The organism is Mycobacterium sp. NPDC050041 (assembly GCF_049541695.1).
Lineage (GTDB): Bacteria > Actinomycetota > Actinomycetes > Mycobacteriales > Mycobacteriaceae > Mycobacterium.
Genome location: NZ_JBMVDG010000001.1, coordinates 958186 through 1014244 on the forward strand (window position 1 = coordinate 958186; position 56059 = coordinate 1014244).

At 68.1% G+C, this 56059-nt stretch carries 58 protein-coding genes (2 of these 58 running past the window's edge); 21 read left to right on the forward strand and 37 right to left on the reverse strand.

Annotation, left to right across the window (positions count from 1 at the left end):
* A protein-coding gene (locus ACPCHZ_RS04645; protein WP_423483652.1) for an MFS transporter crosses the window boundary here: on the reverse strand, nucleotides 1-757 show its 5' portion. The gene continues 524 nt to the left of window position 1, outside the view; only the first 757 of its 1281 coding nucleotides appear in the window; the start codon lies at nucleotides 755-757; the stop codon falls past the left edge of the window.
* 117 nt (nucleotides 758-874) lie between these two features.
* Here ACPCHZ_RS04645 and ACPCHZ_RS04650 point away from each other — a divergent pair, with 117 nt between their 5' ends.
* Nucleotides 875-1480, forward strand: a complete 606-nt coding sequence (locus ACPCHZ_RS04650; RefSeq protein WP_364978007.1) for a YqgE/AlgH family protein — start codon at nucleotides 875-877, stop codon at nucleotides 1478-1480.
* 5 nt (nucleotides 1481-1485) lie between these two features.
* On the opposite strand, the gene ACPCHZ_RS04655 is transcribed toward ACPCHZ_RS04650, so the two are convergent.
* The 3 genes from ACPCHZ_RS04655 to ACPCHZ_RS04665 all read right to left on the reverse strand — a co-directional run bounded on the left by ACPCHZ_RS04655 (nucleotide 1486) and on the right by ACPCHZ_RS04665 (nucleotide 4302).
* Entirely contained in the window at nucleotides 1486-2847 is a 1362-nt protein-coding gene (locus ACPCHZ_RS04655) for an NAD(P)/FAD-dependent oxidoreductase (RefSeq protein WP_423483653.1), read from the reverse strand.
* Nucleotides 2848-2897: 50 nt separating this feature from the next.
* A complete protein-coding gene (locus tag ACPCHZ_RS04660; RefSeq protein ID WP_423483654.1) occupies nucleotides 2898-3251 on the reverse strand; it encodes a hypothetical protein in 354 nt (117 codons plus the stop codon).
* A gap of 85 nt (nucleotides 3252-3336) precedes the next feature.
* A complete protein-coding gene (locus tag ACPCHZ_RS04665; protein ID WP_423483655.1) occupies nucleotides 3337-4302 on the reverse strand; it encodes an LpqN/LpqT family lipoprotein in 966 nt (321 codons plus the stop codon).
* 219 nt (nucleotides 4303-4521) lie between these two features.
* Between ACPCHZ_RS04665 and leuS the strand changes: the two genes are divergently transcribed.
* Entirely contained in the window at nucleotides 4522-7404 is a 2883-nt protein-coding gene (gene leuS, locus ACPCHZ_RS04670; RefSeq protein ID WP_423483656.1) for a leucine--tRNA ligase, read from the forward strand.
* Here the strand turns inward: leuS and ACPCHZ_RS04675 are convergent.
* Nucleotides 7401-8066: an SDR family oxidoreductase gene (locus ACPCHZ_RS04675; protein WP_423483657.1), complete on the reverse strand. Its 666-nt coding sequence runs from the start codon at nucleotides 8064-8066 to the stop codon at nucleotides 7401-7403. The genes leuS and ACPCHZ_RS04675 overlap by 4 nt on opposite strands.
* A gap of 54 nt (nucleotides 8067-8120) precedes the next feature.
* Here ACPCHZ_RS04675 and ggh point away from each other — a divergent pair, with 54 nt between their 5' ends.
* Entirely contained in the window at nucleotides 8121-9461 is a 1341-nt protein-coding gene (gene ggh, locus ACPCHZ_RS04680; protein WP_264013454.1) for a glucosylglycerate hydrolase, read from the forward strand.
* A 9-nt stretch (nucleotides 9462-9470) separates the two neighbouring features.
* Here ggh and ACPCHZ_RS04685 read toward each other — a convergent pair whose 3' ends face one another.
* The 12 genes from ACPCHZ_RS04685 to ACPCHZ_RS04740 form a co-directional block, all read right to left on the reverse strand.
* Nucleotides 9471-9938 (reverse strand): MarR family winged helix-turn-helix transcriptional regulator, encoded by a 468-nt coding sequence (locus ACPCHZ_RS04685; protein ID WP_364978028.1) that lies wholly within the window; start codon nucleotides 9936-9938, stop codon nucleotides 9471-9473.
* A 58-nt stretch (nucleotides 9939-9996) separates the two neighbouring features.
* Nucleotides 9997-10734, reverse strand: coding sequence for an amino acid ABC transporter ATP-binding protein (locus ACPCHZ_RS04690; protein WP_423483658.1), 738 nt, complete (start codon nucleotides 10732-10734; stop codon nucleotides 9997-9999).
* Nucleotides 10734-12518, reverse strand: a complete 1785-nt coding sequence (locus tag ACPCHZ_RS04695; RefSeq protein ID WP_423483659.1) for an ABC transporter substrate-binding protein/permease — start codon at nucleotides 12516-12518, stop codon at nucleotides 10734-10736. The genes ACPCHZ_RS04690 and ACPCHZ_RS04695 overlap by 1 nt, the downstream gene beginning before the upstream one ends.
* A 45-nt stretch (nucleotides 12519-12563) precedes the next feature.
* Complete coding sequence (locus ACPCHZ_RS04700; RefSeq protein ID WP_423483660.1) at nucleotides 12564-13229, reverse strand: GntR family transcriptional regulator; 666 nt, start codon at nucleotides 13227-13229, stop codon at nucleotides 12564-12566.
* Nucleotides 13230-13282: 53 nt separating this feature from the next.
* Nucleotides 13283-14086, reverse strand: coding sequence for an LLM class F420-dependent oxidoreductase (locus ACPCHZ_RS04705; protein ID WP_423483661.1), 804 nt, complete (start codon nucleotides 14084-14086; stop codon nucleotides 13283-13285).
* Between the two features lie 42 nt (nucleotides 14087-14128).
* Nucleotides 14129-15205, reverse strand: a complete 1077-nt coding sequence (locus ACPCHZ_RS04710) for a hypothetical protein (protein ID WP_423483662.1) — start codon at nucleotides 15203-15205, stop codon at nucleotides 14129-14131.
* A 24-nt stretch (nucleotides 15206-15229) separates the two neighbouring features.
* A complete protein-coding gene (locus ACPCHZ_RS04715) occupies nucleotides 15230-17299 on the reverse strand; it encodes a PhoX family protein (RefSeq protein ID WP_423483663.1) in 2070 nt (689 codons plus the stop codon).
* Between the two features lie 116 nt (nucleotides 17300-17415).
* Nucleotides 17416-17718, reverse strand: coding sequence for a hypothetical protein (locus ACPCHZ_RS04720; RefSeq protein ID WP_423483664.1), 303 nt, complete (start codon nucleotides 17716-17718; stop codon nucleotides 17416-17418).
* Between the two features lie 87 nt (nucleotides 17719-17805).
* Complete coding sequence (locus tag ACPCHZ_RS04725) at nucleotides 17806-18693, reverse strand: alpha/beta fold hydrolase (RefSeq protein WP_423483665.1); 888 nt, start codon at nucleotides 18691-18693, stop codon at nucleotides 17806-17808.
* A gap of 78 nt (nucleotides 18694-18771) precedes the next feature.
* Complete coding sequence (locus ACPCHZ_RS04730; protein ID WP_423483666.1) at nucleotides 18772-19848, reverse strand: inositol-3-phosphate synthase; 1077 nt, start codon at nucleotides 19846-19848, stop codon at nucleotides 18772-18774.
* A 54-nt stretch (nucleotides 19849-19902) separates the two neighbouring features.
* Nucleotides 19903-20448, reverse strand: a complete 546-nt coding sequence (locus ACPCHZ_RS04735) for a PadR family transcriptional regulator (RefSeq protein ID WP_264013465.1) — start codon at nucleotides 20446-20448, stop codon at nucleotides 19903-19905.
* A gap of 136 nt (nucleotides 20449-20584) precedes the next feature.
* Nucleotides 20585-21463: a DUF1707 SHOCT-like domain-containing protein gene (locus ACPCHZ_RS04740; protein ID WP_423483667.1), complete on the reverse strand. Its 879-nt coding sequence runs from the start codon at nucleotides 21461-21463 to the stop codon at nucleotides 20585-20587.
* Nucleotides 21464-21565: 102 nt separating this feature from the next.
* Here ACPCHZ_RS04740 and ACPCHZ_RS04745 point away from each other — a divergent pair, with 102 nt between their 5' ends.
* The 3 genes from ACPCHZ_RS04745 to ACPCHZ_RS04755 all read left to right on the forward strand — a co-directional run bounded on the left by ACPCHZ_RS04745 (nucleotide 21566) and on the right by ACPCHZ_RS04755 (nucleotide 26170).
* Nucleotides 21566-21991, forward strand: a complete 426-nt coding sequence (locus tag ACPCHZ_RS04745; protein WP_364978062.1) for a DUF5318 domain-containing protein — start codon at nucleotides 21566-21568, stop codon at nucleotides 21989-21991.
* A gap of 202 nt (nucleotides 21992-22193) precedes the next feature.
* Nucleotides 22194-24533 carry a transglycosylase domain-containing protein gene (locus tag ACPCHZ_RS04750; RefSeq protein ID WP_423483668.1) on the forward strand — a complete coding sequence of 780 codons (2340 nt, stop codon included), beginning with the start codon at nucleotides 22194-22196 and terminating at the stop codon, nucleotides 24531-24533.
* Nucleotides 24530-26170 (forward strand): glycosyltransferase family 87 protein, encoded by a 1641-nt coding sequence (locus tag ACPCHZ_RS04755; RefSeq protein ID WP_423483669.1) that lies wholly within the window; start codon nucleotides 24530-24532, stop codon nucleotides 26168-26170. The genes ACPCHZ_RS04750 and ACPCHZ_RS04755 overlap by 4 nt, the downstream gene beginning before the upstream one ends.
* An 83-nt stretch (nucleotides 26171-26253) precedes the next feature.
* Here the strand turns inward: ACPCHZ_RS04755 and ACPCHZ_RS04760 are convergent, their stop codons facing one another.
* Nucleotides 26254-26910, reverse strand: coding sequence for a hypothetical protein (locus ACPCHZ_RS04760; RefSeq protein ID WP_423483670.1), 657 nt, complete (start codon nucleotides 26908-26910; stop codon nucleotides 26254-26256).
* A 176-nt stretch (nucleotides 26911-27086) separates the two neighbouring features.
* On the opposite strand from ACPCHZ_RS04760, the gene rpsF reads away from it, so the two are divergent.
* The 7 genes from rpsF to ACPCHZ_RS04795 all read left to right on the forward strand — a co-directional run bounded on the left by rpsF (nucleotide 27087) and on the right by ACPCHZ_RS04795 (nucleotide 33248).
* Nucleotides 27087-27377, forward strand: coding sequence for a 30S ribosomal protein S6 (gene rpsF / locus ACPCHZ_RS04765; protein ID WP_364978074.1), 291 nt, complete (start codon nucleotides 27087-27089; stop codon nucleotides 27375-27377).
* A gap of 122 nt (nucleotides 27378-27499) precedes the next feature.
* Nucleotides 27500-28015 carry a single-stranded DNA-binding protein gene (locus ACPCHZ_RS04770; protein WP_364978077.1) on the forward strand — a complete coding sequence of 172 codons (516 nt, stop codon included), beginning with the start codon at nucleotides 27500-27502 and terminating at the stop codon, nucleotides 28013-28015.
* 51 nt (nucleotides 28016-28066) lie between these two features.
* A complete protein-coding gene (gene rpsR, locus ACPCHZ_RS04775; protein WP_364978080.1) occupies nucleotides 28067-28330 on the forward strand; it encodes a 30S ribosomal protein S18 in 264 nt (87 codons plus the stop codon).
* 30 nt (nucleotides 28331-28360) lie between these two features.
* Entirely contained in the window at nucleotides 28361-28816 is a 456-nt protein-coding gene (gene rplI / locus ACPCHZ_RS04780; RefSeq protein WP_364978083.1) for a 50S ribosomal protein L9, read from the forward strand.
* Nucleotides 28817-29298: 482 nt separating this feature from the next.
* Complete coding sequence (dnaB, locus tag ACPCHZ_RS04785; protein ID WP_423483671.1) at nucleotides 29299-31887, forward strand: replicative DNA helicase; 2589 nt, start codon at nucleotides 29299-29301, stop codon at nucleotides 31885-31887.
* 257 nt (nucleotides 31888-32144) lie between these two features.
* On the forward strand, nucleotides 32145-33020 hold the full coding sequence (locus ACPCHZ_RS04790) for an NAD(P)-dependent oxidoreductase (RefSeq protein WP_423483672.1): 876 nt from the start codon (nucleotides 32145-32147) through the stop codon (nucleotides 33018-33020).
* 72 nt (nucleotides 33021-33092) lie between these two features.
* Complete coding sequence (locus ACPCHZ_RS04795; RefSeq protein ID WP_423483673.1) at nucleotides 33093-33248, forward strand: hypothetical protein; 156 nt, start codon at nucleotides 33093-33095, stop codon at nucleotides 33246-33248.
* 319 nt (nucleotides 33249-33567) lie between these two features.
* Here the strand turns inward: ACPCHZ_RS04795 and ACPCHZ_RS04800 are convergent, their stop codons facing one another.
* Complete coding sequence (locus ACPCHZ_RS04800) at nucleotides 33568-33936, reverse strand: hypothetical protein (protein WP_423483674.1); 369 nt, start codon at nucleotides 33934-33936, stop codon at nucleotides 33568-33570.
* Between the two features lie 24 nt (nucleotides 33937-33960).
* Between ACPCHZ_RS04800 and ACPCHZ_RS04805 the strand changes: the two genes are divergently transcribed.
* Nucleotides 33961-34566 (forward strand): GyrI-like domain-containing protein, encoded by a 606-nt coding sequence (locus tag ACPCHZ_RS04805; protein WP_423483675.1) that lies wholly within the window; start codon nucleotides 33961-33963, stop codon nucleotides 34564-34566.
* Nucleotides 34567-34672: 106 nt separating this feature from the next.
* The gene (locus ACPCHZ_RS04810) at nucleotides 34673-35008 is read left to right on the forward strand and encodes a hypothetical protein (RefSeq protein ID WP_423483676.1); all 336 of its coding nucleotides are present in this window, start codon (nucleotides 34673-34675) and stop codon (nucleotides 35006-35008) included.
* Nucleotides 35009-35531: 523 nt separating this feature from the next.
* On the opposite strand, the gene ACPCHZ_RS04815 is transcribed toward ACPCHZ_RS04810, so the two are convergent.
* The 3 genes from ACPCHZ_RS04815 to ACPCHZ_RS04825 all read right to left on the reverse strand — a co-directional run bounded on the left by ACPCHZ_RS04815 (nucleotide 35532) and on the right by ACPCHZ_RS04825 (nucleotide 37574).
* The gene (locus ACPCHZ_RS04815; RefSeq protein ID WP_423483677.1) at nucleotides 35532-36056 is read right to left on the reverse strand and encodes a CIA30 family protein; all 525 of its coding nucleotides are present in this window, start codon (nucleotides 36054-36056) and stop codon (nucleotides 35532-35534) included.
* Nucleotides 36057-36154: 98 nt separating this feature from the next.
* Nucleotides 36155-36613 (reverse strand): DUF4174 domain-containing protein, encoded by a 459-nt coding sequence (locus ACPCHZ_RS04820; protein ID WP_423483678.1) that lies wholly within the window; start codon nucleotides 36611-36613, stop codon nucleotides 36155-36157.
* 22 nt (nucleotides 36614-36635) lie between these two features.
* Nucleotides 36636-37574, reverse strand: coding sequence for an alpha/beta fold hydrolase (locus ACPCHZ_RS04825; protein WP_423483807.1), 939 nt, complete (start codon nucleotides 37572-37574; stop codon nucleotides 36636-36638).
* 210 nt (nucleotides 37575-37784) lie between these two features.
* Between ACPCHZ_RS04825 and ACPCHZ_RS04830 the strand changes: the two genes are divergently transcribed.
* Both ACPCHZ_RS04830 and ACPCHZ_RS04835 read left to right on the forward strand, forming a co-directional pair.
* A complete protein-coding gene (locus ACPCHZ_RS04830; protein WP_423483679.1) occupies nucleotides 37785-37934 on the forward strand; it encodes a hypothetical protein in 150 nt (49 codons plus the stop codon).
* Nucleotides 37935-38060: 126 nt separating this feature from the next.
* Nucleotides 38061-39155, forward strand: a complete 1095-nt coding sequence (locus ACPCHZ_RS04835; RefSeq protein WP_423483808.1) for a coiled-coil domain-containing protein — start codon at nucleotides 38061-38063, stop codon at nucleotides 39153-39155.
* Nucleotides 39156-39158: 3 nt separating this feature from the next.
* Here the strand turns inward: ACPCHZ_RS04835 and ACPCHZ_RS04840 are convergent, their stop codons facing one another.
* The 9 genes from ACPCHZ_RS04840 to ACPCHZ_RS04880 form a co-directional block, all read right to left on the reverse strand.
* Complete coding sequence (locus ACPCHZ_RS04840; protein WP_423483809.1) at nucleotides 39159-39920, reverse strand: DUF1906 domain-containing protein; 762 nt, start codon at nucleotides 39918-39920, stop codon at nucleotides 39159-39161.
* Nucleotides 39921-40065: 145 nt separating this feature from the next.
* The gene (locus ACPCHZ_RS04845; protein ID WP_423483810.1) at nucleotides 40066-41577 is read right to left on the reverse strand and encodes a serine hydrolase domain-containing protein; all 1512 of its coding nucleotides are present in this window, start codon (nucleotides 41575-41577) and stop codon (nucleotides 40066-40068) included.
* Between the two features lie 65 nt (nucleotides 41578-41642).
* On the reverse strand, nucleotides 41643-43772 hold the full coding sequence (locus ACPCHZ_RS04850) for a DNA gyrase subunit A (protein ID WP_423483680.1): 2130 nt from the start codon (nucleotides 43770-43772) through the stop codon (nucleotides 41643-41645).
* A gap of 9 nt (nucleotides 43773-43781) precedes the next feature.
* Nucleotides 43782-45815: a toprim domain-containing protein gene (locus tag ACPCHZ_RS04855; protein WP_423483681.1), complete on the reverse strand. Its 2034-nt coding sequence runs from the start codon at nucleotides 45813-45815 to the stop codon at nucleotides 43782-43784.
* 160 nt (nucleotides 45816-45975) lie between these two features.
* Complete coding sequence (locus ACPCHZ_RS04860; protein ID WP_423483682.1) at nucleotides 45976-46251, reverse strand: hypothetical protein; 276 nt, start codon at nucleotides 46249-46251, stop codon at nucleotides 45976-45978.
* Between the two features lie 132 nt (nucleotides 46252-46383).
* A complete protein-coding gene (locus ACPCHZ_RS04865) occupies nucleotides 46384-47316 on the reverse strand; it encodes a hypothetical protein (RefSeq protein WP_423483683.1) in 933 nt (310 codons plus the stop codon).
* Nucleotides 47317-47414: 98 nt separating this feature from the next.
* Complete coding sequence (locus ACPCHZ_RS04870) at nucleotides 47415-47981, reverse strand: dihydrofolate reductase family protein (RefSeq protein WP_423483684.1); 567 nt, start codon at nucleotides 47979-47981, stop codon at nucleotides 47415-47417.
* A gap of 38 nt (nucleotides 47982-48019) precedes the next feature.
* Nucleotides 48020-48340 carry a DMT family transporter gene (locus ACPCHZ_RS04875; protein WP_423483685.1) on the reverse strand — a complete coding sequence of 107 codons (321 nt, stop codon included), beginning with the start codon at nucleotides 48338-48340 and terminating at the stop codon, nucleotides 48020-48022.
* The gene (locus tag ACPCHZ_RS04880; RefSeq protein WP_423483811.1) at nucleotides 48337-48960 is read right to left on the reverse strand and encodes an FMN-dependent NADH-azoreductase; all 624 of its coding nucleotides are present in this window, start codon (nucleotides 48958-48960) and stop codon (nucleotides 48337-48339) included. The genes ACPCHZ_RS04875 and ACPCHZ_RS04880 overlap by 4 nt, the downstream gene beginning before the upstream one ends.
* Before the next feature lie 81 nt (nucleotides 48961-49041).
* Between ACPCHZ_RS04880 and ACPCHZ_RS04885 the strand changes: the two genes are divergently transcribed.
* Entirely contained in the window at nucleotides 49042-49641 is a 600-nt protein-coding gene (locus tag ACPCHZ_RS04885) for a TetR/AcrR family transcriptional regulator (protein ID WP_423483686.1), read from the forward strand.
* Here the strand turns inward: ACPCHZ_RS04885 and ACPCHZ_RS04890 are convergent.
* The 4 genes from ACPCHZ_RS04890 to ACPCHZ_RS04905 all read right to left on the reverse strand — a co-directional run bounded on the left by ACPCHZ_RS04890 (nucleotide 49628) and on the right by ACPCHZ_RS04905 (nucleotide 52847).
* Nucleotides 49628-50350 carry a hypothetical protein gene (locus ACPCHZ_RS04890; RefSeq protein ID WP_423483687.1) on the reverse strand — a complete coding sequence of 241 codons (723 nt, stop codon included), beginning with the start codon at nucleotides 50348-50350 and terminating at the stop codon, nucleotides 49628-49630. The genes ACPCHZ_RS04885 and ACPCHZ_RS04890 overlap by 14 nt on opposite strands.
* Before the next feature lie 127 nt (nucleotides 50351-50477).
* A complete protein-coding gene (locus ACPCHZ_RS04895; protein ID WP_423483688.1) occupies nucleotides 50478-51332 on the reverse strand; it encodes an SAM-dependent methyltransferase in 855 nt (284 codons plus the stop codon).
* Complete coding sequence (locus ACPCHZ_RS04900; protein ID WP_423483689.1) at nucleotides 51329-51997, reverse strand: TetR/AcrR family transcriptional regulator; 669 nt, start codon at nucleotides 51995-51997, stop codon at nucleotides 51329-51331. The genes ACPCHZ_RS04895 and ACPCHZ_RS04900 overlap by 4 nt, the downstream gene beginning before the upstream one ends.
* A gap of 1 nt (nucleotide 51998) precedes the next feature.
* Nucleotides 51999-52847: an SDR family NAD(P)-dependent oxidoreductase gene (locus ACPCHZ_RS04905; protein WP_423483690.1), complete on the reverse strand. Its 849-nt coding sequence runs from the start codon at nucleotides 52845-52847 to the stop codon at nucleotides 51999-52001.
* Nucleotides 52848-53064: 217 nt separating this feature from the next.
* On the opposite strand from ACPCHZ_RS04905, the gene ACPCHZ_RS04910 reads away from it, so the two are divergent.
* Nucleotides 53065-53418, forward strand: a complete 354-nt coding sequence (locus ACPCHZ_RS04910) for a nuclear transport factor 2 family protein (RefSeq protein WP_423483691.1) — start codon at nucleotides 53065-53067, stop codon at nucleotides 53416-53418.
* A 21-nt stretch (nucleotides 53419-53439) separates the two neighbouring features.
* On the opposite strand, the gene ACPCHZ_RS04915 is transcribed toward ACPCHZ_RS04910, so the two are convergent.
* Nucleotides 53440-53718 carry a DUF4873 domain-containing protein gene (locus tag ACPCHZ_RS04915; RefSeq protein WP_423483692.1) on the reverse strand — a complete coding sequence of 93 codons (279 nt, stop codon included), beginning with the start codon at nucleotides 53716-53718 and terminating at the stop codon, nucleotides 53440-53442.
* On the reverse strand, nucleotides 53715-54620 hold the full coding sequence (locus ACPCHZ_RS04920) for an AurF N-oxygenase family protein (protein ID WP_423483693.1): 906 nt from the start codon (nucleotides 54618-54620) through the stop codon (nucleotides 53715-53717). Before ACPCHZ_RS04920 ends, ACPCHZ_RS04915 begins: the two co-directional genes overlap by 4 nt.
* A 236-nt stretch (nucleotides 54621-54856) precedes the next feature.
* Here ACPCHZ_RS04920 and ACPCHZ_RS04925 point away from each other — a divergent pair, with 236 nt between their 5' ends.
* Nucleotides 54857-56047: a PucR family transcriptional regulator gene (locus tag ACPCHZ_RS04925; protein ID WP_423483694.1), complete on the forward strand. Its 1191-nt coding sequence runs from the start codon at nucleotides 54857-54859 to the stop codon at nucleotides 56045-56047.
* On the forward strand, nucleotides 56031-56059 hold the beginning of the coding sequence (eat, locus tag ACPCHZ_RS04930) for an ethanolamine permease (RefSeq protein ID WP_423483695.1). 1372 nt of this gene lie beyond the right edge of the window; 29 of the gene's 1401 nt are visible here — the first part of the coding sequence; the start codon lies at nucleotides 56031-56033; its stop codon lies beyond the right edge, outside the window. Before ACPCHZ_RS04925 ends, eat begins: the two co-directional genes overlap by 17 nt.

Here is a 56059-nt window from a genome sequence, read left to right on the forward strand (position 1 = left end):
GGGCGGCCAGGCCGGCCAGTGTGGCGGCCACCGTCCGGACGCCGATGACCGCGCGGGCGCCGTGCACCCACCCGGTCGCGACCGCATAGAAGGCCGAGCCGTGAATCGAGCGGGTGCTTTCGTGAGGGCCCAGCACGCGCGGCGGGAAGCGCACCGAGAGCAGGAGCGCCACCGCCACAGGTGCTGCCACGACCAGTATCACCACGGCGGCGCCGGTGTCGTCGGCGCCGAAGCCCCACCGCAACGCCAGCATCGAGGAGGCACCCACGGAGGCCGCGACCACTGAGACGGCCGTCGCCACCGAGTTCATCGCGACCACCCGGTCGCGCGGCACCACGTCGGGCAGCGCCGCGGACAACCCCGACGAGACGAATCGGGTGAACCCGTTGACGATCAGCGCGCCGAACAGGATCGGCAGGTCGCCGACGCCCATGGCGAGCAGTGCCCCGACGCCGAGGACGAGAAGCAGCCGGCCGACGTTGGCGCCGATCAGGACGCTGCGCCGGTCCCAGCGGTCCAGCAGCGCACCGGCGAACGGTCCGAGCAGCGAGTAGGGCAGGTACAGCACCGCGAACGAACCGGCGATCGCCCACGGTGTGGCGGCGCGTTCGGGATTGAACAACAGCGCGCCGGCGAGCCCGGCGGCGAACAGGCCGTCACCGAACTGGCTGACAGCCCGAAGCTCCAGCAACCGCCGGAACTCCGGAAGGGCCCGCACCGACCGCCAGGCCATCCGGGGCGGACGCGAGTCGACCACGACGAGATCACGTCCTCTACAGACAGTGGGGGAGCGGCAACCCGGTCCAGCGTACAAATATCGCCCGGGGCGCGGTTGTTGGCCACGTCGGCCAGCGGCTGATGCCATGATGGAGGGGTGGCGCAGTCAGAGGATCCGGAGGATTTCATCGCCCCCGCTGCCCACCGGGTGCGCGCGGGAACGCTGCTGCTGGCGAACACCGATCTGCTCGAGCCGACGTTCCGCCGCAGCGTCATCTATGTCGTCGAGCACAACGACGGCGGCACCCTCGGTGTCGTGCTGAACCGGCCCAGTGAGACCGCGGTCTACAACATCCTGCCGCAGTGGGCGAAGCTCGCGACGAAGCCGAAGACGATGTTCATCGGCGGTCCGGTCAAGCGGGACGCCGCGCTGTGTCTGGCGACCCTGCGGGTCGGGGTGGAGGTCGACGGCACGCCGGGGCTGCGGCACGTGCAGGGCCGGATGGTGATGGTCGACCTCGACGCGGATCCGGACACGGTCGCGCCGTTGATCGAGGGTGTGCGGATCTTCGCCGGGTACTCCGGCTGGACCATCGGCCAGCTCGAGGGCGAGATCGAGCGCGACGACTGGATCGTGTTGTCGGCGTTGCCGACCGACGTGCTGGTCGAGCCGCGGGTGGACCTGTGGTCGCGGGTGCTGCGGCGTCAACCGCTGCCGTTGTCGCTGCTGGCCACCCATCCGATCGACATCAGCCGCAACTGACGTCGTCAGGAGGCGACGCCGTCGGCCTTGGGCACCGCATGTCTTGGCGCGTTCGCTTCCGTCGGCCACGTGTAGGGATCTTCCGGCGGTATCGGGCTGCCCAGCAGGAACGTGCGGTCCGTGCGGCTGGCCCTGGCGATCGTCATCAGCCACGTCGCCACCGTGCTGAAGCGGTTCTGCACACCGGTGAGGAACGCGATGTGGATGACGCCCCAGCCCACCCAGCCCAGGAAACCCGCCAGCTGGACCGGCCCCGCCTCCAGCAGCGCATGCCCGCGGCTGATGTAGGCGGCCGAACCCAGGTCGCGGTAGCGGTAGGGCTTGCGCTTCTTGCCCTGCAGGTCGCGCCGCACACAGGCCGCGGCGTGCATCCCGCCCTGCATGGCGTTCTCGGCGACACCGGGTAGGCGGTCGCGGCCGACGAGGTCGCCGATCACGAAGACCTCGGGATGGCCGGGCACGGACAGGTCGGGCTCCACGGCCATCCGCCCGGCACGGTCGGACTCGACGCCCAGCACGTCGGCGAAGCGCCTGGCGAACGGCACCGCCTCGACGCCCGCCGTCCACAGCACGGTGCGCGCGGCATAGTGCTCGTCGGGGCCGCCGTCCTTCGGAGAGACGGTGACCTTGTCGCTGAGCACATCGGTGACGTGGACGCCCATGCGCAGTTCGACGCCGAGCTCCTCGAGCGTCCTGGTGGCCTTGACGGCCAGTCGCTGCTTGAAGCCCGCGAGCACACGCTCACCGCCGTCGAAGAGCAGCACGCGCGCCTCGGTCGGTTCGATGCTGTGGAACTGGTTGGCCAGGGCCCGGGTGGTGATCTCGCGGATCTGACCGGCCAGCTCGACGCCGGTGGGGCCGCCTCCGGCCACCACGAAGGTGAGCCAGCTGTCCCGCTCGGGCCCCGGTGGCAGCGTCTCGGCGATCTCGAAGGCGCAGAACAGCCGCCTGCGGATGCTCAACGCGTCGTCGAGGGTCTTCATCCCCGGCGCGAACTGTGCGAACTCCGGCTTAGCGAAATAGGACTGCTGCATTCCGGCGGCGAGGATCAGCACGTCGTAGTCGACGGTGAAGGTCGTCTCGTCGGGGCGCCGGGCCGTCACCCGTCGTGCATCCGGGTCGAGGTCCACCGCCTCGCCGAGGAGCGCCCGCACGTTGCGGTACTGCTCCAGCTCCTCCCGAAGCGAGCGACTGATCTGCCCGATGCTCAGCGTGCCGGTGGCGCACTGATAGAGCAGGGGCTGGAAGACGTGGCAGGCCGCACGGTCGAGCAGCGTGACGTCGACGTCCAGGCGGCCGAGCCGGCGCGCGCAGAACAATCCGCCGAAGCCACCACCGATGACGAGTACTTTTGTGCGTTCGCTCACAGCACGGGGCGTACCCAGCGGGCACGAGCCCTACGCGCGGCCGCGACTCTTCACTGGCAGGACAGCGTGCACGCCGCGCAGGAGCCGGCGCATCCCGCACCGGTCTGCGCTGCCGCGGCGTTGTGCGCGGCCGCGAGCTTGGCGCTCTGCCAGCACCCTGCGGCGACGGTGCCGATGGCGCCGACGACGCAGACGATCACCACCAGCACCGCGGTGTGCGGCTGGGCGGACAGAGCGACCATCCCGCCAGCGGCCAGCATGACCGCCGCGGCGAGCTGGGTGGGTGCGACCGTCCGCAGCACCTGCCGGACAGGGTCGGCGGGCCGGGGATGGGTGAGCAGCCAGAGCCCGATGCCCGCGATCGCGACGGCGGCGCACAGACACAGCACCGCGGTGATCAACATGGGGCTCACAATACGAAATGCAGGTGCCGCGCACTCAGATGGGGCGCCCCCCGGGCGCCAGGCTTCGCCCGGGGGACGTCGTCTTCTAGCCCGCCAGTGCGGGCACCGCCGGAATCCGGGGCGCTGCGGGCACTGCGGGGCTCGGTGGGGCCGCAGAGGCGGCGGGTGAGGCGGCGGCTGCGGCGGCCGGCGACGGGGCGGTGCCCGGCGCGGCGACCTTGAATCCGGTCACGATGGCGTCGGTGGCTTCGGCCGCCGTCGGCGCGCCCTGGTTGCCCGCGCCGGCTGTCACCGTCAGCGACACCAGGTAGTGGTCCTGCCCGGACGCCGCGAGCACGTGCCGCCGGGAGGTGTTGAGCATCTGTTCGGTCGAGCGGTAGCTGCCCTCGATGAAGGCCGACGGGAAGCCGTTGAACTCGGCCAGCGACGCGTCGATGGACCGCCAGCCCGGCAGCTGCTGGCTGTCGATGAGGCCGTGGCTGACGGCCTCCTTTGGGTCGAAGTCCCCGATGAGCTTGTAGACGACGACCTGCGCGTTCGGTGTGTAGAGGTCGCCGCTGTTGCGGTCGGCGATCACGGCGAAGGCGTCCGGCACGTTGGGGTCGGGCACCTGCGACCAGCCGGCGGGCATCGGCAGCACGATGTTCAGCGCGGTGAACCCGTTCGCGACCTGCGGCTCGAGCGTGACGTTCTTGGCGGCGAAGAACTCGCGCAGGGTGCCGGACGTGGCAGGCGCGATGGCGGGCACGGTCGGGATGGCGGCGGCCTGGGCGATCGGCGCCACCGGCGTGGCGCCGGGCAGGGCCACCGTTCCGGGCACGGCGGCCGAGCCGGGCAGCAAGCCCGCCTGCCCGACGGCGGGCGGGACCGCCGCGGGGGCGGCGGCCGGCGCGACGGTGACCGTCTGGGTGACCGTCGGGGGGATCGGCACCGACGGTTGCGGGTAGGTGGGCTGCGCCGACGCGGTCGCGCCCGCGATTCCCACGACGCCGGCCACACCGGCGGCGATGCCTCCTGCCAGAACCCGCCAGCGGCGGGCGTTTCCGATCATCGACGCCTACCTTTCGAGAGCAGTCGGGCACGTCGTGCCTCGGTCAGGCGCCGACTGTATCCACGGCGCCGACGCAGCCGGTAGGCCTGGAACCAACCCGGGATCAAACGCGGACAACTCCGCAACGCAACCGATATCAACCTGTGCCCGGCGGGTGGCGCAGATCACCTGCGACATAGCCGCTGAGGTGCGCGATCGGGGCTTTTATACCCTGGTGAGGTGACCGACTCCCCTGACACCGCCGACACCCCGCAGCACCGCTACACCGCGGAGCTCGCCGGGGACATCGAGCGCACGTGGCAGCAGACCTGGGCGGAGCTCGGCACCTTCAATGTGGCCAACCCCGTCGGTGAGCTGGCGCCCGCCGACGGCACACCCGTACCCGCCGACAAGATGTTCGTGCAGGACATGTTCCCCTACCCGTCGGGTGAGGGCTTGCACGTCGGGCATCCGCTGGGCTACATCGCCACCGACGTCTACGCCAGGTACTACCGGATGACCGGCCGAAACGTGTTGCACGCGTTGGGCTTCGATGCGTTCGGTCTGCCCGCCGAGCAGTACGCCGTGCAGACCGGAACGCACCCGCGCACCCGCACCGAGGCCAACATCGTCAACTTCCGCCGCCAGCTCGGCAGGTTGGGCCTCGGTCACGACTCGCGACGCAGCTTCTCCACCACCGACGTCGACTTCTACCGGTGGACGCAGTGGATCTTCCTGCAGATCTACAACGCCTGGTTCGATCCGGCCGTCGCCAAGGCCAGGCCGATCGGCGAACTGGTGGCCGAGTTCGAATCGGGCACACGCCGGCTCGACGACGGCCGGGACTGGGCGGAACTGGACGCGGCCGAACGTGCCGATGTCATCGACTCCCACCGGCTGGTGTACCGCGCCGACTCGATGGTCAACTGGTGTCCGGGTTTGGGCACGGTGCTGGCCAACGAGGAGGTCACCGCCGACGGCCGCAGCGACCGCGGTAACTTCCCGGTGTTCCGGAAGCGGCTGCGGCAGTGGATGATGCGGATCACCGCCTATTCCGATCGGCTGCTCGACGACCTGGACGTGCTCGACTGGCCGGACAAGGTCAAGGCGATGCAGCGCAACTGGATCGGGCGCTCGACGGGTGCGGAGGTGCAGTTCTCCACCGACGCGGGCGATGTCGAGGTGTTCACCACCCGCCCCGACACGCTGTTCGGCGCGACGTACCTGGTGCTCGCACCCGAGCACCCACTGGTCGAGCAGTTGACCGCCGCCGAATGGCCCGACGGCGTCGATGAGCGCTGGACCTATGACGCGGCCACACCGGCCGACGCGGTGGCGGCATACCGCGCGAGCATCACGGCGAAGTCCGACCTGGAGCGTCAGGAGAACAAGACCAAGACGGGGGTGTTCCTCGGCAGTCACGCCGTCAATCCGGCCAACGGACAACCGGTTCCGGTCTTCATCGCCGACTACGTGCTGATCGGCTACGGCACCGGGGCGATCATGGCCGTCCCCGGCGGCGACCAGCGGGACTGGGAATTCGCGAAGGAGTTCGGCCTGCCGATCGTGGAAGTGGTCCGGCGGGCAGGAGCGGAGCGACCGGGGGATGTGGTTGCAGGCGGCGACATCTCCGAAGGGGCGTACAGCGGCGACGGCATCCTGGTGAACTCCGACTATCTGGACGGCCTCGGAGTCTCGGAGGCCAAATACGCGATCACGCAGCGCCTGGAGTCCGACGGCCGCGGCCGGGCCCGGGTGGAGTACAAGCTGCGCGACTGGCTGTTCGCCCGGCAGCGTTACTGGGGTGAGCCGTTCCCGATCGTCTACGACGCCGACGGGCGGGCCCACCCTCTGCCGGAATCAGCGCTGCCCGTTGAGCTTCCGGACATCCCCGACTACGCGCCGGTGCAGTTCGACCCGGACGACGCCGACAGCGAGCCGAATCCGCCGCTGAACAAGGCCGCCGAATGGGTGCACGTGGAACTCGATCTGGGTGACGGCATCAAGCCCTACACCCGCGACACCAACGTGATGCCGCAGTGGGCGGGCAGCTCCTGGTACGAACTGCGCTACACCGACCCGTACAACAAGAAAGCGTTGGCGGACAAGGAGAACGAGGCCTACTGGATGGGACCGCGGCCGGCCGAGCACGGTCCGGACGACCCCGGTGGCGTCGACCTCTACGTCGGCGGCGTCGAGCATGCGGTGCTGCACCTGTTGTACGCCCGGTTCTGGCACAAGGTGCTCCACGACCTCGGCCACGTCAGTTCTCGGGAGCCGTACCGCCGGCTGATCAACCAGGGCTACATCCAGGCGTTCGCCTACACCGACGCCCGCGGCTCGTATGTGCCCGCCGCCGACGTCGTCGAACGGGACGGGACGTTCTGGTATCCGGGCCCCGATGGCGAGGTCGAGGTCTTCCAGGAGTTCGGCAAGATCGGTAAGAGCCTGAAGAACTCGGTGTCGCCGGACGAGATCTGCGACAACTACGGCGCCGACACGTTGCGGGTCTACGAGATGTCGATGGGTCCGCTGGAGGCGTCGCGGCCGTGGGCCACCAAGGACGTCGTCGGCGCGCACCGCTTCCTGCAGCGGGTGTGGCGGCTGGTGATCGACGAGCAGACCGGCCGCGAGCGGGTCGCCGGGCACGAGGCGCTCGACACCGAGACGCTGCGGCTGCTGCACCGCACCATCGCCGGCGTGTCGGAAGACTATGCGGCGCTGCGGAACAACACCGCGGCGGCCAAGTTGATCGAGTACACCAACCACCTGACCAAGGAGGGTGTCACCGCGCGCGCGGCGATCGAGCCGCTGGTGCTGATGGTCGCCCCGCTGGCTCCGCACATGGCCGAGGAGCTGTGGCGCAGGCTCGGCCACGACACGCCGCTGGCGCACGGGCCGTTCCCGGTGGCCGACCCGCAGTACCTGGTGACCGACACCGTCGAGTACCCGGTGCAGGTGAACGGCAAGGTGCGCAGCCGCATCACCGTCGCGGCCGACGCCGCCAAGGACGCGCTGGAGACGGCGGCACTGGACGACGAGAAGGTGCAGGCGTTCCTGAACGGCGCGACGCCGAAGAAGGTGATCGTCGTCCCCGGCCGTCTGGTCAACCTCGTCGTCTAGCGGGGGCGGACGATCACCTCGTGCACGTGGGCGTCCGGCGGCGCCAGCACCGCGTCGGCCACCACCTTGGCGACGGTGTCGGCCTGCAGGAAATCCTCCGGCCGGTACTCGCGACCCTCGTAGGCGACGAGGTCCTCCTGCATGACGGTGGCGATCCGGCCGGGATGCACGGACGTGACGCGAAGCGAGGGTTCGTCGGCGCGTAGCGAGTCGGCGAACCCCCGCAGCGCGAACTTGCTCGCGGAGTACGACGCCAGCCCGGGTGACGCGTTGATCCCCGACCCGGAGTTGATGAACACCACCTGACCGCCCGCGGTCCGCAACGCGGGCAGCAGCGCCAGGGTCAGGGCGACCGCGCCGACGACATTGACCTCCATGGTGACGCGCCACTCGTCGACGCTCGACTCGGCGACCCGCCCCGGGTAGGCCACCCCGGCGTTGTGGATCAGCACGTCGAGCTCGACGATCGGCTCGGTGAGCGCCTCGAGACCGTCGAGATCGCGCAGGTCAAGCGGCCAGGTGGTGGCGCCGAGGCGGTCGGCCACCTCGTCGAGCCGGTCCGACGGCCGGCCGGCGAGGAACAGCGTGTGGGTCGGCGCCAGCGCGGCGGCGATGGCCGAGCCCAGCCCGCCGCCTGCGCCGGTGATCATTGCGGTCGGCACAGGTGCGACCCTACCGACCTGCGGATCCGCCCTCGGAGACGCATCATTGAACCGATGCCCCACGATCCCAGCTTCGCGCCCACCCAGCTCGCGGCCCGCGCCGCCTATCTGCTGCGCGGTAACGACCTGGGCTCGATGACGACCGCTGCGCCGCTGCTGTACCCGCACATGTGGAGCTGGGACGCGGCGTTCGTGGCGATCGGCCTTGCGCCGCTGAGCGTCGAGCGGGCGGTGGTGGAGCTCGACACGCTGCTGTCGGCGCAGTGGCGCAACGGCATGATCCCGCACATCGTGTTCGCCAACGGCGTCGACGGGTACTTCCCGGGTCCGGCCCGGTGGGCGTGTTCGGCGCTGGCCCCCGACGCGCCGCGCAACCGGCACACCTCGGGTATCACCCAGCCTCCGGTGCACGCGATCGCGGTGCAGCGCATCCTCGATCACGCCCGCACCAGGGGCCGTTCGACACGCGCGGTCGCCGAGGCGTTCCTCGACCGCCGGTGGCCGGACCTGGTGCGGTGGCACCGCTGGCTGGCCGAGTCCCGCGATCAGAACGAGCACGGCCGGATCACGCTCTACCACGGGTGGGAGTCCGGCATGGACAACTCGCCGCGCTGGGACAGCGCCTACGCCAACGTGATTCCCGGTGCGGTGCCCGAGTACCAGCGCGCCGACAACACCATCGTCACCGACGCCAGCCAGCGGCCGTCCGACCACGAGTACGACCGCTACCTGTGGCTGCTCGAGGAGATGAAGTCCGTCCGCTACGACGACGACCTGCTGCCCAAGGTGATGAGCTTCGCCGTCGAGGACGTGTTCGTCTCGGCCATCTTCTCGGTGGCCTGCCAGGTGCTCGCCGAGATCGGCGAGGACTACAAGCGTCCGCATGCCGACGTCCGCGAGCTGTACGGCTGGGCGGAGCGGTTCCGCGCCGGAGTGGTCGAGACCACCGACGAGAGAACCGGTGCGGCAAGGGATTACGATGTCCGCGCCGAGCGGCTGCTCGCCACCGAAACCGTCGTGCAGTTCGCGCCGCTGCTGTGCGGCGGGCTGCCGCACGACAAGGAGCGCGCGCTGCTGCGCCTGCTGGAGGGACCGCGGTTCTGCGGTCACCCCGACCTGAAGTACGCGTGCATCCCGTCGACGTCCCCGGTGTCACGGGACTTCCGGCCGCGCGAGTACTGGCGTGGCCCGGTGTGGCCGGTGATGACGTGGCTGTTCTCCTGGTGCTTCGCCCGCCGCGGCTGGTCAGAACGGGCGCGGGTGCTGCGGCACGAGGGGTTGCGCCAGGCCAGCGACGGCACGTTCGCCGAGTACTACGAACCGTTCACCGGTGAGCCGCTGGGCAGCATGCAGCAGTCGTGGACGGCGGCGGCAGTGCTGGACTGGCTGGGCTGACCGAACCGGTCAGGTCCGGTCGGTTCGGTCCTCCGGGTCGGCGAGGTGCTCGAGCGGACGCAGCGCCTTGGTGAGTGTCTCGAGTTCGTCGGCGCTGAGCTTGGACAGCCGCTCGGCGAGTGCGGCCCGGCGGGCGGCGAGCGCCTCGCGGTGCTGTGCCAGGCCGTCGGGGGTGATGTCGACCAGCACCGCGCGCAGGTCGGAGGGGTCGCGTGAGCGCTTGACCAGGCCGAGCTTCTCCAGCCGGCGGATCGCGACGGTGGTCGTCGGGGTGCGGACCCGCTCGAGCGCGGCGAGTTCGGTCATCCGGATGGGCCCCTGATCGAGCAGCGTCAGCAGGATCGACAGCTGTGCCAGCGTGAGGTCGCCGGCGGTGCCACGGTTTGCGTCTCCACGGCGCAATATCGAGAACACCCTGGACAGCACGCGCTGCAGTTCGCCCGCGAGTTCGGTGACCTGCGGATCGGTCTCGACCATAGTTCGACAGTCTAACGTGTCGGTCCCTGCCAATATGGGACGGAACGTAATTTTCGCATCAGGAAATTTGGGAGAGGAACCGGCGCAGCCGGTCGGTCTCCGCGGCGTCGAAGATCTTCTCGGGCGGCCCCGACTCGACCACCTGCCCGTGGTCCATGAACACCACAGAATCCGCCGTCGACCTGGCGAAACCCATCTCGTGGGTGACCACCACCATCGTCATGCCGTCGGCGCCGAGGTCGGCGATCAGCGCCAGGATGCCCTTGACGAGTTCGGGGTCGAGGGCCGAGGTGGCCTCGTCGAAGAACATCACCTGCGGCGCCATCGCCAGTGCCCGCGCGATCGCCACGCGCTGCTGCTGGCCGCCGGACAGCGTGCCCGGCCGCACGTCGGCCTTGTGCCGCAGGCCCACCCGGTCCAGCTGGGCGAGGCCCAGCTCGCGGGCGGCGTCGGCAGGCAGCTTCTTCAGTCTGCGCGGCGCCATCGTGACGTTGTCCAGCACGCTGCGGTGCGGGAACAGGTTGAACTGCTGGAACACCATGCCGATGCGCTGCCGGAGCTGGTCGGGATTGTCCGCGAGCACCGAGCGGCCGTCGAGCAGGATGTCACCGCTGTCGGGCTCGTAGAGCCGGTTCAGCACCCGCAACAGTGTCGACTTGCCCGATCCCGACGGCCCGATCACCGTGGCGGTGCTGCCCGCGGGCACGTCGAGGTCGACCCCGCGCAGTACCGCGTTCGGTCCAAAGGACAGGTGAACGTCGTTGCAGGCCAGGGAAACCGGATCGAAGTCGGCCATCAGATCATCTCCTGGTTCGCCGCCGGAGACAGCTCGGGGTCTTCGGCACGGGCCTGCCTGCCGCGGCGCAGCCGGTTGTCGACGTAGTTGACCAGGTGGGTCAGCGGAATGGTCAGCGCCAGATACAGCAGCCCCGCCGCCACCAGCGGCGACAGGTTGCCGGTCTGTGCGTTGAGGTCGCGGCCGACCTGGAACAGCTCGCGCTGGTTGGCGATCAGGCCGAGGAAGTACACCAGTGACGACGCCTTGAGCAGCGAGATGAACTGGTTCATCAGCGCGGGCAGTACGCGCCGCACCCCCTGCGGGATCACAACCAGCTGCATCGACGTCGAGTAGCTGAATCCCAGCGCCCGCGACGCCTCGAGTTGCCCGGTCTCGACGCTCTGGATGCCGGATCGGAAGATCTCGCCGGTGTACGCCGCGGCCATCAGACCCAGCGCCGCGATGCCGAGCGGGAACGGGTTGTTGCCGGTCAGTCCGCCGACCACCGGTCCGAGGCCCAGACCGATCAACAGGATGATCACCACTTCGGGCAGACCGCGGAAGATGTCGGTGTACACCCGCGCGGGCCAGCGCAGCAGGCGTGACCGCGAGATGCCCGCGATGGCCAGCGCCATGCCGAGCACCAGGCCGATGACGGCTGCACTCACCGTCAGGATGAGCGTGTTGGGCAGCCCGGTCTTGAGCAGGTCGGGGAACGCCTGCTTGTACAGGTCCCAGTCGAGGAACGAGTCCTTCAGTTGCGCCAGGGTCGATTTGGGCGCGGTGGGCGCCGCCGCGGGCCGCTCCTGCTGGGCGGCGATCGCCGCGAGATCGGGCAGCTGCGGCGCGGGCGCGGCCTTGGAGCCGGGCTTCCAGCCGGGCGGGAGTGCGCGCGGCGCCCAGTCGGCGTACAGCCGGGCCCAGGTGCCGTCGGCGATCACCGCGTCCAGCCCGGAGTTCAGCGCGTCGATCAGCGGCTGGTTCTCCTTGGCCACCGCATAGGCGATGAAATTGTCCAGACTGAAGGTGTTCTCGATGATCTGCGCCGGATCGCCGGCCTGCACCGTGCCCTCGGCCTGGGCCGACGGCGCCACCCACGCGTCGATCTGACGGGTCTTGAGGCTGGCGTAGACGGTGTTGTAGTCGGGGAAGATCACCGGCTGCAGCTTCAGGGTGTCGACGACGTAGGCCTCCTGGACGGTGCCCTGGACGACGCCGATGCGTTGTCCGGGCTCGAGCGACCCGAAGCCGGTGATCGCCGAGCCGCCCGGCACCACCAACGAGAAGTAGCCGAAGTCGTAGCCGTTGGTGAATCCGACGGTGCGCCGCCGCGCGTCGGTGGTGGTGATCGACGAGGAGCCGACGTCGAAGCGTCGCGCCGCGGTCTGGGCCAGCAGCCCGGAGAACTCGGTTCCGACGAACTCGACCTGCAGCCCCAGCTTGTCGGCGATCGCACGCAGCAGTTCGTTGTCGAATCCGGTGAACTGCCCGGCGGAGTCGATGCAGATGCTCGGGGGTGCGTCGGACAGGGTGCCGACGGTCAGCACGCCGGGACGGCTCAGGTTCAGCGCGTCGGTGTCGACGCGGTCGAGGGGCACCACGTTCGGCGTGGTGTACCGGTCGGCGCCGGGACCCTGATCCGCCGCGGCGAGGTTGGTGGGCAGCGCGCTGGCGCTCTGCACGCCCGGCGGTGCGCACTGGTCGGTCTGCGCGGCGGCCGGTGCGGCGAACCCCAGGCCGGCGACCATCACCCAGACCATCAGGACGGTCGCCGCCAACGCGGGAAGTCGTCGGGCGCTCATGAATGCAACCTATCGGCCGCCCGTGTCAGCGTGCGCCGGTAGGCCTCAATGCGATCGCAAGTCGCCCAGCACCCCGCGGCGCGTCAGCTCGGCGATCATGATCGTGGCCATCAGCTCCGCCCGGTGCGCCCACACCGCGCGCGCCGCGTCGGGGTCGCCGTCGCGGATCGCCCGGGTCTCGTCCTCGTAGCCGGGCAGGAACTCCTGCTTGCTCTTCGGGTAGGTGGTCCAGAACTCCGACGGCGCGAAGCTCTGCGCGGCGCGGATCGCCGCCTGCAGCCGGGGGCCGGCGTACTCGTCGTTGACGGTGTCGCGGTAGTGCCAGCAGGCTTCCTGAAATGTTCTCGGGTCCTTCGCCGCACGCATCGTGTGCAGCGCGCTGTCGAGCCGGGCGAGCAGTCGCGGCGTGGGGTTCGTCGCGGCACGCGCGCAGGCCAGGCCGTTGAGAATCCCGTACAGCTCGTGGTGTTCGCGCAGTGCGGCCTCGTCGAACTGCTCGACGAACGCGCCGCGGTGGTACCGCGTCGACACGATGCCGTCGTGCTCGAGTTGCACCATCGCCTCTTGGATCGGCACCCGACTCAGGCCGAGGCCCTTGGCGATCTCGTTGCGGTCGATGCGGTCACCGCCGCGCAGCTTGCCCGTCATGACCAGGTTGATGACGTGCGCGACGACCTGGTCTTTCTCTTTGACCCCGTACTTCTTCGGCATCGCGCTGACCCCCCAGTCCGCTGGCGCTCAGTGTCTCACGGGGCCGGCCGGGCTCAGCCTGCCCGCTCGTCGCGCCACCGGCACAGCGCCTCGGCCGCCGACAGGTCGTAGTCGGGTCCGTTGACGCCGATGGTGAGCAGGGTGACGCCCAGCCCGACCAGCGCGTCGGCCTCGGCGAGCATCGCGTCGGGTCCGCGTTCGGGCACACCCGACGAGCGTTCGACGGCCGAGGGTTCGCGGCCGACGTCGGCGCAGTGCCGGTCGAGCACCTCGGCCTTGAAGGGGTAGGTGCTGCGGTCGGTGAAGCCGTGCCAGATGTCGGCGTACTCGGCGACCATGCGCAGCGTCTTCTTCTCGCCCTGCCCGCCGATCAGGATCGGGATGTCCCGGGTGGGCGCCGGGTTCAGCTTGGCGAGCCGGGACTTGATGCGCGGCAGCGCGGCCGCGAGGTCGTTGAGCCGGCTGCCCGCGGTGCCGAACTCGTAGCCGTACTCGTCGTAGTCCTTCTGCTTCCAGCCCGATCCGATGCCGAGGATCAGCCGGCCGTCGGAGATGTGGTCGACGGTGCGTGCCATGTCGGCCAGCAGTTCGGGGTTGCGGTAGGAGTTGCAGCTCACCAGTGCGCCGATCTCGAGGCGCGAGGTCTGCTCGGCCCACGCCGCGAGCATCGTCCAGCATTCGTAGTGCGCGCCCTCGGGGTCGCCGTAGAGGGGGAAGAAGTGGTCCCAGTTGAAGGCCACGTCGACGCCGATGTCCTCGCAGCGCCGGACGGCGTCGCGGATGTGGCGGTATTCGGGGGAGTGCTGGGGCTGGAGCTGCACGCCGATGCGCACCGGGCGGGTTGAGGCTGAGGTCACCCCGCCACGGTAACCGCTGCCGGACAGCGGGCGCCGGAACGTTCAGCCGAATCGCAGCTGGATGCGGTGGTCTTCGTCGGTGACGTAGTAGGTCTGTCCGCCCTCGACGGCGATGCCCTCGACGTTGCGAAGGTCGGGGAAGTCGCGCACCAGCTCGGCGCGGACGGTGCCCGCGTGCCGGCCGTCGCGGGGCAGCGTGAAGCGCCAGTGTGAACAGTGCGCGTCGGCGCCCTCGGGGTGGTCGTCGAGCAGCACCGAGCCCTTGCCGGTCGCGTCGATGGAGCCGATGATTGCGTCGTAGACGTCGTCGCCCGACCGGGACAGGGCGCGGAAGCCGACGAGTGCGCCCGGCGGGGACACCCCGGCCAGTTCCCACACCCGTTCGACGGTCGGCGCCTCGGCCTCACCGTCGAACATGGCCGGCACACCGGACAATTCGACGAGGATGGGCTCTCCTTCCGCGGTCGACGGGAAGCGCAGCGCCAGCAGGAGATTGCCGCTGGGGCGGAAGGCGGCGCCCTCGATGTTGATCGGCACATCGCGTTCGGTCAGCCGGTCGACCCAGGTCTTGTTGCGCTGGGTGCCGCGTTCGATGGTGTTCGCGATGAAGCGGGTGCGCACGGTGTCGCCGGGGGTGATCGCGACGACGTGGGAGGCGTCGAGCGCGTCGTTGATCAGCCGGTGCAGCCCGAACTTGTTGCGCCGGATGTCAAGCGGCAGTTCTATTTCGGGCACCGTGCGGTCGATCGACTGTTCGTCGAAGCGGGCGATGAAGGCGCGCTTGGCCTGTAGCGGTCCGCCCTTGGATCCGTAATGCGACCCCACCACGTAGACCCAGCCGGCATGCCGCGCGACCGCTTCGGCGTCCTCGGTGCGCCCCTTCTCACGGCCGGCAACGGCGGGCAGCGGGTGGATGTCCCAGCCGCTGTCCGGCGCCGCCCCGCGGGCATGACCGAGCACGGCGATGCAGTCCTCGGCCGACCCTTCGTCGAGGACGGTCCAGAAGCCGAGGTCCCAGCCGTGTGCGTCCAGCAGAGCGTCGTTGTCGACGTGCACGAGGTCGGACGCCTCGTTGCCTTCGTGGGCGAGGTCCAGGGTGACGAGCTCGGCCGACGGCATCCGCCGATGCTAGCGGCCCGCTGCTCACACGCCGATCTGGCCGTCGGCCTTCCACACCGCCACCACCGACGGCCGCGCCGTGCCGTTGCCGCCCTCCGGCCAGCGGGATTTCGGGTTGTCGATGTTGTTGTCGTCGAACTCGCCGGGATGCTGCACGCTGACGGTGACCAGATCGTCGGTGATCACCGGACCGCACGTCTCCGCGCCCAGCGGCACCGTCAGGAACTGCTTGGTCTCCCCGCGGTTCGGCCCGTTCAGGGCGACGGCGAACAAGCCGTCGTTGGAGTCCAAAGCGTTGCCGTCGGTGGAGATCCACAGGTTCCCGTGGCTGTCGAACGCCAGGTTGTCCGGGCACGAGATGGGGCTGACCTTGGTCTTGTCGAACCCGGCGAAGTAGGTGTCGGCCGCGGCGGGGTCACCGCACACCAGCAGCAGGTCCCAGGTGAAGTCGGTGCCGGTGTGATTGTCGGTGATCTCTAGGATTTGTCCGCTCTTGTTGTCGTTGCGCGGGTTCGCCGCGTCGACCGGCGCCTCTCCCGGCGCGCCGCGCTCGTTGTTGTTGGTCAGCGCGACGTAGACCTTGCCGGTCTTCGGGTCGGCTTCGACGTCCTCCGGGCGGTCCATTTTGGTGGCGCCGGCCTTGTCGGCGGCCATCCGGGTGAACACCGCCGCCTCTTGGGCGGTGATCCCGGGCACCAGCGACTCGGCCTGCCCGTTCGGTCCGGAGCGCAGCAGTGGCAGCCAGGTGCCGGTGCCACTGAAGGAGCCCTTGGCCGGGAGCTTGCCCGACCCGTCGATCTCATCGGCCGGGATGTCGCTGCTGAGCTTGGCGACGTAGAGCGTGCCCTCGTCGAGGATCGCCATGTTGTTGGCCATGGCCGCGGGGTCCTTCCCCGGCTGCATCTTCCGGCTCGAGATGAACTTGTACAGGTAGTCGAAGCGTTCGTCGTCGCCGGTGTAGGCGACGACGGTGCCGTCGCCGGTGACGTGGATGTTGGCGCCCTCGTGCTTGAACCGGCCCATGGCGGAGTGCTTCACGGGCGTGGACGCCGGGTCCCACGGATTGACTTCGATGACGTAGCCGAAGCGGTTCACCTCGTTCGGCGACGCGGCCACGTCGAAGCGGGGATCGAAGGTCTCCCAGAGCAGTTCGGACGGTTCGAGCGCGACGCCGTACCGGTCCTGCCGGTCGGCGTCGACCGGGCTGGGCTTCGGCGCGCCTTCCGGCGATCCGAAGTAGGAGTGGAAGTTCTCCTCGCCGGACAGCACGGTGCCCCACGGGGTGACGCCGCCGGCACAGTTGGCGAAGGTGCCGAGGACGGTGCGCCCGGCCGGGTCCGCGGCCGTCTTGACGAAGTCGGTGCCCGCGGCGGGGCCGGTCAGCGTGAACGGTGTGTCGGCGGTGATGCGACGGTTGTAGCGGCCCATCACCGGGCGCAGGCCGCCGCCCGGCGCCCGCTCGACCTCGACGACGCCCATGCCGATCGCGGCGATCTCGATGTCGAACTGCTCCCGCGTCGGGGCGTCGGCTTTGTAGCCGGGGAACATGAATTGCGGTGTGACGTACTCGAAGTTGGTCACCAGCAGGAAGTGCCCGGGTGTGCCGTCCACCGGCAACAGCGCGGCGAAGTCGTTGTTGAAGCCGAACTGGCCGCGCTGCGCGGCGGCGGTCTGCTTGGCGACATCGAACTTCGGTGCGCCGGGCAGCACGGGATCGCCCCAGCTGATCACGACGCCCTGCTGGTAGCCCTCGGGCACGACGACGGCGTCCTCGCTGTTGGGTGCCACAGCGCTGAACTTCATCCCCGGCGGCGTCTCGGGCGGCGCCGACGTGGTGGGCGAGCCCTGTGGGGCGTCCTCGGTGCCGCAGGCGGCGAGCACGGATCCGGCACCGACGGCCAGCACGGTCACGCCGGCGGCCTGGATCATCGAGCGACGCGACACCGCCTTGACGATGTCGCCGAAGTATTCGTTCGGGCTGGTGTTCGGCGCGGGCTTGGAGCAGGCGTCACCGCACTTGTAGCGGCAGGTGATGTGTTGACGTGAGGACCGGCCGTCGTGGGAGACGAACAGGTTCAGCGGCACAAGCGCCATGGGGGCAGATTCCTTCCACTCACCGGCCGCGGGCTGGGCGGTCGTGACCCGCCGAAACCTACGGCAGGTTGGTCGCCGCCCGGGAAGCATTGGGTGAACAGCAGGCGACGCGGCGCTCACGGGGTGCGGATGCGGAGCTCGAGCCGGTCGGCCCGTGCGCAGACGACCTCGATGACGCGGTGCCAGTCGCCGATGGTCAGCTCGAGCTGCCGCATGGCCTCGTCGACGGTCCACGAGCCGGGCCGGCCGTTCGCCTTGGGTGCCGCCGGACCCCAGTCGAGGAAGGTGCCGTCGGCGCCGAATTCGACGCCGCCGCGCCTGCGTGACGGCGGGAAGTCGTAGTCGTCCGGGCGGTATACCCGGATGCCTTCATGGTCCTCTTCGAAGGAGTGGCGCCAGCGGCCCTCCAGTGTGGTCACGGTATGTTTCCACTGGCGGTCATGTTTGCTCCCGTCGGTCGTCTCCCGACGATCACACGGCGGCGCCAGGACGGCGTGAGTAGTGGACTACGCGAGCTCGTCGCGCAGGATCTCGATCAGGCGCAGCGGCTGGTCGCCCTGCACCGAGTGCCCGCAATCGGCGACGACGACGGTGCGCCGGAAGCCGGGCGCGTTCCGGCTGAAGGCCTCGGCATCTTCGTCGTTGACGAAGTGGGAGTTCGCGCCGCGCACCAGCGTGGTGGGCATGGTGAGGGCGGGCACGTCGTCCCACAGACCCTCGAATCCGTCGCCGGTGCGAAACGAGTCGTACCGCCACGTCCAGGTGCCGTCGTCGAGCTGCTTGGTGTTGTGGAAGACGCCGCGCCGCAACGACTTCGGATCGCGGTGTGGGGCGGCGGCGATGGTGACGTCGAGCATCGCCTGGAAGCTGGGGAAGGTCCGGTCACCCTGGACGAGCGCGACGGTGCCCTTCTGCGCATCGGTCATCTCGGTGTGCCGCTCGGGCGCCGACGGCGTGACGTCGACCAGCACCAGCCGGGGCACCAGGGCGGGTTCGGCGGCGGCCAGCCGGATCGCGGTGAGTCCACCCAGCGACATGCCGACGATCAGGTCGGCCGACGGCGCGAGCTCGCGCAGCACCGGGGCGATCACGGCGGCGTTCCCACGCGGGCCGTAGTCGCCGTCCTCGCGCCACGCGGACCTGCCGTGGCCGGGCAGATCGATTGCCAGGGCGGGTTCGCCGAGCCCGAGGATCACGGTGTCCCAGGTGTGGGCGTTCTGCCCGCCGCCGTGCAGGAACACCACGCGCGGCGGTTCGTCGCCGAACTTCAGCGCGCTGATGCCGCCGCGGTCGAGGCGCTGCGCCGGCGGAATGTCGGACACGCCTGCCTGCTGGGCGTTCTCGGGCAGCAGCGCGAATTCATCGACCGTCGGCAGTTGATCGTCGGTGATCACGCTACGACCCTATAACGCGAAATGTGGAGCCCCAGCCGCGCTGAGCGCGGGCGGGACTCCACAAATCGCGAGAGGGAACTAGCCCTCGATGAAGCTCTCGAGCTGCGTGCGGGCGATGTCGTCCGGCAGCTGCTGCGGGGGGCTCTTCATCAGGTAGGCCGAGGCGGCCACGACGGGGCCGCCGATGCCGCGGTCCTTGGCGATCTTGGCCGCGCGCACCGCGTCGATGATGACGCCGGCGGAGTTCGGCGAGTCCCACACCTCGAGCTTGTACTCCAGGTTCAGCGGCACGTCACCGAAGGCGCGGCCCTCGAGGCGCACGTAGGCCCACTTGCGGTCGTCGAGCCAGCCGACGTGGTCGGACGGTCCGATGTGGACGTCCTTGGTGTTGAACTCACGCTGCAGGTTCGACGTCACGGCCTGGGTCTTGGAGATCTTCTTGGACTCCAGCCGCGAACGCTCGAGCATGTTGAGGAAGTCCATGTTGCCGCCGACATTGAGCTGCATGGTGCGGTCGAGCTGCACGCCGCGGTCCTCGAAGAGCTTTGCCATCACGCGGTGGGTGATGGTGGCGCCCACCTGGCTCTTGATGTCGTCGCCGACGATCGGCACACCGGCGTCGGTGAACTTCTTCGCCCACACCGGGTCGCTGGCGATGAACACCGGCAGCGCGTTGACGAAGGCCACGCCGGCGTCGATGCAGCACTGGGCGTAGAACTTGTCGGCCTCTTCGGAGCCCACCGGCAGGTAGGACACCAGCACGTCGACGCGGGCGTCCTTGAGCGCCTTGACGACGTCGACCGGATCGGAATCGGACACCTCGATGGTCTCGGCGTAGTACTTGCCGATCCCGTCGAGAGTCGGGCCGCGCTGCACCGTCACGTTGGTCGGCGGCACGTCGGCGATCTTGATCGTGTTGTTCTCCGACGCGACGATCGCCTCGGACAGGTCGAACCCGACCTTCTTGGCGTCGACGTCGAACGCGGCGACGAACTTCACGTCGCGCACGTGGTACTGGCCGAGTTTGACGTGCATCAGACCGGGCACGGTCGCCGTCTCGTCGGCATCGTGGTAGTACTGCACGCCCTGCACCAATGAGGACGCGCAATTGCCCACACCGACGATGGCGACCCTGACTTCGGTGTTCTCAGTCATGACGACGTTCTCCCTCTCGATACTGATTCGGTACTGCTCAGCTGTTCTGGTTTCTCACGCGTTGTCAGCGCGCCCCTGGCCCTGACGTTCTGCCGCGATCAGCTCGTTGAGCCACTTCACTTCTCGTTCGCTGGACTCCAGCCCGAGCTGATGCAGCTGGCGGGTGTAGCGATCGAATGAGCTGCTGGCCCGTGCGACTGCTTCACGCAGGCCTTCCCGGCGTTCCTCCACCTGACGACGGCGCCCCTCGAGGATTCGCATCCGGGCCTCGGCCGGGGTGCGGTTGAAGAAGGCGAGGTGCACTCCGAATCCGTCGTCGGAGTAGTTCTGGGGACCGGTGTCGGCGACGAGTTCGGTGAACCGAGCCTTGCCGGTGTCGGTGAGCCGGTAGACCCGCCGCGCGCGGCGGCGCGTGAGCGTGCCCTCGGGCGCGGCGTCCTCGGCGATGAGGCCGTCGGCCTGCATGCGCCGGAGGGCCGGGTAGAGCGAACCGTAGGAGAACGCCCGGAAAGCGCCGAGTAAACCGGTCAGGCGTTTGCGCAACTCGTAGCCGTGCATGGGCGACTCGAGCAGAAGACCCAGAATGGCGAGCTCCAGCATCGATTCACCCCCTTCGGCAAGAATTTGCTCGCGTCGTTACGACGCTTCAACACCTCGGCCAACTGTATCGCGCCGATATATATGGCGCTACATCAGCGTGCACATTCGTTCACCCGCGGTTCACCGCGCGGAGCGCTCAGGTGAGGGGGTAGACCTCTTTGAGGACGCCGTCCGGCGCGACGGTGAAGTGCCCGCTGCCGAACTCGCCGTCGACGTAGACCATCAGTTTGACCTGGTCAGGGGTCAGCGGATCCTCTGAGGCGCTGACGTCCAGCCGTACGTCCTTGGCGTCCTTGGGCTGGATGTTGACCGTCTCCGGAGCACCGCGAAGGACGCCGACGATGGTCGGCACGTCGAATGCGGCGAGGTCGATCACCCGGGCGTCGGCGTCGGTGGTCGACTCGGACGGCGAGTCCTCCCAGCCGCCGCGGTACATGTACTGCAGGGTGCGACGGCCGTCGCGCGGGTCAGGGATTCGCAGGTAGGCGACGTCGCTGCGGATGTCGAGCTCGAAGCCCAGGGTGTTGCCGAACTTCTTGCGCATCTGCTCGAACAACCCGTTGATGCCGCCGAGGGACATCAGCTGCCGGGGCGGGGTGAGCACCCGCGCCGGGACGCCGTCGGACTTGGCGCCCGGATCGGTCTCGAAGCTCAGCGGGGAGCTGGTGTTCCCGTAGAGCCCCCAGCCGACGGCGATGCCGAACAGCACCAGCACCGCCGCGGTCGCCAGCCGCAACCCGAGACCGGGCCCGGAGCCCTTGCCGGGCAGCGGCAGCTTGCGGGGTTCCTTGAGCTCGCGCAGCTGCACCGGCGCGGCCGTCTGCAGATCGCTCATCAACGCCTGCAGATCGCCGAGGGTGGCGGCGTTGGTGGCGGCCTTGACGCGTTCACCGTGCTCGGTCATCGACAGCTGACCTTCGGCCAGCGCGGTGTCGAGCACCTTGCACGTGTCGTTCCTGTCGGTGTCCCTCGCTCGGGTGCCAGACGTCCGCCGCCCCGATCCCGCTGTCGCCACGACGATGATCGTAGGGCCATCGGCGCAGTCCAGATGGGTGAACCCGGACGTGCCGATGCGGTCGACCCTCGGTGGTCGGGGCCCCGACGTACTCTGGTCTCCGTGCGACTGCAGCGACAGGTGGTGGACTACGCCCTTCGGCGGCGGTCCCTGCTGGCCGAGGTCTACTCGGGACGCACCGGTGTCTCGGAGGTCTGCGACGCCAACCCGTATCTGCTGCGAGCCGCGAAGTTCCACGGCAAGCAGAGTTCGGTGATGTGCCCGATCTGCCGCAAGGAGCAGCTGACCCTGGTGTCGTGGGTGTTCGGCGATCACCTCGGCGCGGTGTCGGGCTCGGCGCGTACCGCCGAGGAGCTCGTGCTGCTGGCGACCAAATTCGACGAATTCTCAGTACATGTGGTGGAGGTATGCCGGACCTGCGAGTGGAATCACCTGGTGAAGTCATATGTGCTCGGCGCGGTTCCACCTCCGAAGAAGTCGCGCGGCACCCGAACGGCGCGCAGTCGTGCGCGCACGGCCAGTGAATAGCGAAGGGCGTCACGACCGGTCAGCCAGCGATGCCCGCAAGGGGCAGGCGGCTGAGCGCGGCGGTGCGCCCACACCAGGCTCGCCCAGCGGTCCGCCGCCGTGGGGTCGTTCCCCCCGGGGCGGCCAGGGTCCGGCCCGCAGGCCCGGTCCGCCCGACGGTCCCCGCCGCCGCCCGCGCTCAGGGGCGCCCTCCGACGACGGGATGACGGCGGTGCTGCCGGTCGTCCGCGCCGGTGCGCCGCCCACGCGCGACCCCATCGACGCGGTGAAGGCCGCTCTCGACGGAACGCCGCCACCGCCGCCGCCGCGCCGCCGGGGTCGCGGCAGTGGCCACGGGCCCTCGGACCCGCCTCCGGGCGGGACGCCCAACTGGCGTCAGCAGATCAACTGGAAGTGGGTGCGGCGCGGGCTGATCGTGGCCGCCGCGGTGTTGATCCTGCTGCCGCTGATCACGTTCGGCATGGCCTACCTGATCGTCGACGTGCCCAAGCCCGGGGACATCCGGACGAATCAGGTGTCGACGATCCTCGCCGGCGACGGCAGCGAACTCGCCAAGATCGTGCCGCCGGAGGGCAACCGGGTCGACGTCACCATCGAGCAGATCCCGTTGTCGATGCGCGACGCGGTGATGGCCGCCGAGGACCGCGACTTCTACTCCAATCCCGGCTTCTCCTTCACCGGCTTCCTACGGGCATTCAAGAACAACATCTTCGGCGGCGACGTTCAGGGTGGCTCGACGATCACCCAGCAGTACGTGAAGAACGCGCTCGTCGGCTCGGAGCGCTCCGGGCTGGGTGGTGTCACGCGCAAGGCCAAGGAACTGGTCATCTCGACGAAGATGTCGAGTGAGTGGTCCAAGGACCAGGTGCTGCAGTCCTACTTGAACATCATCTACTTCGGTCGGGGCGCCTACGGGGTGGCGGCCGCGTCCACCGCCTACTTCGGCAAGCCCGTCGAGCAGCTGACGGTGGCCGAGAGCGCACTGCTGGCCGCGCTCATCCAGCGGCCGTCGACGCTGGATCCCGCAGTCGATGCCGAAGGCGCGGCCGAGCGGTGGAACTGGGTGCTCGACGGCATGGTCGAGATCGGCGCGCTGTCGGCCACCGACCGGGCTGCCCAGGTGTTCCCGCCGACGGTGCCGCCTGAGCAGGCGCGCGCGCAGAATCAGACCACCGGGCCCAACGGTCTGATCGAACGCCAGGTCACCAAGGAACTGTTGGAACTCTTCGACATCAACGAGCAGACGCTCAACACCGAGGGCCTGCAGATCACCACGACCATCGACCCGAAGGCGCAGAAGGCCGCCGAGGAGGCGGTCACCGAGAACCTGGACGGCCAGGATCCGGACATGCGCTCGGCGGTGGTGTCGATCGACCCGAAGACCGGCGGGGTCAGGGCCTACTACGGCGGTTCGGACGCCAACGGCTTCGACTTCGCGCAGGCGGGTCTGCAGACCGGTTCGTCGTTCAAGGTGTTCGCGCTGATCGCCGCGCTGCAGCAAGGGATCGGCCTTGGCTACCAGGTCGACAGCTCGCCGGTCAGCGTCAACGGCATCGAGATCAGCAATGTCGAGGGCAACAGCTGCGGCACCTGCAACATCGCCGAGGCGCTCAAGCGGTCGCTGAACACCAGCTACTACCGGCTGATGCTGAAGCTGAAGAACGGTCCGCAGGACGTCGCCGACGCCGCGCACCAGGCCGGCGTCGCGGAGAGTTTCCCCGGCGTCGAGCACACCCTGAGCGAGGACGGCCAGGGCGGCCCGCCGAACAACGGCATCGTGCTCGGGCAGTACCAGACGCGGGTGCTCGACATGGCGTCGGCGTACGCGACGATCGCCGCGTCGGGCGTCTACCGCAAGCCGCACTTCGTGCAGAAGGTGGTCAACTCCCAGGGCGACGTGCTCTTCGACGCCTCGCAGGAGAGCAGCGACGGCGAGCAGCGTATCGACAAGAACGTCGCCGACAACGCGATCTCGGCGATGCAGCCGATCGCCGGCTACTCCAACGGCCACAACCTCGCGGGCGGCCGGCCGTCCGGAGCGAAGACGGGCACCGTGCAGCTCGGTGACACCGGCGACAACCGGGACGCCTGGATGGTGGGCTTCACGCCGTCGTTGTCGACGGCGGTGTGGGTCGGCACCACCGAGGGCACCAAGCCGTTGCAGACCTCGGGCGGGTCGGCGATCTACGGTTCGGGCCTGCCGTCGGACATCTGGAAAGAGACGATGGACGGCGCGCTGGAGGACACCGACAACGAGACGTTCCCCAAGCCGGAGGAGATCGGCGGATACGCCGGTGTGCCGCAGGCGCCGCCACCGCCACCGTCGTCCACCGCGCCGCCGACGCCGTCGATGACGGTGATCCAGCCGACCCTCGAGGTGGCGCCGGGTATCACCATCCCGATCGGGCCACCCAGCACGGTCCCGATCGGTCCGCCCGTGCCGCCAGTGCCAGGTGCGCCGACGCCGGTTCCCGATCCGGGCGCGGCCGTGCCGCCGCCGCCCGGCGCTCCAGGATTCCCCGGCCAGCCGCCGCCTCCGTGACGGACGCCGACGACACGGCGTGTGCGGCCGAGTCCCCGGCGCCGCTGGCCGATGACCGGCGCAGCGCCGACGACCGCGACCTGCCCAGCCGCAACGACGCGCTCGGCGCCGCGCTGTCCGGTGTCGCGGGCGGGCCGGTCGGGCGGCACGCGCTGATCGGACGGCAGCGGTTCTTCACGCCGCTTCGGGTGATGCTCGCGATCGCCGTGGTGTTCATGGCGTTGGGCTACACCACCAAGGCGGCGTGCCTGCAGACCGTCGGCGACGGACCCGCCGACCAGCGGGTGGCCAACTGGCAGAACAACCGCGCCTACTACGAGCTCTGCTATTCGGACACGGTGCCGCTCTACACGGCCGAGCTGCTGAACCAGGGCAAGTTCCCGTACAAGTCGAGCTGGATCGAGACCGACGCGTCGGACAAACCGCGCATCCAGTACAACGGCGACATCGCGGTGCGCTACATGGAGTATCCGGTGCTCACCGGCATCTACCAGTACCTGTCGATGGCGCTGGCCAAGACCTACACGGCGGCGTCGGCGACGGTGTCGTTGCCGTTGATCGCCGAGGTGGTGATGTTCTTCAACATCGCCGCCTTCGGGCTGGCGCTGGCGTGGATGGCGACGGTGTGGGCGACGTCGCGGCTGGCGGGCCGCCGGGTGTGGGACGCCGCGCTGGTGGCGGGTTCACCGCTGCTGATCTTCCAGATCTTCACGAACTTCGACGCGCTGGCGACGGCGTTCGCGGTGGGGGCGATGCTGGCGTGGGCGCGCCGAAGACCGGTGCTCGCCGGGGTGTTGATCGGGCTCGGCGTCGCGGCGAAGCTCTTTCCGCTGCTGCTGCTCGTGCCGCTGGTGCTGCTCGCGCTGCGCACGGGACGGATGCGGGAGGTGGCCAAGACCGCGGGCACAGCGGCACTGACCTGGCTGCTGGTCAACCTGCCGATCATGGTGCTGTTCCCGCGAGGCTGGTCGGAGTTCTTCCGGCTCAACACCCGTCGCGGCGACGACATGGATTCGCTGTACAACGTGGTGAAGTCCTTCACCGGCTGGCGTGGCTTCGACCATGGGCTGGGCTTCTGGGAAGCGCCGACGGTGCTCAACACCGTCACCTTCGCGCTGTTCGCGTCGTGCTGCGTGGCGATCGGGTATGTCGCGCTGACGGCGCGGCAGCGTCCTCGGGTGGCGCAGCTGGCGTTCCTGGTGGTCGCGGCGTTCCTGTTGACGAACAAGGTGTGGAGTCCCCAGTTCTCGCTGTGGCTGGTGCCGCTCGCGGTGCTGGCGTTGCCGCATCGGCGAATCCTGTTGGCGTGGATGACGATCGACGCGCTGGTGTGGGTGCCGCGGATGCTGTACCTCTACGGTGAGCAGAACCGCGGTCTGCCCGAGCAGTGGTTCACCGTAACGGTGCTGCTGCGTGACGCCGCGGTGATCACGTTGTGCGCGTTGGTGATTCGGCAGATCTACCGGCCGCAGCTCGACCTGGTACGACACGGCGGCCGGGTCGACGACCCGGCGGGCGGGGTGTTCGACGGGGCACCGGACGCGCCGCCACGCTGGTTGCCCGACTGGCTGCGGCCGCATCCGCGGATACGGACATCGGGTCCACCGGCGCAGGACCGGGCGACGGTCGACGCCTGAGGGTCTCCTCGTCGCGAGTGTGAAACGTCGGCGACTTTCGGGCACTTTTCTCGCCAACGATTCACACTCGGCGCGTAGCTCAGTCAACCCCGGTACGGCGCGGGCACATTCGGTCTTGCCCGGATCCACGCGGCGGTCGACGGGCGCAGCGCCAGCACGAGTGTCAGGACCGGAAACGCGACTCCGAGGAAGATGGGGCCACCGTAGATGGCGAAAATGGCTCCGGCTGCGGCGGCTTCGCCGTCGGCCTTGCTCAGTACTGCCATGAACAGGATCATGAACAGCACGCTCGTCAGGATGGCGATGGCGCAGCCGGCGACCACGAGCCATCGGCCCACCATCTTGCGCTGAAACAGCGTCAGGGCTCCGACCGCCAGCATGATCCCGGCGACGATGACGGCCAGGCCGACGATGACAAAGATCACGTCGCCTGCGTTGGAGGAGCGAGATGTGGTGCCCAAAGTAGGGCGAGGATCGGGCGAGCCGGCCGCCGTCAGTACCAGCATGCCGAAGCCGAGCAGGGCGAGCGCGCCGAGTCCTGCGAGCACAGCCGCGGCGTTCGCCGTGCCGCCGCTCGGGCCGGCGGGCCGCACCGGTGGGTACTGATAGCCGCCGGCGTAGCCGTTGTACTGCGGATAGCCGGGCTGCTGCGGATAACCCTGCTGCGGATAGCCCTGCTGCTGCGGGTAACCGGGCTGCCCGGAAGCTCCCTGACCGTAGGGCCCGTACGGATGGCTCACTCAACCCCCTCGAGGACTCGAAGAACCCAGCCTATCGGCCGACGACCGGGACGCAGAGCACGGATTTCGCAGCTCAGGCCGCTGTCCTGTAACCTGGGCCGGTTGCCGACGCAGGCGACCCTCCTGCCACGGACAGTCCGTGGCCGCACACGACCATAGGAGGTGATGGGTTCCTTATGCGTCCATACGAAATCATGGTCATCCTCGACCCCACGCTCGATGAGCGGACGGTGTCCCCCTCGCTGGAGACGTTCCTGAACGTCATCCGCAAGGACGGCGGCACGGTCGAAAAGGTCGACATCTGGGGCCGGCGCCGCCTGGCCTACGAGATCGCCAAGCACGCCGAGGGCATCTACGCCATCGTCGACGTGAAGGCCGAACCGGCCACGGTGTCCGAGCTGGATCGCCAGCTCAACCTGAACGAGTCCGTGCTGCGGACCAAGGTCATGCGGACCGACAAGCACTAAGTCGCGTGACGGCCTGTGCACGTCGGGGCTGTTCCGTAGGCTCACCTGCGACTGCCGTCCAACGCGTACACCGCCCGCGATGAGCGCTTGCGCGAAGAGCTGACAACCAACAGGAGGACTTCGTGGCTGGTGACACCGTCATCACGGTCATCGGAAACCTGACCGCCGACCCCGAACTGCGGTTCACACCGTCGGGCGCGGCCGTCGCGAACTTCACGGTCGCGTCGACCCCGCGCATGTTCGATCGTCAGACCAACGAATGGAAAGACGGCGAGGCGCTGTTCCTGCGCTGCAACATCTGGCGCGAGGCCGCGGAGAACGTGGCCGAGAGCCTGACCCGCGGTTCGCGGGTGATCGTGCAGGGCCGGCTCAAGCAGCGCTCGTTCGAGACGCGCGAGGGTGAGAAGCGCACCGTGGTGGAGCTCGAGGTCGACGAGATCGGCCCGTCGCTGCGCTACGCGACCGCCAAGGTCAACAAGGCCAGCCGCAGTGGCGGCGGCGGCGGTGGCTTCGGTGCCAGCGGCGGCAGTGGCGGCGGCGGTGGCTCACGCCCGGCCGAGCAGCCCAAAGACGATCCGTGGGGCAGCGCGCCTGCGTCGGGGTCCTTCTCCGGCGCCGACGACGAACCGCCCTTTTAGACAACACATCAGCGGACTGCGATCCGCGAACTTTGAGAAAGAGAAAGACACATGGCCAAGTCCTCCACCAAGCGGCGGCCGGCACCAGAGAAGCCGGTCAAGACCCGCAAGTGCGTCTTCTGCTCCAAGAAGGGCAAAGGGCAGATCATCGACTACAAGGACACGCAGCTGCTGCGTACCTACATCAGTGAGCGCGGCAAGATCCGTGCCCGCCGCGTGACCGGCAACTGCGTCCAGCACCAGCGCGACATCGCCATCGCGGTCAAGAACGCCCGCGAGGTCGCGCTGCTGCCGTTCAGCGCGTCGACGCGGTAGTCCCGGCCCGATAGAACGAAAGACTAAGAGATGAAGCTCATCCTCACTGCTGACGTCGACAACCTGGGCGTGCCCGGGGACACCGTCGAGGTCAAGGACGGCTACGGCCGAAACTTCCTGCTGCCCCGTGGCATGGCGATCACCGCGTCGCGTGGCGCCGAACGACAGGCCGACGAGATCCGCCGGGCCCGCGAGCTGAAGACGGTCCGCGGACTGGAGCACGCCAACGAGCTCAAGATCGCGCTCGAGGGCCTGGATTCGGTGGATCTGCCCGTCAACGCCTCAGCCGACACCGGCAAGCTGTTCGGCTCGGTCACCGCGACGTCCGTCGTGGCGGCGATCAAGAAGGCCGGCGGCCCGAACCTCGACAAGCGGACCGTGTCGCTGCCCAAGTCACACATCAAGGCGCTCGGCGAGCACCCGGTGACCGTGCGTCTGCATCCCGACGTTCAGGCCACGGTGACGCTCAACGTCGTCGCCCAGTAATAACGCACGCGACAATACGCCCGGGTTGGGACCCTTCGGGGTCTTGACCCGGGCGTTGCTGTGCGCGCTGGCGAACATTGTGCTATCGCGCGCCCGCAGCGAAGATAACCGGCCGTTAACCTCGGTGGTGCCGAGGCGAAACACAACACGCCCGAGTAGGCAACCCGGCACGACACGCCGAAGAACTTTCCATCCACAACACTGCACGTCCTCTGTGATGCGCTTATCTGCGGATTTATCCGGATAACGAACGAGATTCCACAGGTTGTCCCCAGCGACTCAACATGGCCGTCCAGCGATATCCACAAACCATCCACAGGTCTATGCACAGGGCCGGTATCGGGTGCCTCCAGCAACGCCTAACGTGATCGTGCGCGGAGCGGTTCGGGGGTTCGCCGACGTGGGATGTCGGTGAGCGGCCTTACAGTCGCGATAGACAACGATCGAACCTGCGTTCGAGCCGATCTGGGGAGGGTGGCGCCGTGGCTGTGGTCGACGACCTCGGGCATTCGGGTATGGATGACGCCCCGCCCAGCGAGGACTTCCGCCGCCAGCCACCTCAGGACGCCGCCGCTGAACAGGCAGTACTGGGCGGCATGCTGCTGAGCAAGGACGCGATCGCGGACGTGCTCGAGAAGCTGCGGCCCGGGGACTTCTACCGGCCGGCGCATCAGAACGTCTATGACGCGATCCTCGATCTGTACGGCCGCGGTGAGCCCGCCGACGCGGTCACCGTCGCCGCCGAACTGGACCGCCGGAGCCTGCTGCGCCGCATCGGTGGTGCGCCGTACCTGCACACGCTGATCTCCACGGTGCCGACGGCTGCGAACGCCGGGTACTACGCCGGCATCGTGGCGGAGAAGGCGTTGCTGCGCCGCCTCGTGGAGGCGGGTACCCGGGTGGTGCAGTACGGCTACGCCGGCGCGGACGGCGCCGACGTGAGCGACGTGGTGGACCGCGCGCAGGCCGAGATCTATGACGTCACCGAGCGACGCGCCTCCGAGGACTTCGTCGTCCTCGAGGAGCTGCTGCAGCCGACCATGGACGAGATCGATGCGATCGCCTCGCAGGGCGGTATCGCGCGCGGTGTGCCGACGGGCTTCACCGAACTCGACGAGGTGACCAACGGCCTGCACTCCGGGCAGATGATCATCATCGCCGCGCGTCCAGGCGTCGGTAAGGCACTCGCCCTCGGCACACCGCTGCCGACGCCGTCCGGGTGGACGACGATGGGCGATGTCGCCGTGGGCGACGAGCTGATAGGCGATGACGGGAAGCCCACCCGCGTCGTGGCCGCGACGGCCGTGATGAATGCTCGGCCCTGTTATGAGGTGGAGTTCTCGGATGGCACAAAGATCGTCGCCGATGCCGAGCATCAGTGGCTCACCGAAACGCGTGCGTCGCGGCGGTCCACTACACCGGCTTCAGTTCAGACCACTGAACAAATTGCGGCGACGTTGCGCTGTGCAACTGCCGATCGGAGACTGAATCACTCAATCACCAACGCCTCGCCCCTGCAGGCCCCTGAGCGTGAATTGCTCGTGCCTCCCTACACCCTCGGTGCTTGGTTGGGTGACGGCACCACCGCATCCGCGCAGATCACTTCCGCCGATCCAGAGATCATCATGCGCATCGAAGGGGAAGGCATCGAGGCCCACCGCTCGACCGGCGCCGCGTATCGATATCAATTGAAGCTGCGCAAACCCGCAGCCGTTGAGCCACGACAATGCCAAGTGTGCGGCGCGGAGTTCACTCCACGGACCAGCGAAGTCCGCACATGCGGACGGTCTTGCGGTGGTCGGGCGCGATTCGTGTCCGCCGCCGTGCTGAGTCCAACGTGCAACCGTTGCGGCGGGAAGTCTTGTGGCCTGCGGCTGTGCCAGCGCTGCCGCAACTGCTTCGGGACGTTGCAGGGACGTCTCCGCACGATCGGCGTACTTGGTCGCAAACACATTCCGGCGGAGTACTTGCGCGCTTCTGAGGCGCAACGGCGAGCCCTCCTGGCTGGCCTTCTCGACACCGACGGCACGGTAACCGCCGGCGGCGCAGTGCAGTTCTGTGTGACGGACAAGAGGCTGGCGGGCGACGTCGCGGAACTGATCGTGAGCCTGGGATATCGGTGCCAGACATCGACCAGGCGGGTACACGGTCGGCGCGAGAGCTCGTCGATCGCGTACACCCTCACCTTCTCGACTGACGAGGACGTCTTCGGGCTGACCCGTAAGTCATTGCTCCATAAGCAGCGTCGCGGTGCTACAAACATTGCTCGTTCGGTGTCTCGATTCATCGTGGATGTGCGACCGGTAGCCAGCGTCCCCGTGCGGTGCGTCGAAGTGGACAATGAAAGCCACATGTACTTGGCGAGCCGGTCGATGGTGCCGACCCACAACTCAACGCTCGGACTGGATTTCATGCGGTCGTGCTCGATCAAGCACCAACTGCCGAGCGTCATCTTCTCGCTGGAGATGAGCAAGTCCGAGATCGTGATGCGGCTGCTGTCGGCGGAGGCGAAGATCAAGCTGGCCGACATGCGGTCGGGCCGGATGAGTGACGACGACTGGACGCGCCTCGCTCGGCGGATGAGTGAGATCAGCGAGGCGCCGCTGTACATCGACGACTCACCGAACCTGACGATGATGGAGATCCGGGCCAAGGCGCGGCGGCTGAGCCAGAAGGTCGGGCTACGGATGATCGTGGTCGACTACATGCAGCTGATGTCGTCGGGCAAGAAGTACGAGTCGCGCCAGCAGGAAGTGTCGGACTTCTCGCGAAGCCTGAAGCTGATGGCCAAGGAACTCCACGTGCCGGTGATCGCGATCAGCCAGCTGAACCGCGGGCCGGAGCAGCGCACGGACAAGAAGCCCATGGTGTCGGACCTTCGTGAGTCGGGCAGCCTCGAGCAGGATGCCGACATGGTGCTTCTCTTGCACCGGCCGGACGCGTTCGAGCGCGACGACCCGCGCGCCGGCGAGGCGGACCTGATTCTCGGCAAGCACCGTAACGGCCCGACGAAGACGATCACCGTTGCGCACCAACTGCACTTGTCGCGCTTCGCCAACATGGCGAAGTAGGGATCGATCTGGCCTCTCTGCCAGGGATTCCCGGGCACTGTCGGCACGCGGTATCCCTACGTCGATGCGACTCGTGCGGGACCGGCGCGCCTTCGGCGTGATCGATTGGCGCGGGGGTTAGCAGTTGGTCGGTCCTCCTGCTGGCTGCAATGTCACCGACCTCGTCCGCGAATAAGCTCTGACGACGAGGGAACAGAGCCATCCGATCAGGGATTTCGTCTCTCGTGGAATAACTTTCGCAGCTGAGGAGATCGCTGATGACCTTGATTGGCATGGTCGGTGTCGGAGACATGGGCTCGGAGATGGTTCCCCATCTGGTGGCCGAAGGACATCAGGTGTGGGCATTCGACCCCGACCCCGAACGGTTGAAGGCCGCCGTGGGGGACGGAGCGAGGGCCGCCGTGTCGCCGGCTGATGCGGCCCGGCGTTCGGAGGTGACGTTGAGCTTGGTCATGTCCGAGGACATTCCCGCCGCCCACTTCGGCGCGGACGGCATCTCGGCGGGTCTGCGCCCTGACGCGGTTCTCGTCCTGTGTTCGACGACGACCCCGACCCTGCTGGACGAGGTCCGAAATGGGGCTGGCGCGGACAGACACGTGGTTGACGCGCCGATCGTCGGCGGCGTGAAATACGCCAGGGAGAGGTCGGTGACGTTTCTCGTCGGGGGCGAGCCGGCGGCGGTAGCGCGGGCAGAGCGGGTGCTCGTCTCCCTGGGCAACGTGGAGCGGGTGGGTCCGGCCGGTGCGGGCGTGAAGTACAAGCTGATCACCAACACCTTCGTCATGGCCGCCGAAGTCGGTCTGCGCGAGGCGCTCGACCTGACCGACATCCTGGGCGGTGACTACGAGACTGCGCTGCGCCTGTTCGGCGTGGGGCCGATGGCCGCAGTCGTGAAACGCGCCCTCGACGAATCGAACCCACGGCCGTTGCGCGCCTCCGCGCGGGACTTCGATGCCCTGCTATCGGTGGTTGATGATGCCGCGCTGCTGCCGATTTCGGCCGCTGGCCGGGACCGCCTGTGGGCGGCGGTCGAGGCGGAGCCCGGCCACGAGCCGATGTTCGTCGAACTCACCCGCCGGACTACGGCGCTCGACGGGTACCGTTCAGGAAAGCTGGCTGTCACACCCCGGTGAGTACACCGGTCCGTCTGAACGGCGCCGGCCGACTGCCGCGGTGATCAGAGTCACCCGGGCAATCAGAGCAACGTGTCCGCGGCGATCACCGAGGCGGAGATCGCCGAGGGGAATGCTGCGGTCTCTAGGGCTGAGTCGTTCATCGGACCAGATTTGTTCGTACGGAGGAGAATCGACGAGATCGGCAAGCTCTGGAGTGAATCGTCGAGCAGCGCCGCGCGGCAATGAGTTGATGTGTCGCAGTTGGACCTCGAACTCGAGAACCTACAGCGGGGTGCGCCTCAGGCCGTCGCTGTTCGTCGCCTCGTCTGCGTCGGCGGATCGGTCGGCGCCTCCGCACGACACAACTAGAAGCGCCGCGGACACGAGGCTGACCAGACCACGTTGGGGCCGCATCGGCATATGACACAGGTGGTGGCTTCTCCAAGTTTCTTGTCCAATTCGCATATGAAACGTCCTTCTGATGTCCAATTGGACATTTGATGAGGTTCCGATCTGAGTGGCGGCCGACGACACTGTCCGAGTGCTCCACCCCAGCAGGGTGCGCCTATGCGTCACCCAAACTCGGCCGGTAGTCCGCCACTTCGGCCTCAGCAGCGAGCAACGCACCCAATTCGCCCTCCTGCTGGGCGACAAACACACCGATAACCTGCCGGCACACCTCCGGCACGCTGACGCCGCGCATATCAGCAATACGTTTCAACCCGACCAGCATTGACGTCGACACGTGAAACTGCACGGCGAATTGACCGCAAGAACCATCCTCGGGCGGTAACCCCGGACCAATGACCACCGGATGATCTGACCCGAATTCGTCAACATCAGCACCGCGAGCCCTCTCGACGGCCCCACCACTAGCGCCGCCAGCAACGCCCTCGTCCGGGTCGCGGAACTCCTCATGGCTGAACAAACCCATTGCGCCCACGCTAGACCTTGCAGAATGCCGAAGCCGCCGATCCGTACCGACATCATCACCACTCATCTCGAACAGATGGAGGCTCAGCTGCAGCAGACCCGTGACACCGTGGGTGCGCTGCGCGAACTGCTCTCCCCCGTGCGTACTCACACCGACGTCACATCGCGCCACGAACCGGCGCTCGCCGTGTGGTCCGTGAGCGCCACCATCGACACCTCCGGGATAGACGACTGGTTCACGGCGTCACTGCGGACACTGCACCGGGCCGTCGCCGTGGCAGCAGGCGCGCCGACCGCGGTGGTGCCGGGCGGCCTGTACGACCGCGCGCTGTTTCTCGAACAGCGCGGCAGCGCAACCATGTTCGTCGAAGCACCACCATCCGCAGATCCCCCCGAGGGTATCCGCGCCGAGGTCTTACCCAGGACCGAATTCGCGGTGCTCACCCACCCGGGCGGTCACGACGGCATCGACCGCAGTTACGCGGCCCTGGGCATCTACGTCAACGAGCATCTGATCAGCAGCCAGGGACCCATCCGTGAGCACTACCTCGGCGGCACTCCCACAGATCCGGCCCGGTTCACCGCAACCGAGATCTGCTGGCCGATCTTCAGCACCACCGCGCCGCGATGAACGACACACACGAGCGGTTCGGCGCACACGGAGCATGGCTCAATCCCGCACTCGGTGATGCGCCCCGTATCTGGGCAGCAATGCCTTCCTGGCTCCAGAGCACAAGGTGGTCCTGACCCAGGACGATGACCAGGCCCGAACGATCGGCCGTCCTGCCGTCCAGAATCCCTACCTCGGCTTGCGCAACTACACCAACAACCTGATGCGGCACGGGTTCACCGAAGCGGGTGTCGACGGATCAGGCAGCGACGCACTGATCGACGCCCTGGTCGCGCACGGTTCCCCGGAGACCATCTACACCCAGATCGACGAGCACCTCTCGGCCGGCGCCAACCGTGTCGGCATGGACGAACGTGAGTGGGTCTGTCGGACAGCGGTTCTCGTGCCAACTGCCGTTGTCCGACCCTACCGCCCGACTAGCAGGGAATGGGAATGCCCGTGAACATGTCCCTGCCGGTGCACTCGGCCGCCGCTCCCGGCGGAATGTTCGGGCCATCCCAGACGCTGCTGCCCTCGACGGTGATCTTCGAATCCGAGTACTGATAAGTGACGGGGTCCAGCGGGCCGACCCAAACCTTGTGCGGCACGTTGCCCATGCCCGATTTGACGTACTGCCACGTGTGACAGACGTTCATGTCCCACTGGTACATGGCTCCGGGCCCAGGCGGGTTGTGTATGGACATCCCCGGGCACCATTGGTGTGGCTGCGAGGGAATGGCCTGGGCGGCTCCACTTCCCATGCTCAGGCCTGCGGCCGCGAGACCTACTGACGTCAGCGCTGCGGCGAGTATCCGTGTGATTCGCATGATCGTGTTCCTCTTCCTCCACGCACCGCCTCGGTGCCGGCGCCATCCCGTGAAGTACACCGCGGCAGGTCATCTACCGATCCCAAGACACCACGGCCGCGGCAGTTACGTACCGATTTCACACAAATAGGGCCCTCGACCGGCGAGACGGGCTGGACCTCAGGTCGCGGCGTCGATTGCGGTGACGGTGAGTTCGAAGGGACCCTGCTGCTTGTCGAGAATGTAGACCGACACCTGATCGATGCCTGACGGGTCGAGAGTCTGAGGCGCGTCCGGTGCGGGGTCGAGGCGCATCCCCACCGGCACGAAGCCGTCGATGGGCAGTTCGTAAGACCGCGAAACGGCGGGCTCTGTCCGGAATCGGTGGATGTAAGACCATTGCCGTGCAACGGTGTTCACCTTCACCAGGTAGGTCTTGCCGTCGCCCACAGCGTGTACGCGGAGCGACGTTGCGCCTGTTGCCCGGCGTCCGATCTCGGTGTCCTGCGGACTGCGGGCCGAAGCGAACCCGCCCTTGTTCGCCAGCGAGATCTCGCCGGAGAACACGAGGCCGCCGTCGTCACCGAACGTGATGCGCGAGGTGGACTCACCGCCCATGACGGGATCGTTGACCGTGGTCCAAGAGGCCACCTCGTCGGCATCGTCGATGTCGACGAGAGGAGTCTCCGACCTGCTCGTCGTCATGTTCGCGTCGGACGATGGCGCGGCGCCGCACGAGACCACGAGCACGGCCGATGATGCGAGGACGAGACCCGTCAGGCACCGTCGAACTGCCCCCGGCATCAACACCGACCCGCGGCACTCGTCTCGCGGCTTCGCATGGGCATACCGTCGATGACGGCATAGATTCTCCGGAGATCGGGCACGTCGTCGACGCGCAGTTTCTCGCCGCCGTCCTTACCGATCAGCACACCCGCGAAGGCCTTGTCACCGACCCCATACTCGTCAGCCAGCCGTCGAGACTCCTCCGCAGTGATGACCTGACTGTCCAGCGTGCTCGTGCCCTCGGTCACCACGAGGCCGAGCACCATGTCGCGGTCGGCGAACTCACATCGATTGGCCTCGATACGGGCCAGAGTCTCGACGAGCCGGGGGTCGCCTTCCGTGGGCGCGAACAGGAGTAGGGGACGACGTTCCCAGAGGTAGTCGTCGAGTCCGACGGCCCCGGCAGTAGCTGACCCGAGAGCACTGCCTGACAGCAAGACCGCGAGGACGAGCGCCAACCGCACGCCCCTGCGCATCACCGACATAGTGATGATGACTCTACGGCTGAACGACGAACTCGACTCCGGCGGTGATGGCGGGCCGGTGGCGCAGGATTCGGTAGTGAGCCAGACGGCCGAGGCCCTTCGTCGTCAGCAGGCGCGCGCCCGGCCACATCGCCGCGAGTCGCTGACTGGCCGCATACGGGGCATCGGGGTCGTCGGGATCGTGGATGACGAGCAGCGGCGGGAAGCCCGCGCGCCGGCCGACGTGGTCCATGTTCGTCTCGTGCAGCGGCATACCGATCCGCTTCTCCAGACGGCGCTGAAGCCCGGCTCGAATCCGGCGGCCGAAATTGTGCCGCGCCGCGAAGAGGTCCAGATACAGGGGAAAATCGCCCATCGGCGAGAGAAGGACCAATCGCCCGACGCTTGCGCCCTCGGCCGCCGCGCACACCGTGGCATTCCCGCCGAGCGAATGCGCCACCACCGCGTGGGCCTGTCCGTGGGTTTCGATCATGGCCTTGATTGCCTCAGCACACTCGACCGACGTCGTTCGCCCCGGCGCCAGCTCGCCCGGGTCGGACTCGTTGTGGCTGGGCAGGTCGAACGCGATGACGCGGTAGCCGGCCGCCACCAGTGGCTTGACGAACATCGCCAGATGCGGTCGGCGCCCGCCCCAGCCGTGCACCAGGTAGATAGGCGCTCCCTCGCCCCACTCCTCACCGACCACCCGGTGCCCATCCCAGTACGCCTCGAGCGGCTTGCCCGGCGGCACACCCGGCGGCATCCGCAGAGCCGATTCCATGACTGGCGGGGTGCACCACAACTCCACCGCCCATCGGGAGCCCAAGCGGGGCGCGAGCCGCTCCAGCAGGCGGAACCGCCTGCGGACGTCGTCGGCGACAGGCGGAAGAATCTCGGAGCCGACGACATCGAGCGGGGGTATCTCACCCGTCCGGTCCAACTCCGGCGCTTGGTCAGACCCTCGTTCTGTCATGGCCGGCGATCGGGTCATGTGGTGGCACGCGGCGACCATAGCAGCGTCGCGTCGGCGGCCGAGGCTCGTCCACCTCGCCGGCATCGATCAGCGCGGCCCGGTGCCGATGACCGAGTCAGAATGTATCGGCTCCCCGGTTGGGCGTGGCGCAGACGGGGCACTCGCATCCGACGGGACGAGCCCGGCGGCGCTACAAGGAGGACGTAATAAATGACGATGCCCAGTGACGCCGCAGACGCGGTCGAGAACATCGGACCCAACGAAGGTCCGCGCGACCACGAAGGGGTCAACACCGATCACGAGGCCTACGTCGACGAAGACAATGCGCCCCATCCCGGCGACGCCAACGAGGCCGGCTGACATCGGGCGCGTCACGCACCGCGGCCCAGGGCCATCCGGAGTGGACATCGACGGCACCAGTTCGTAGCCTTTCCCGCGAGAGCCAAGCCAGCATCAGTCTTCGACCGAAGGATCGTGACAATCCGCGTGACCGGGGTGCGTGACCTCATTCGGCGAACGGTGTGCGGTGTGGCGACCGCGGTCCTGGTACTGGCCATGTGGGTGGGCGGCGTCCATGCGGACCCGGCGGCCGACGCGTTGGCCGAACTCAACGAGCTGTCCCAGCAGGCACTGCAAACGCGCAAGGCCGTCACGGCGGCCCAACGTGATGCCGACGCCAGACTGGCCGAGCAGGCCGCGGCCGCCGACCGCCACCGTGCCGACCTGGCGGCACTGGAGATCGCGAACGCCCAGCTGATGCCCCTTCAAACCGCCGCCGACCGGATCGCGGCGATGAACTACATGAGTGGGCGTGATGGCCAGATGGCGGCGGTGCTGTCCGCAACTTCGCCCCAACAGCTGATCGATCAGCTGTCGCTGCAACGAACGGTCGGCTCGACCATCGCCGATCAAATGAAGGCCTTCCAAGCAGCCCGTGGGCGCGCGGCCACCGCCGCCCAGGCGTCGGAGAGATCGGCTGCCGACGCCACTTCCGCGGCGGAAAAGGCCGCCGCGGTGCGCAAAGAACTGCAGGCCAGGTTGAGCGAACTGCTGCGTCAGATCGCCGCCGCGGAGGCGCAGTACGCGGCGCTGACACCGCAGCAGCGAGCGATCATCGACAACGCGCCGCCGCCGCCGCCCGCGCCGGCTCCGCCGATCGCCGCGCCACCCGGCGTGCCTCCCGGCGACGTGGCTCCACCCCCTGCCGCCGCCGTCCCAGAGATCCCGGAGGCCCTGCCCGTCGGCGTCGCGTCAGAGGCCGGGTTGCAACCCAACACCGTCCTGGCCGCCAGGGCCGTCAGCCGGCAGTTCCCGCAGATCGCCGACATCGACGGCGTTCGGCCGGACTCGAAGCCATGGCATCCGAGCGGACTGGCGATCGACATCATGATCCCCAACCCCGAGAGCCCCGAGGGCACCGCGCTCGGCGACCAGATACTCGCCTTCGCGATGAGCAATGCCGGCCGGTTCGGGTTACAAGACGTGATCTGGCGCGACACGTATTACACGCCGGCCGGTCCGCAGGCATCGGGTTACGGCCACAACGACCACGTGCACATCACCACGACGCCACGCGGCTAGCCCTCACGGGTGCAGATTCCACTGGCCGCAGTCCTGCGCCAGTACGTCGTTGACGTCGACCCGGATGCCGCCGACCACCGGACCCGGATTCGAGGCGGTGTCGATGATGCGCTGGTAGAGGACCGCGCCGGGGTAGATCTGACCGTTGGACCAGGACCGGGTCTGCCACGCCCACACTTTGCCGGGTGATTTCGACCTTCCGATCACACCGTCGGACGCCGCCCACTGGCATGGTCTGATGCCGGCGTAGATCCCGGTACGCATCTCTCCGATCACCGAATTGATTCCACGAAACCACGGCAGCGCCAGTCTGTTCCATGCCTCGCGGTCGATGTCGTCGTCGACGCTGAAGAAGATCGGGGCGCTCCGGCCACCGCCCGCAGCGGTGTGGAGCTGCCACGCGGTGCGCGCGTCGGCGACGCCTCCGGCGTACCCGCGGGTGAAGTCCGACGGCGCTGTCCCGCCGGGCTTGCCGTACTGGTAGTTGCTGACGATGACCAGTCCGGCGGCGTTCAGCGACTGTGCATAGGGCAGGGTGATCGGCTTGGCGCCGAACGACGAGCCCGGCCGCGAGGTCGAGACGTAGTTGATCACACCGGCGTGGCCGGCGGCCCGGATGTCCCGGGCCGGGATCTGACGCATCGCGTAATCGATCAGCGTCGGAGCGGCGGCCGCCGCCGTGGGTGCGCGGGCACCGGTTACCGCACCGAGTCCGGCCAGCGCCGACGCCCCGACGGCGTAGCGCAGTGCGTCACGCCGGGAGATCGACACGGGGCGATGTTACCAATGTGACAGCTGTGATTTGAGCTCATCATCGGCGCGGCGGCCAGTTCGTTGCCCCGAGGGGACGCGCGGGGCCGACGGATCAATCCGCGGCAGCATGTGAAGACCACACGACGAGGATCTAGACCTAGGTGCCGTAAAGATGGAGGGCACGTGCGGTCTCGGTGGCCACGTAACCGCTCAGTGTGGCAATCGGTGGACCGCCGCGCTGATGGATCACATTCGCGAGGACGATCACGTAGGTGTCAGACCCCGGATCCATCCACAACGTGACTCCGGTGAACCCGGTGTGGCCGAAGCTACCGATGGGAAAGACGGCGCCGCGTGGTCTGGAGTGGGCAGTGTCGATGTCCCAGCCGAAGCCGCGCAGATCATGTCCCGGTATTGCCGGGTAGTGCGCAGCCAGCAGTCGATCTGTTGTGGTGAAGACCGTTTCGGTGGCCTCGTTCGCCGCCTGGACCTGGCCGGCATGGTGCCCGGGTTGCTGCGGAGTCGTCATCATCTGCACGCTCGCCTGCCTCAGCGGAAAGGTGCTCGGGCGGTTGGCGAGCCGGTCGAGAAGCGCCTGCGCGTAGAGGCCCACGTCGTGCACCGTCGTGAACACTCCGGCGCTCCCGGCCACCCCGCCCATGCGGCGTGCCGTCGGGTCGTGCACGGTCCCGCGAAGCGGGTGACCGTAGTCGGGGTTGATGCCCGGAGTGTCCTCGTCGAGAGCTGTCGGTGCGATGCGCCCCAGCAAGTCGGTGCTCCACGCATCCGCCGGGCAACTCCCCACCGTCGGTCCCCGGGGATCCAGGGCGATCGCCGTTCCCCGGATCCGGTGTGGGCCGCACGCTTTGGTGGCCGGGAGGTAGTGGGTGTCTGACATCCCCAGTGGTCCGAACACGTTGCGCTCAACGTAGACATCTTCGGGCTCGCCGGTGATCTTCTCCAGCAGCGCGCCCAGGATGATGAAGTTGATGTCGGAGTAGTGGAAGCGTTCTCCGGGAATGAAGACCACCCACGCGGCGAGCGCACGGCGAACGCCCTCCGCCTTGTCGGCCTTCTCCAGACCCCACGGACCGTCCAGGCTCAGGTCCCCCGCTATGCCCGAAGTATGGGTGAGCAACATGCGCAGAGTGACCTGCGCGCGGCGCGGATCGTCGGCCGGGTTGAAGTCGGGAAGGTACGCCTGCACCGGTTCGTCGATCCGAACCCGGCCTTCTTCGTGGAGCTGCATGACGGCGGTCGAGGTCGCGAGGCTCTTCGTCAACGAGGCCAGGTCGAAGATGGTGTCCTCGGTCATCGGCTCCGCCGGGGCGGGTGACCCGTCCAGCCCCGGTTCGCCGGCAAGCTTGCGCGAGCCGAAGGCCTGGCGGAAGACGATCTTGCCTTCGTGCCCGACCTGGACGACGGCGCCGGGTAGCCGCCGCGCCGCGACGGCGTCTTCGATGAGCCGGGAGACGGGGGAGAAGTCTCCGGTCGGAGTCACTTCAGCGACGGCGGGTGCCGGTGACGGGGTAGTCGGAGCGGTCGTCCTCGGTGTGCCGGTGTCGAGCGGTGGAGATGCAGTATGTCCGCATGCCGGGGCCGCAGCGAAAGTGCACACCACGGTTCCAACCGCGAAGAGCCGGGCAAGGCGCGAGCGTGACACCGTCACCCGGTCGACGGTAGCCGGGCGCAGTACCGACAGCACGAGATCGACCGCGATTGCTCGGCGGCGAGTTACCCCGCAGGGGTCACATCGCTGCCGGAACCCTTGACCGAGGCCTTGGCGCGCTTCTCTGCTCGCACCGCCCGCTTGCCGCGTACGTACCCGGTCGCCGAGACCGCAGCCGCCAGCAGCGCGGTCTCGCCGCCGACGAACGGATGGAATCCGACGCCTGCGCCGCCGCGGCCCTTCACCGGGATGTCGGCGACTTCGGTGACCTTCCAGCCCTTCTCGGAGATCGACAGGATCGCCTCGCCGTTCTCGCACGTGAGCGGCAGCGCGGCGATCACCTCGTCGCCATCCGTGGCCAACTTCACCCCGGCCACGCCGTTACCGGCCGCGCCCTGGGGGTTCACCGCGGCGGGATCGATCCGCAGCACCTTTCCGCGTCGTGTCACCAAGGCCAGATGCGATCCGGGTGCGAGGACCCCCGACTGCACCAGCCCGGTGATGTCCGGCGCCACCGGGATGTCGCGGATCTTGAACGGCAGACCATTGCCGTTGGTGAACTTCACCCGACCGTCGGTCCATACCGCCCAGCCAAGACCCGAGCTGAGGAGCTCCCCGTGGCGGTCGGAGAACACGCCCCGGTCATCGAGTCGCCAGGCGGTGTTGACCTTTCGCTCGCGCGCGCCGTCCTCGTCGGATCCGTGCACCGTCGGCGTGGCGTCGACGTCGAGCACCGTGCGGCGGTCGAATTCGGGCCCCTTGAACAGTTTCGCCGTCTCCACCAGCTCCTGGTCGATCACCACCCGCCGCGCGTCGGGGTTCGACACCAGCTCGGTGAGCGCGACGAACTCGGCGTCCAGCTTCTCCGCTTCGGCCTGCAACTCGATGACGTCGAGCTTGGTCAGCCGGCGCAGCTGCAGCGCCAGAACGTAATCGGCTTGCTCGGTGTCGATCGCGAATCGCTGCTGCAGACCGTGGCGGGCCTCGTCGACGGTGTCGGATCCGCGGATCACCGCCACCGCGGCGTCGATGTCGAGGTGGATCTTCATCAGGCCGGCCACCAGGTGACGGCGCGCGGTGACCTTCTCCAGCCGGTACTGGCTGCGGTGCAGCACCACCGAATCGCGCAACGACAGGAACGCGGCGATCAGCTCGCGTACCGACCACCAGCGCGGCACCCGGTTCTCGTCGAGTGCCACCAGACTGGCGGCGAACGTCGACTCCAGCGGTGTGAGGGCAAGCAGCTGCTCACGGATCGTTTCGGCACTGTGGCCGCGTTTGGCCGTGACGACGATGCGCAGCCCGTTGCGGCGGTCGGTCAGGTCCGACATATCCGCCACCCCGGACAGTTCGCCCGAGTCGACCAGCGCCCGGATCCGTTCCTGCACAGTCCCGCTCGCGACCCCGGGTGGCAGCTCGGTGATGACGACGTTCTTGCCGTCGACGGACACCGTGCCGCGCACCGTGAACGCTCCCCGGCCGGTGGTGATGTACTCCCGTAGGCCGGTGGCGCCGACCACGGTGGCGCCGCAGCCCCAGTCGGGGCCGGGAATGAGTTTGACCAACCTGTCGTCGGTCATGTTGGGGGTCTTCAGCAGCGCTCGGCAGGCAGCCATGATCTCCCGCGGGTTGTGTGCGGGCACCTTGGTGGCCCAACCCTCGGCGATGCCGACGGCACCGTTGCACAGCAGCACGGGCCATTGCGCCGGCAGCACCGTCGGCTCGATCCATTCGCCGTCGAATGTGGAGACCATCGGCACCGCATGGTCTGCGAGTTCGGCGGTCAGTGCCGCGCCGGGCGCCGACAACCGCATCTCGGTGTAGCGGTCCGCCGCGGGGATGTCGCCCTGAATGCGCGGAAAGGCACCCTGCCCGTCGATGACCTTCACGCGCTGGAACTCGGCGGCCATCAGCGCCGCCGCGCCGTACATCGACGCGCCGCCGTGCGGGTGCAGATTGCCGGTGACAGCCGAGCACACCTTCGAGGACTTCTGCGGCTTGTTTCCGGGCAGCAGCCTGGAGTCGTACATCTGGTACAGCAGACGGCGCTGCCCGGGCTTGAGGCCGTCGAACGCGGACGGAATGGCACGGTCGCTGACGCTGTAGAGCGCGAAGGTCAGCTGGTAGTGGTTCCAGTAGTCGTCGGCACTCTGGTCGAGCACCAGGTCGGGATTCTGCTCGATGATGGCGGTCACGTCGTACTCCTATTCGAGATCCAGTGCAGCGGTGTCGATGCGCGAGGCGACATCGGCCATCCACGTGCGCCGGCCTTCCGGCGGTCCGCCGAACAGAGTGTGGTGCAGCTTCGGGTCGCCGTCGTCGAGGTGCACTCGAATCACAGTGCGCCGCTGAGGATCGAGCACGGTGTTCCAGAAGTCGTCGGCGTCCATCTCGCCGAGACCCTTGTTCCGCTGGACCTCCACCTTGCGTTTGGAGGTGGCTTTCATCTGCGCGACGGCGGCGTCGCGCTCGGATTCGTCCTGGCAGTAGATCCGCTGCTGGCCGTCCTTGACGACGAACAGCGGCGGCAACGTCACATAGACCATCCCGGCCTTGACGAGTGGCCGGTAGAAGTCCAGGAACATCGAGATGAGGCTGGAGTTGATGTTGCCGCCGTCGGGATCGGCGTCCGAGGCGAACAGGATGCGGTCGTAGCGGCACGATTCCGGATCGCAGTTGTCCCGCACCCCGCAGCCCAGGATCCGTTCGATGGAGTCGAACTCGTCCTTGACCCGGGCCTTGCTCAGGGTGAAGCCGTAGACGTTGGGCGGCTTGCCTTTCAGTGGGAACGCCGCCTGGAAGGTGGCGTCGCGCGCCGCCTTGATGGTGCCCAGTGCCGAGTCGCCCTCGCACAGGAACAGCTCGGCTCCGGACCCGCGGCCGGTCTCCCGGCTGGGCAGGAGCTTGGGCGGCAGCGACAGATTGGTCCCCAGGCCCTTGGCCTTCGACGCCGCCCGGGACCGGGCCTTGGCACCTTCGGCGCTGCGCCGGGCGCGGGCCGCCTCCAGCGCCATCTTGGTCCACAGCGACACCGCGTCGCCGTTGCCGGGATTGGCCGCCCAGATGGTGACGCTGCGTGCCACATCGGGAACCATTGCCACGTTCAGCGATCGCGACGAGACGGCGGTCTTGGCCTGCGAGTCCCATGACACATCGGGGGCGCGGGTGTCCACGGCCAGCGCGGTCACCGCGGCGAAATCCTGGGCTTCCGGGCCGTCCTCGCCTTTGGCCAGGCCGAGATCGCGCATGCGCGACGCGCGGTCGGCGAGCGCTTCGGACAGCCCCTTCACGGCGGCGTTCAGGTGGGAACCGCCGCCGGGGGTCCGCACGGTGTTGCAGAACGCGGCGACGGTGGCCGGCTCGGCGGGTCCGGCAGTCATCGACCAGCGGAACGGCGTCGGGCCGCGCCCGGTGGTGTACTCGCCGCGGCCCTCCACCACCGCGCGCACACCGGGAACCGGCGTGCCTGCCGCGGTGCACATGAGGTCGAGGAGGGTGTCGGTGCCCCACGGGCCGGTGAACGGCTCGGTCAGCTCGGGCCGCACCTCCTCGCCGGGCCAGCCTTCGTCGGTGACGATCAGGTGCACTCCCGGCGACATCCGCGCGGCGGCGTGCGCCCGCAGCAGCACCTCGTTGATGTCCACGCTCGAGTCGGGCACCACGGCAGGGTCGAACAGGATGCGCACCGTGGTGCCGTGCGCGTCGGGCTTGCGGTTGCCGGAGCCGCGCAGCTTCTGGGTATCGGCACGGGTGAACGGGGCGTCCGGATCGAACTCCTTGCCCTCGAACACGCCGGGGTAGCCTCCGCCGAAGCTCTGCAGGTAGGTCTTGCCGGCCCGGCGGACTGTCACATCGGTTCTCGCGGAGATGAAGACCGCAGCTGCGGCGCCGATTCCGTTCAGGCCGGCGCCGGTGCTCGTCGCGTCGGTGTGGGCGGAGAACTTGCCCCCCGCCCGTGCCGTCCCGAGTGTCTTGACGATCCCGTTCTTCCCGTTCACCGGGTCGGAATCGACGGGCAGACCACGGCCGTCGTCGGCGACGCTGACGGAACCGTCGGCGTGCAGCGTGATGGCGACGGATGACCCACCGTGGCCGGGATCGGCGACCTCTTCGATCGCGTTGTCCACCAGTTCGCGTAGCGCGGTGTTGAGCACGTCGAGGCCGAGGTTCACCGCGGGCCGCAGGCGCGTGTGCTGGACATCGTCGAGCTCGGTGATGTCGGCGGCGGTGTAACTCACTTCTCGATCCTTCCAACGGTCACGGGAGTGCCGCAGGAATCGTAAACGGCGGGGCGGACATCTTCGTGCAGCCGCGACGGCATGACAGCAGACTGCGGCACTACATCGCGGACGAAGAGCCACCCGCCAGTGCGGGGGGTGATCAGCGGTCAGAGACGCCTCAGGACTCGGTGCCATGACGTGCGCGGCCCCGCCACGGGAGTCGAACGTTGACTCGCACGAACAACAAGAGGTTGACCACGGTGAGCACCGCCAAGCCGTAGCTCATCGGCGGGCGGCTGAACGGCAGGTACAGAATCAGCTGGCAGAGGAACGCCAACAAGATCACCTGTCCCACCGTCGCCCACAGACCGCGGCGAATCACAACGATGAGCACTGCGAAATACAGCAGTGGCGGCAGCACCCACCAGTAGTCATTCCACACTTCACTGAGCATCGCCCTGTCCCGCCTCGCGTCCCGGAATTCTCAGCCTAACCGGGTGCAGCACAGGTGTTACGCACCAAAAGCCCGGCGACCATCCGCGAGGCAGTCCACCGAGTTCCTCAGCGAGTCAATCGTTCTCGAAGGTCAGATCTTGCCGCCCGGGAACATCGTCTTCACGGCCGCAGTGATGTTCTGGCGGGCGGCGGCCTCGCTTGTGGGGTCCAGGGAGCCGATGGCCATCACGTAGCGGCGTTCGGATCCGATGGCACCGGTGGACACGTGCAACTGGTTGGCACCGTTCCAGCAGCAGAACCAGCCCTGCTTGACTGCAACCGGCTCGGCGTAGAGCCCCTCGGGGATGCCGAACCGCTGCGGGTAGCCGTCGTTCCCCGTCGGCGTGGACTGCGCGAGGTTGTTGACGATGACGTTGGCCTGTTCGGGCGGCAGCCCGCCGGTGCCGTCCAACAGCATGTCGTAGTAGCGGACCAGATCGCTTGCGGTGCTGGTGGTCACGTCCCAGTGGCCGTTGTACGGCGCCGTCGTGCCCGCCAGTCCGTACCGCGACTTCACACGGGCGATGATGGCGTTCCCGCCGCTGCGATCCCAGAAGTTCTGGGCGGCGCCGTCATCGGAGGAACGCAGCATGACGTCGAGCGACTTGCGGTCGGCGTCGGAGAGCTGCGTCTTGCCCTCCGATTCCTGCAGCAGCAGGTCGTCGGCGATGAACAGCTTCACCACGGACGCGATCGGGAAGGGCCTGTTGTCTCCGTTGGACACGATCTGACCGGTGGTGCGGTCCATGATGACGGTCTCGATGTCGGCCCCGGACTCCGCCGCGTCGGCGGTGGCCTGCTGGACGCGGGCGTCGAGTCCGTCGAACGAGGCCGTCGGCTGGGCAGGCGGGGCAGCCGGCATCGCCGGAACAGGGGCCTGCGGGGCGGCCACTGGTGCCTGCGGGCCGTTCTCCGCGGCCGGCGGCGTGCCCCAGACCTGGGCCTCGCAACCGCTGACGAGCAGCGCGGCCACGCAGACGATCGCCATTCCCGTCGTTGCCCGTCCCGGCAGTCGCTGACGCATGAATCTCCTCTGACCAGATGCTGAACCAGGGGGGTAGCCCCTGTGCCCACCTGTTAATCAGGCTAATCGAACTGGCTCAGACGGGCGCGTGGCCCTGATCAGTCGTGCTTCGCCTCGTAGCGCAGCAGGACCGTGCCGCACGGGAAGGTGCGGTTCTCCACCAGTCGCAGCGAGATCCACGAGGGCAGCGTCGGGAAGAACGGCGTGCCGCCGCCCACGGCGGTGGGCGCCATCACGATCCGGTACTCGTCCACCAGCCCGGCCTGCACGATCGGTGCGGCCAGCGTCGCGCCGGCCACCTCCAGCTGGCCGTCGGTTTCGGCCTTGAGCTTCGTCACCACATCGACCGGGTCGCCCCGTTCCAGCCGGGAGTTCCAGTCGACGGACTCGAGGGTGTGCGAGAACACGACCTTGGGCATGGCGCGCCAGATGTTCGCGTAGTCGACGATCGTCGGGGTGGCGTCCGGGGCCTCGTGCGCGGTCGGCCAGTACGCGGACATCAGGTCGTAGAGCCGTCGCCCGTAGAACGCCAGCGCGGTCTCCCGCTCGAAGTCGTTCCAGTACTGGTGCAGTTCGTCGCTCGGATCGGACCAGTCGATGTTGCCGTGCGCGTCGGCGATGTATCCGTCCACCGACACGTTGAAGCCGTAGATGAGTGTGCCCATGCGGGTCAGACTGCCCCAAGGAGCCGAACTCATCGCGATCAAGCGCCCGAAGCCTGAAGTATGACTACTCCGCTGATGACGAGCGTGATGCCGGTGAGTCGCAGCGACGTGACGGGATCGCCGTAGATCACGATCCCGAGGAGGATGGCGCCGGTGGCTCCGAGGCCGGTGAACACGGCGTATGCGGTGCCGACCGGAATGTCGCGCATGGCGAGGGTGAGCGGGTAGACGGCGGCGACGGCGAGTGCGAGACAGAGCAGTGTCGGCCATGGTCTGGTGAAGCCCTCGGTCGGCTTGATGCTCTGTGACCACGCCACTTCCGCAAGTGCCGCGGTCAGCAGCCAGGCCCACGCTGTCATCGGATACCCCGCGGCGCGAGTGCTTCGGCGAGCCGCACAACCGCATCAACCGCCGAATCCTCGTCTGGTGTCAGCGTCTGCAGTCGCAGTTCGTGGATGTCGGTGATGCCGCAGTATTCGAGCCACCACCGTAGGTACGCCGATTGGTGATCCACGCCGAAGGCCGGGCTCACACCGGGCGCGTACACCCGGCTGGTGTAGATCGTCACCGCGCGCCGGCCGCCGAGCAGGCCGCGATAACCGGTCGCTGGATCGAAGGTGAAGGCGATGCCGGGCTGCGTGACGGTATCGATGAAGAGCTTGAGTGACCACGGGATGCCGCCATTCCACATCGGCACCGCGAAGACCAGTGTGTCGGCGAGCTGCACGCGTGCCGCCACGTCGAGCACCTTCGCCCAGTCGCCGGCTGCTTCCTCCGGAACCGGCTGTCGGGTGATCACCGCCATTTTCGCGTCGACCTGCCACTGGCCGAACGGGGCGAGGTCGGAGAACGTGTCCAGACGGTCCACCGCAACGTCGGCCCGATTCATGCGATAGGCGTCGAGGAACCGGTTGGCCAGACGTAATGAATGGGAGTCTTCGCCGCGGGGAGAGGCGTTGACCAGCAGCACTCGATTCATTCCAATCCTCCAAGTTGCGGAACCGTGTTCCGTGCCTGCAACGCATGGTTGCGGAACCGTATTCCGCAATATGATGGCGACATGCCGCGAACAGGGTCGACGGGGTGGCAGCCGCAACGTGAACTCGCGGCGCGCAACGAAGCGAACGTGCTCGACGCCGCACGCGCACTCCTTCGTGGACCCGACGCCGGCGACGTCGACATGCGCGTGATCGCTCAGCGCGCAGGCGTAGGCGTCGGGACGCTCTACCGGAGATTCGGTGACAAGGCCGGGCTGCTGGCCGCCGTCGTCGGCGATGACGAGCAGACCCTGCAGGAAGCGATACTTTCCGGACCTCCACCCCTCGGCCCCGGCGCGCCGGCCGGCGACCGGATGTCCGCATTCCTCGACGCACTGGTGTCGTTGACCGAGCGCAACCTCGGCGCGCTCCTGGTGACCGACACGATCCCGCCGGGCCGCCTGAAAGTGGGTGCCTATCAGGGTTGGCGGCTGCACATCGTCACGCTGTTGCGTGCGTGCCGGCCCGACCTCGATGCAGTGAACGCCGGCTGGCACGCCGATGTGCTGCTGGCATCAGTGGACCCGCAGCTCTACGCATATCAACGCCGCGAGGTGAAGATGAGCAAGCGACGCATCGCGGCGAATGTCAAAGGGCTTGCGGCGGCCATCACGGGGACATGAACGTCCGCCGGTTTGCATCCGAAGAAAAATAGGTACCTGAGTGCAAAGGAACCAGGGGTGAGGTGCATATGACCAAGGAGAGCTCGGGTCTCGGCCGCAGGCTGCGCGAGGGAGCCGAACAGGCCGTCAAAGCGACCGTCGAAGTCGTCAACAGCACCATCGGATCCGCCGCCAAGCGGGCCGGACGCGTAACGCCGAAGCGCGGCAGCGCTTCGTCCGCCGAGAAGCCGACGCCCCCGAGCACTGCCAAGAAGGCCAAGCCGGCGCCGAAACCCGCACCCGTCAAGAAGTCCGTCGCGCGTACGGCGACGAAAGGTGCCCCGACCCCGTCAGCCGGTGTTGCTCCTGCGAAGAAGACACCTCCATCGCCGGCCAAGAAGTCACCACCTGGAAAGGCCTCGGCGGCGCCGGCGAAGAAGGCGGTGCCCAAGACCGCGACGCCGTCGAAGAAGGCGGCAGCCACGTCGCGCGCTGCGACTCCGGCGAAGACGACACCGGGGCGAGGTGCCGCATCAGCCGCGGCGGCGGCGCGGGCGAAGAAGACGGCGCCGGTGAAGAAGACGGTGCCGGCGAAGAAGACGGTGCCGGCGAAGAAGACGGTGCCGGCGAAGGGGGCGCCGGCGAAGAAGACGGCGGCGACAACGACAACGAAACCGGCGTCGAAGGCGGCCGGCACCGCGGCGGCGAAGAAAACGGCCAAACGGAACACGTGATCGACGGTCGGCGCGTCACGGGACTGTTGTTCCTGCTCTCCGACGACTCGAGTTACGTCAACGCCAGTCAGTACGCCGTCGACGGGGGACTCACGCGCCGATGATCCAACCGGCGGGTCCGGATCACAGCCGGGTAGCCCTGACGGTTCCGGACTCGGCATCTGCTGCGAGGGCACGGCCGTAGCGGGCGGCCGTCTCGGGGAACGGCTCGAAATCCGTGGTCCAGCCGAGGCTTTCGAGCAGGTCGCGTCCGCCCGCCCCGAGGCCGGTCTCGCCGGCGTCATCGTGTCGTAGCGACTGCGGACGTGAGACCGACTGCAGGCTGGCCGAGACCGCCCTGGCAGCCATGAAGGGGTAGCTGTAGGTGCTGGCTGGCGCCGAGAGTTCGGTGATCACTGTGGCTGAGCTGTGTGCGGCTTGACGCGGCATGAACGGGGTGGCGTGGTCGATCCAGCAGGTGGGTTCGTCGGACCGGAATCCGCCGCCGACCAGGGTCTCGGCCCAGGAACCAGTGAGGTCTGCGGCAATCAGATGGCGCTCGCACACCGGTGTGGCCCTAGCCGCAGCAAGCACCGGTTCTTTGAAGCCGAAGATGGGTGGGAGGTCGACTTCGAAAAGGCGCGCCGGTCCGGGCCAGTCGAGTCTGAAGGCGTGGCTGTCGAGTCCCGCGCCGAGCAGGACGATCTGCCGGTTCCCCGCGGCCACCCAGGTGGTGAGGTCGTCGTCGACGAGGCGGACGCCGATGGTTCGGCCCTCGTACATCGCCTCGGCCATCGCCTGCAGTCGTGTCCACGTCTCGGCGGCACCCGCCGGCGCGGTTGGCCCGCGATAGGCGGGTTCGGCGGCGTCGAGGAAGCGCTGCGCCCAGGGGTCGGCGTACAGGGGGTCGGGCCGCCGGGACTCCTGTGCGCGGATCATGGCCGCGCCCAACGCAGTCAGGGGCAGTCCGTGCAGCGGTGCAGGAACAGGGGGTGTCACGCTCGACGCCTGCCTCGATTGATCACTTCACGGCCGGACGTCTTCACACGGAACTCGTTCAGTACCTTGACGACGCTCGGGTCGAGGGGGATTGCAGGGTCCAGTGCGCGAGCGGCCTGCAGAGTGGAAACCAATGTGGCGGCCGCGAGTTCGACCAGTACTTCGCGGTCGGGATCGCCGTTGTCGATGCGGTCGATCATCATCTCGTCGAGGAAGCCGACCCAGCCGTGCATCGCGGTGCGCAGAATCGGTGAGATCGGTTCGCTGATGCCGACGGCGAGCAGGATCCGTTGCGCGCCCAGCCAGCGCAGCCCGTCGACGGTGTCCTGCTGTTCTCGGTCGGAGCCGAGATGACCCCGGACGAGGGCGACGAAGCTCTTCGAGTAGTCGTCGATGTAGGAGATGTGGGCGCGCAGCGCGTGGCGTAACTGATCGTCGAGGGTGGCGCCCTCGGGTGGCGGCGTGAGGTGCACCCCGGCGATCTCCGCGGCGATGTCGTTCATCACCGCGGAATACAAGCCGCGCTTGTTCTCGAAGTGATGCGCGATGAGGCCGTAGGCCACGCCGGCCTTCTTGGCGATCGCGGTGGTGGTGACCTGGTCGTAAGGCCGCTGTGCGAACAGGGTGCGGGCGCTGTCGATCAGCTGCTGTCGCCGGTCGGCCACGTCACCGGGCTCCGTTGTCGGCAAGGTGGTCGGGGTCGACGGCATCGCGGGTGTTGACCCGCCGCCCGCCGATACGGGCGACGAGCCGACCGATCGCGGGGAGCTCCAACGGAATCAGCGAATAGCTCGGGTAGACGATGCGGGTCGCTCCGCGCGTAAGGCCCCGGACGATCGCGGCGGCACTCGAGTGCGGCGACACCGGGGGCAGCGTTCGGGGAGGCGACGTTTTCCAGGGCAGTTCGTCGATGTCACGCAACGCCGTGTCGGTGGACCCTGGCACGACCTCGACCACCGTCAGCGGGGTGTCCGCCAGTTCCAGCCGCAGAGACCGGGTCGCCTGCGCCAGCGCCGATTTGGATGAGCCGTAGTAGCCGAGAAGCGGCAGAGGCACCGACTGCACCGTCGAGGTGACGTTGACGATCGTCCCTCGCCCGCGTGCCAGCATGGTCGGAGCCAGGGCCGCGGTCAGCGCCAACGGGGACCACAGGTTCACCTCGTACACCATGCGCGCGGCGTCGCCGTCGCCGAGACGCGATTGCGGTGCGGTGAGGCTCGCGCCGGCATCGTTGATCACCACGTCGAGCTCGTGGCCGAAGTGATCGAGCGCGAAGGCGGCCAGCACCGCGGCCTCGCCGGGCACGCCGAGATCAGTGGCCGCGGGCACCGGCCTGGGGTGACCGGAAGCGGCGATCTCGTCGCAGAGCTCGTCGAGGAGGTCGACGCGACGGGCGGCCACGATCAGTTCGGCTCCCTCGGAAGCCAGCCGGACTGCCAGCGCTCGACCGATACCGCTGGATGCGCCGGTGAGCAGCACCCTGGCGCCCTCGAGGTGGACCCTGCCGCCGCTCATGAGCGCATGCTTCGTGGAGGTGTTGACACAGTCGACCTTTCGTCTCGATCGGCAGATCTCGGCGCAAGACGGATGTGATCGAGTGCCCTAGACTGACACAGTGACTGATAATCAGTCAACCACCGGGGTGGTTCTGTTGCTTCGGCAGGCGCGGAACGAACCGTCGACGTGGTGAGGCTCCGCGGCCGACCCCGCCCTTGTCTGGCAGGCTGAGCCGATGCCCATCCCGGATCCGCAATCATTCGCGCGAGACTGGGTGCTCGCGTGGAATGCTCACGATGTGGAGGCGGTGCTGGCTCACTTCCATGACGACGTGCTGTTCACCTCGCCGGTCGCCGCGCAGGTGCTGCCGGGCAGCGGGGGAGTGGTCCGTGGAAAGCAGGCCTTGCGCGAATACTGGACGACTGCCTTGGCCGGCATGGCGGACCTGCGTTTCGAGATCCTCGGCGTGTATCGAGGGGAGTCGCTGTTGGTGATCAATTACCGCAATCAACGCGGTGGACTGGTCAACGAAGTCCTCATCTTCGACGGCGCACTCGTGCGTGAGGGGCACGGCACCTACCTCGACTGAGCGGCGAACTTGCGTGCGGGGTCACGGCCAGAACGGCGGACGCCCCGTGCCGCTGATCATGAGGTCACCGGCGGCGGTGTGCTCGACCAGTCGTGCGGTGGCGTCCCGGTCGCCGACGCACAGTACGACGGCTCCGCCCGCGGCGATCTGAGCCGGTGCGTCGTGCACGGTGCCCTGCCAGTGGTAGTGGCCGTCGAAGGGGTTGAGACGCCCGGCCAGTCGGATGCGGACGGGATGGCGCTGGTCGCCGACGACGAGGCTGGCCGGCCCGTCGTACACGCCGTCAGGGCCGATGGTCACAGGAAATTGCACCTCGCCCACATCCGGCGGGCGATCGGCCCCATGAGGCCGACCTCGTCGAGGAATGCGGCCAGCGGCGCGAATCCGGCCTGCAGTGTCGCGTGGAACTGCGGATTGGCGCGGGCTTGGCGCTGCGCTTCCGTCCCGTCCAGGCCGATCCGGTCGTACAGGCCGCGGCGGGTGAAGTGGCCGAAGTACAGCGAGGCCCCGAGGCCGTGCAGATTCGATATGGCCAGTCGCGTGAGTGGGGCCAACTCGCCGACGTCGCGGCGGATGCCGTCGCGGGCGAACTGGATGTGGCGGGCTTCCTCGGTGACGTGGATGCGCATCACGCGTTGCACGAGAGGCTGGATCTCGTCGGCGTCGTCGAGAATCTGGCGTTGCACCGCGTCGAAGAGCTCCTCACCGACGAGCGCCCCGATCCACAGCATGGGTCCCCGGAAGATCAGCGCCATGGTGTTGACCCTGCGCGCGCCACGCTTCTTCGGCCAGAACGGCTCCACGCCCACCCGTTCGATGGCCTTGCCGAACATCAACATGTGGCGCGCCTCGTCGCCCAGTTCCGTGAGCTCGTAGAAGGTGCTGTGCGCCGTCGGCGAGGAGTGCATCATCGCCCGTAACAGCGATTGGTTGAGCATGTTCTCGAACCAGATGCCCATGGAGATGTAGTTGACGAACTCCTGCCGGGACAGGTCGAGGCGCTGCCGGTCGCTCATGCGCTCCCAGAGGGGTGTGCCGTAGAGGCTCAACATCTGCGGTGGCAGGAAGAACTTGTCCTCGGGAAGCGGTGCGTCCCAGTTGATGTCGACGACCGGTTCGTAGGACTTCTTGGCCGAACCCTTGAGCAGGCGAAGGGCGAAGTCCTCCCGGCCCGGGGCGCTGGGTGAAGCGGATGCAGTCATGAGGTCCTCTCTCGACGACTGGGTGCACGGCCGACGCGGATGCCGCGCGACCCGATGAGGACCATCATGGCGACTTCTCTGGACAGTTTCTCGCCTTGTGCGGGCCAAACTTCGGCGTGAAACTGTCCCCTGCGGACAGTCGTGAGCCTGCAGACGGCCTACCATCGCCTGATATGTCGAATGTGCCGCCCGCCGCGGCGAGGCTTCCTCAACTGCCACCACAAACGCTGGAGGCCATGCGAGCCGGATTGCCCGCGCTCACCGACCGGATGGTGGAGGCGGTGATCGCGGAGGTGCCCGCGTTCGCACTCGCCGCGCAGGAGTCATGGCGGCCGGTGATCTACGCATCGGCCGATCAGCTACTGACCGCGCTGATCGAACAACTCCGTGGTGCGGGCGATCCCGAGGCCTCGGCGACGCCGATGCAGGGAGTCCTCGACACCGCATACGGATTCGGCCGTCGGGAAGCCCGCCAGGGCAGGCCCACCGAGGTGCAGCTGGCGGCCTACCGAATCGGGGTCCGGGAGATCTGGCGCGAGTGGTCGGCGCTGGCCGTCCGCCACGGCGTGGGAAGCGACGAGGTGAGCGTCTTCGCCGAGACGTCGTTCGCCTACCTCGATCGGATCTCGGCAGCGGGCGTCGCGGGGCACGCCGACGAACTCGCCCGGCTGGGGTTGGCGCGGGAGCGCCACCGGGAGCGGCTGGTGCGTGCCCTCTTGCGCGAGGGGTCCGCCGACGAATTGCGACGGGCGGCTGAAGATGCGTCCTGGACACCGTCGCAGACGCTGACCGCGGTGGCACTTCCCCACCGGCACCACGAGAGTGGCGGGTTCATCACAGCCGATCCGCGCACGTTGGAAGTGCCCGACGACGCAATCGAGCTGCCACCGGGAATGCGAATGTTCCTGGTGTCCGGCGTCGGCGGAACGGCACGGGCACCGTTCCTCGACTCGGTCGCCGGGACAGGGGCGGTGGTGGGGCCCGTCCGCCCGTGGATGCAGGCTCACTCATCGATTCGTCGCGTCAGACGGGCGGCGGAGATCAATCCGGCGCAACCGGCCGCGCTCCTCGACACCGACCAGATCCTCGTGGCCTTGGTGGTCAGTGCCGATGCCGAGGCGTTGAACGACCTGCGGGCACGCACGCTGACACCACTCGAGGGCTTTCCCGCTGCGACCCGTGCCCGGCTCGCCGACACGCTGCGCTCCTGGCTGCTGCATCACGGCCGCCGTGACGAGATCGCCGCCGACCTCCACGTCTCGCCTTCCACGGTCCGCTACCGGCTTCGCCAGCTTCGCGACGTCTACGGTGATCGACTCCAGGATCCGCAATCCATCGCGGAATTCACCGTCGCCCTGGCAGACCACGGGTTCACCGACGCCGACGGCGATCGCGATCTAGCATCAGCGAGTGGAGACCGCATCTGAGTCCAACGAGTA

Excerpts from the sequence above, each read along its gene's own strand:
- ACPCHZ_RS04660 (WP_423483654.1), bottom strand. The coding sequence starts at position 3,251 with ATGTTGATCACCGCGGTGCTGTGTCTGTGCGCCGCCGTCGCGATCGCG.
- ACPCHZ_RS04665 (WP_423483655.1), bottom strand. The coding sequence starts at position 4,302 with ATGATCGGAAACGCCCGCCGCTGGCGGGTTCTGGCAGGAGGCATCGCC.
- ggh (WP_264013454.1), top strand. The coding sequence starts at position 8,121 with ATGCCCCACGATCCCAGCTTCGCGCCCACCCAGCTCGCGGCCCGCGCC.
- ACPCHZ_RS04685 (WP_364978028.1), bottom strand. The coding sequence starts at position 9,938 with ATGGTCGAGACCGATCCGCAGGTCACCGAACTCGCGGGCGAACTGCAG.
- ACPCHZ_RS04690 (WP_423483658.1), bottom strand. The coding sequence starts at position 10,734 with ATGGCCGACTTCGATCCGGTTTCCCTGGCCTGCAACGACGTTCACCTG.
- ACPCHZ_RS04695 (WP_423483659.1), bottom strand. The coding sequence starts at position 12,518 with ATGAGCGCCCGACGACTTCCCGCGTTGGCGGCGACCGTCCTGATGGTC.
- ACPCHZ_RS04700 (WP_423483660.1), bottom strand. The coding sequence starts at position 13,229 with ATGCCGAAGAAGTACGGGGTCAAAGAGAAAGACCAGGTCGTCGCGCAC.
- ACPCHZ_RS04710 (WP_423483662.1), bottom strand. The coding sequence starts at position 15,205 with ATGCCGTCGGCCGAGCTCGTCACCCTGGACCTCGCCCACGAAGGCAAC.
- ACPCHZ_RS04715 (WP_423483663.1), bottom strand. The coding sequence starts at position 17,299 with ATGGCGCTTGTGCCGCTGAACCTGTTCGTCTCCCACGACGGCCGGTCC.
- ACPCHZ_RS04730 (WP_423483666.1), bottom strand. The coding sequence starts at position 19,848 with ATGACTGAGAACACCGAAGTCAGGGTCGCCATCGTCGGTGTGGGCAAT.
- ACPCHZ_RS04735 (WP_264013465.1), bottom strand. The coding sequence starts at position 20,448 with ATGCTGGAGCTCGCCATTCTGGGTCTTCTGCTCGAGTCGCCCATGCAC.
- ACPCHZ_RS04750 (WP_423483668.1), top strand. The coding sequence starts at position 22,194 with ATGACGGCGGTGCTGCCGGTCGTCCGCGCCGGTGCGCCGCCCACGCGC.
- rpsF (WP_364978074.1), top strand. The coding sequence starts at position 27,087 with ATGCGTCCATACGAAATCATGGTCATCCTCGACCCCACGCTCGATGAG.
- rpsR (WP_364978080.1), top strand. The coding sequence starts at position 28,067 with ATGGCCAAGTCCTCCACCAAGCGGCGGCCGGCACCAGAGAAGCCGGTC.
- rplI (WP_364978083.1), top strand. The coding sequence starts at position 28,361 with ATGAAGCTCATCCTCACTGCTGACGTCGACAACCTGGGCGTGCCCGGG.
- ACPCHZ_RS04790 (WP_423483672.1), top strand. The coding sequence starts at position 32,145 with ATGACCTTGATTGGCATGGTCGGTGTCGGAGACATGGGCTCGGAGATG.
- ACPCHZ_RS04800 (WP_423483674.1), bottom strand. The coding sequence starts at position 33,936 with ATGGGTTTGTTCAGCCATGAGGAGTTCCGCGACCCGGACGAGGGCGTT.
- ACPCHZ_RS04805 (WP_423483675.1), top strand. The coding sequence starts at position 33,961 with ATGCCGAAGCCGCCGATCCGTACCGACATCATCACCACTCATCTCGAA.
- ACPCHZ_RS04815 (WP_423483677.1), bottom strand. The coding sequence starts at position 36,056 with ATGACGACGAGCAGGTCGGAGACTCCTCTCGTCGACATCGACGATGCC.
- ACPCHZ_RS04820 (WP_423483678.1), bottom strand. The coding sequence starts at position 36,613 with ATGCGCAGGGGCGTGCGGTTGGCGCTCGTCCTCGCGGTCTTGCTGTCA.
- ACPCHZ_RS04825 (WP_423483807.1), bottom strand. The coding sequence starts at position 37,574 with ATGACAGAACGAGGGTCTGACCAAGCGCCGGAGTTGGACCGGACGGGT.
- ACPCHZ_RS04830 (WP_423483679.1), top strand. The coding sequence starts at position 37,785 with ATGACGATGCCCAGTGACGCCGCAGACGCGGTCGAGAACATCGGACCC.
- ACPCHZ_RS04860 (WP_423483682.1), bottom strand. The coding sequence starts at position 46,251 with ATGCTCAGTGAAGTGTGGAATGACTACTGGTGGGTGCTGCCGCCACTG.
- ACPCHZ_RS04865 (WP_423483683.1), bottom strand. The coding sequence starts at position 47,316 with ATGCGTCAGCGACTGCCGGGACGGGCAACGACGGGAATGGCGATCGTC.
- ACPCHZ_RS04870 (WP_423483684.1), bottom strand. The coding sequence starts at position 47,981 with ATGGGCACACTCATCTACGGCTTCAACGTGTCGGTGGACGGATACATC.
- ACPCHZ_RS04875 (WP_423483685.1), bottom strand. The coding sequence starts at position 48,340 with ATGACAGCGTGGGCCTGGCTGCTGACCGCGGCACTTGCGGAAGTGGCG.
- ACPCHZ_RS04880 (WP_423483811.1), bottom strand. The coding sequence starts at position 48,960 with ATGAATCGAGTGCTGCTGGTCAACGCCTCTCCCCGCGGCGAAGACTCC.
- ACPCHZ_RS04885 (WP_423483686.1), top strand. The coding sequence starts at position 49,042 with ATGCCGCGAACAGGGTCGACGGGGTGGCAGCCGCAACGTGAACTCGCG.
- ACPCHZ_RS04905 (WP_423483690.1), bottom strand. The coding sequence starts at position 52,847 with ATGAGCGGCGGCAGGGTCCACCTCGAGGGCGCCAGGGTGCTGCTCACC.
- ACPCHZ_RS04910 (WP_423483691.1), top strand. The coding sequence starts at position 53,065 with ATGCCCATCCCGGATCCGCAATCATTCGCGCGAGACTGGGTGCTCGCG.
- ACPCHZ_RS04920 (WP_423483693.1), bottom strand. The coding sequence starts at position 54,620 with ATGACTGCATCCGCTTCACCCAGCGCCCCGGGCCGGGAGGACTTCGCC.
- ACPCHZ_RS04925 (WP_423483694.1), top strand. The coding sequence starts at position 54,857 with ATGCGAGCCGGATTGCCCGCGCTCACCGACCGGATGGTGGAGGCGGTG.